Raw genomic sequence first — 42,100 nt, forward strand, 5'->3', positions numbered from 1 at the left:
GATCGACCCATCTTTGCATGGGTGATCGCCATCATCATCATGCTCGCCGGCGGCCTGGCCCTGTTCAAGCTGCCGGTGGAGATGTACCCCGACGTTGCGCCTCCCACGATCACGCTGACCGCCATCCATCCCGGGGCTTCCGCGCGCACCATCGAGGAAACGGTGACCCAGATCATCGAGACGCAGCTGGTTGGCATTGATGGCCTGCAGTACTTCACCTCGCAGAGCTACTCCTATGCGGGCTACTCCAACGTCACCCTCGTGTTCCACACAGGGACAGACCTGGATGCGGCCCTGGTGCAGGTCCAGAACCGCGTACAGCAGGCCATGCCGGCATTGCCCGAACAGGTCCGAATGCGCGGGGTGAGCGCCGCCAAGGCCAGCAGTGGCTTCCTGCAGATCGTGGCATTCGTATCAACCGATGGTGCCCTGGATGCCGCCGATGTCGCCGATTTCGTCGGATCATCGGTGGTGGACACGCTGAGCCGCGTGCCCGGGGTGGGACATGTGCGCGAATTCGCCGGCAAGTACGCTCTGCGCATCTGGTTGGATCCGGCGAAACTGCAGGCGTATGCCGTCAGTGCCGAAGATATCGCCCAGGCTGTGCGTGGCCGGACCCTCCAGCCTGCGTTTGGCGAGCTTGGAGGGGGCCCGGCTGTGGATGGGCAACCGATCTCGGCCTATATCGAAGGTGAGCCTTCGGCACGCACGGCAGAGGACATCGGCGGCATTGTCATCCGTGCGGGCACCGATGGCAGCGAACTGCGTCTGCGCGATGTGGCACGGGTGGAACTGGGTGCTGAAAGCTATGAGTTCAGCAATCGCCTGAACGGTCGGCCTGCCGCTGGCGTCGGCATCACGCTCGCGCCGGGCGCCAATGCGCTGCAGACCCGTGCAGCGGTGGATCAAGCGCTGGAAGGTCTGTCTGCGTCCTTGCCTGCAGGCGTGGAGGTGGTAGTACCGTATGACGCCACGCCGTTCGTACGCATGTCGATCAAGGGCGTGGTGCAGACCCTGATCGAAGCGATCGTGCTGGTGTTCGTGGTGATGTACCTGTTCCTGCAGAACTTCCGCGCCACCCTGATCCCGACCATCGCCGTGCCGGTGGTGCTGCTGGGTACCTTCGGCGTGCTGGCGATGCTGGGCTTCTCGGTGAACATGCTGACCATGTTCGCGATGGTGCTGGCGATCGGCCTGCTGGTGGACGATGCCATCGTGGTGGTGGAGAACGTCGAACGCATCATGTCCGAAGAGGGGCTGTCGCCGCTGGAAGCCACCCGCAAGTCGATGGGCCAGATCACCGGTGCGCTGGTGGGTATCGGCCTGGTGCTGTCGGCGGTGTTCGTGCCGATGGCGTTCATGAGCGGCTCAACTGGCGTGATCTACCGCCAGTTCTCGGCCACGATCGTGTCGGCGATGGCGCTGTCGGTGCTGGTGGCCATCGTGCTGACCCCGGCGCTGTGCGCCACCATGCTCAAGCCGCTGAAGAAGGGCGAGCATCATGTTGCCCATCGTGGCCTGGCCGGTCGCTTCTTCAACGGCTTCAACCGAGGCTTCGACCGCACCAGCGAAAGCTACCAGCGCGGCGTGCGCGGCATCATCCATCGTCCGTGGCGCTTCATGGGCATCGTGGCGGCGCTGTTCGTGCTGATGGGCGTGCTGTTCGTGCGCCTGCCCAGTGCATTCCTGCCCAATGAGGATCAAGGAACGCTGGTGGTGCTGGTGAACGGCGTAGCAGGATCGACACTGCAACAGACCACGGATGCATTGCAGGCGGTCGAGCACTACTTTCTGGAAAGTGATCCCATGGCCGAGGCGATGTTCACGGTCGCCGGCTACAGCTACTCGGGGATGGGCCAGAATGCGGGCCTTGCCTTCATCCGGCTGAAGGACTGGGCGCGGCGCGGCTCAGCCGACAATGCTGAAGCCATCGCACTGCGCGCAACCCGGGCCCTGGCGACGCAGGGAATGGCCGATTTCCACGTGCTGGCGCCGCCCCCGATTCCCGCGCTGGGCAATGCATCCGGGTTCGGCTTCTTCCTCAAGGATGATGCCGGGCAGGGACATTCGCACCTGACCCAGGCGCGCGATACGCTTCTTGCCGCTGCGTCACAGAGCCCGTTGCTTCAGCAGATGCGCGCCAACGGCATGGAAGATGTGGCTGCTCTGCAGGTGCGCATCGATGATGCGAAGGCCAGGGCGCATGGCCTCACCGCCGAGCGGATCGGGAACGAACTGGGGGCTGGTTGGGGCGGCCGTTATGTCGCCGACTTCATGGACAGGGGGCGGGTCAAGCGGATCATCATGCAGGCCGATGCGTCCAGCCGCGGGCTTCCGCAGGATTTCAGCCAGTGGGCGGTCCGCAATGACCAGGCCCGCATGGTGCCCTTCGATACGCTGGGCAGTACCCGCTGGATCCAGTCGTCACCGCGTCTGGAGCGCTTCAACGGCACGGCGGCCATGGAAATCCATGGCCAGCCTGGGCCCGGTACGTCGTCAGGCGAAGCGATGAGGGAGATCGAGCGTCTCGCCGCACTGCTTCCCCCGGGCTTCAGCATTGAATGGACGGGTGCGGCCAGCCAGGAGCGGGATTCCCGCTCCCAGTTGCCGCTGCTCTACGTTCTTTCGTTGTTGATGGTGTTTCTCTGCCTGGCGGCCATGTATGAGAGCTGGACCGTGCCGGTAGCAGTGCTGCTGGCGGCTCCATTGGGCGTCCTTGGTGCGGTGCTGGCCAATACCGTCAATGGCCTGGAGCGCGACATCTACTTCCAGGTGGCGATGCTGACCACGGTGGGCCTTACCAGCAAGAACGCGATCCTGATCATCGAGTTCGCCAAGGAGAACATGGAGCACGGGGCAGGCCTGATAGACGCGATCATGCATGCCGTGCGCGACCGCCTGCGCCCGATCGTCATGACCTCGCTGGCCTTTGGCATGGGGGTGATTCCGCTGGCCGTCTCCACGGGTGCGGGTTCAGGCGCCAAGCAGGCCATTGGTATCGGGGTGCTCGGCGGCATGATCGCAGGCACCAGCCTGGGCCTGGTCTTCGTACCGCTGTTCTTCGTGGTAGTGCAGCGCGTGTTCAAGCGTGGATAGATGGCCGGATCAGGAATCGCCATGACATGCCGCGACACGCGCTACACCGCCTCGTCATCGCGCGGCGCGGCGCGACAGGCGCGCACCCTCGCCAGCGCGTCGCCGGCTTCGCGGGCCATGCGCTCGTACTCGGCGCGGATCTCCTCCAGCCGCTCCTCGTCCATCTCTTCCAGATCCAGCAGTTCGTTGTTGGCTTCCGCCGTGGCGCGGATCAGCTCGTCCAGCTTGATCTGCATCGCGGCCGTATCCGAGTTCTGCGTGTGCTGGATCAGGAACACCATCAGGAAGGTGATGATGGTGGTTCCGGTATTGATCACCAGCTGCCAGGTGTCATTGAAATTGAACAGAGGGCCGGTGATGCCCCACAGCACCACGATCGCCAGTGCGGCAAGGAATGTCCACGGCGAACCCGTGGCCGCTGCCGACTTCTTGGCGATCGTGTTGAACAGATTGCGTGCTTTCATCGTCGTCGTCCCACTCAGGTGACGAGGATGATCGGCAGTGCCTCGTGCAGAGACCGTGCAGTCGCAGGCGCGCCTCAGGCGCGCAGGCGCGGAGCGTCCTGCAGCCGCACCGGACTGGTCTGGTAGACATGCTGCCAGCAGCGGTCGACGAACTCGCGGGCCTGGGCTTCGCTCAGTCGCGGCATGATCTGCAGGGCATACTGGGTCTGGAACATCTCATCGCGCTGCGCATTGCTGGCGCGCGGTTGCGTGATCAGCGAATCGCAGGCGAACTTGATCCATGGGACGTAGGAGCCGAACGAGTTGTGTGGCAACGCGCCGTCGGCATGCTGGCGACGCCAGTGATCAAGCTCGGCGTCGACGTTGATGACCGGGGGAATGGTGGGAACTTCGGCGTGCATGACGATCCAATCGGTTGGGGTGGATGGGAGTGGGGGTTCATCGCAGTGTGGCGTATGCGCCGGTGCATGCCGCGTCAGCGCGGCGTGCAGCCAGCGTTGCGACTGCCTATCAGCTGTGCATGCTCGACAGCGCCCATCTCCTCGGCCATGTCGGCCATGGCATTGCACAGGCGCTCGTGGTCGAGCGGATGGCCGCGCACCAGTTCCAGTTGCAGGCCCTGATAGGCGGTCCAGAACAGTGGGCCACGCTGGTGCAGCACAAACTGCTGCTGCAGGCGCGTACGGATGGCGTCGAGGATCGGATCAGGCGTGGGGCATACGGCGTGCGCGCTCATGGCTGGCTCCGCCGGGGAAGGAGGCCCCGGTAACCCCACCCTAAGCGCGGCGGCCGGGTGGGGTGTTACCGCAGCGTGTGCACGCTGGGTAGCTGACTGTGCACGGGTTCACAGCGATTGCCGCAAACGCTGCCGGCACAACGGGATGCCGGCACTGAAGCGTTCATTAAGCGGGTTCAACAGGACACTGCGTGGTGATCATTCACCGATGTCTTCGTTCCAGATCTCCGGGTGCTGCGCAATGAAGCCGCCCAGCAGGTCCACGCATTCCTGGCTGTCCAGGTCGATCACGTTGACGCCGTTTTCCCGCAGCCAGTCGATGCCGCCCTGGAAGGTACGCGATTCGCCCACCACCACGGTGCCGATGTTGAACTGGCGCACCAGCCCCGAGCAGTACCAGCATGGGGCCAGGGTGGTGACCATGATGGTGTCCTGGTAACGCCGCTGGCGCCCGGCCTTGCGGAAGGCATCGGTTTCGCCGTGCACCGACGGGTCGCCCTCCTGCACGCGGCGGTTGTGGCCGCAGCCGAGCAGGCGGCCGTCGTTGTGGTACAGCGCGGCGCCGATCGGCACGCCACCCTCGGTCAGGCCCTGGCGGGCTTCGGCGATGGCGGTCTGCAGCAGGGCCTGGTAGTCGGGCGTGGTGATCATGCGGAGCTCCGGTAAGTCGTGGTCGGCCATGATACGGGCAGGGGGTGCCGCTGGCCCCCGGCGGTGCGATAATCGGGGCCATGAGCGAATCCCCCTACAAAGCCGGTACCACCCATTTCGGGTTCCGCGACGTCGCCGCCAAGGACAAGCAGAAGCTGGTCGGTCAGGTGTTCACCTCGGTCGCGCGCAACTACGACCTGATGAACGACCTGATGAGCCTGGGCGTGCACCGGGCGTGGAAGCGCTATTACGTGGCCACCGCGCAGGTGAAGCCGGGCGACCGCGTGCTCGACCTGGCCGGCGGCACCGGCGACATCGCCGCCCTGCTGAAGGAGCGCGTCGGCGCCGAGGGCTCGGTGGTGCTGGGCGACATCAACGCCGGCATGTTGTCGGTCGGCCGTGACCGCCTGACCAACCGTGGCCTGGTGCTCGGCCTGGACTATGTGCAGTGCAACGCCGAAGCCCTGCCGTTCCCGGACAACAGCTTCGACCTGGTCACCATCGCCTTCGGCCTGCGCAACGTGACCGACAAGGACGCCGGCCTGCGCGAGATGTACCGCGTGCTGAAGGTGGGAGGTCAGGCCCGCGTGCTGGAGTTCTCCGAAGTGACCGCGGACTGGTTCAAGCCGATCTACGACTTCCACTCGTTCAGGATCCTGCCCAAGCTGGGCAAGCTGTTCGCCAACGATTCGGACAGCTACCAGTATCTGGCCGAGAGCATCCGCAAGCACCCGCCGCAGGATGAGCTGAAGGCGATGATGGGGCAGGCTGGTTTCGAGCGCTGCCACTACAAGAATCTGACCGGCGGCATCGTCTCGATCCATTCCGGCTACAAGCTGTAAGCGCTGGACGGGGGCAACCCCGGTACCTGCTCTGGTGGGTGCCAACCTTGGTTGGCACACCCCTCCCGCGAGCGCTGACACATCCGTGCCAACCAAGGTTGGCACCTATCTGTAGAGGCCGGCCTTGGTCGGCACGGGCCTGCCACATGCGTTGATGGATCCGTGCCAACCAAGGTTGGCACCTACCCTGGGCGCAGCCGCAGGATCGGCCTTGTCCGCATTGCCCCGCACCGCGCAACGCCTGCGGGGCCGGACGGAGGTACCATTGGGGTTTGATCCCCGAAACGGTCCCGATTCATGCGTAATCCGCTGATCCTCCTTCCGCTGGCCGTGGCACTGGCCGCTGGCTGCTCCCAGGAGGCGGCCGCGCCCGCCGCCGCTCCGACTGCCGAAAAGGCCCCTGCCGCCCCCGTGAACGCCGAGAACCGCAGCCACGACGAGAGCTCGTACGCCGAGCCGGACAAGGTCGTCATCAAGGACATCGCGCTGGATCTGAAGCTGGACTTCGACCAGAAGCAGATCGGCGGCACCGCCACCTACACCCTGGAATGGAAGCAGAAGGACGCCAAACAGCTGGTGCTCGACACCCGCGAGCTGGCCGTGTCCAAGGTCGAGGCGGTCGCTGCTGATGGTGCGCGCAGCCCGTTGAAGTTCGAACTGGCCGCCGCTGACAAGGTGTTCGGCAGCAAGCTGACCATCGAAGCCCCGGAACAGCCGGCCAAGGTGGAAGTGACCTACACCACCGCACCGACCGCCTCGGGTCTGCAGTGGCTGGCGCCATCGATGACCGAAGGCAAGAAGCTGCCCTTCATGTTCAGCCAGTCGCAGGCCATCCACGCCCGATCGTGGGTGCCGTTGCAGGACACCCCGAGCGTGCGCTTCACCTACAGCGCGCATGTGGTCTCGCGCCCGGACGTGATGGTGCTGATGAGTGCCGACAACGATCCGAAGGCCGCGCGTGACGGTGACTACACCTTCAAGATGCCGCAGCCGATTCCATCCTACCTGCTGGCCATCGCTGCCGGCGACCTGGTGTTCGAGCCGATCTCCGGCCGTTCCGGCGTCTGGGCCGAGCCGACCATGGTCAACAAGGCCGCCAAGGAGTTCGAAGACACCGAGAAGATGATCGGTGCCGCCGAGAAGCTGTACGGCGAATACCGCTGGGGCCGCTACGACATGCTGGTGCTGCCGCCGTCATTCCCGTTCGGCGGCATGGAAAACCCGCGCCTGACCTTCGCCACCCCGACCGTGATCGTCGGTGACAAGTCGCTGGTCTCGCTGGTCGCCCACGAACTGGCGCACAGCTGGTCGGGCAACCTGGTGACCAACGCCAGCTGGAAGGACATCTGGCTCAACGAAGGCTTCACCACCTACGTGCAGGGACGCATCACCGAAGCCCTGTACGGCAAGGAGATGGCGGAGATGGAAAAGCAGATCGACCAGACCGACCTGCTGGCCGAAGTGAAGGACATGAGCCCGGCCGACCAGGCGCTGGCGCTGCCGCCGCTGAACGAGCGTGACCCCGACGAAGCCCTGAGCCAGGTGGCCTACGTCAAGGGTTCGTGGTTCCTGGAGTTCCTGGAACAGCGCTTCGGCCGCGAGACCTTCGATCCGTTCCTCCGTGGCTGGTTCGACGACCATGCCTTCCAGAGCGCGAACACCGATCAGTTCGTTGCCTACATGAAGGAAAAGCTGCTGCCGAAGAATCCGTCCGCCGTGACCGAAGCCGAACTGAAGGCGTGGCTGGAGGAGCCGGGTATCCCGGCGTTCGCCGCCAAGGCGCAGTCGCGCAACTTCAGCAGCGTCGATACCGCGCGCATTGCCTTTGCCAGCGCCGGCACCGTGCCGAGCAGCCAGGTCATCGCCGACTGGAGCACGCAGGAATGGGTGCGCTTCATCGACGGCCTGGGCGCGACCCAGCCGCTGGACAAGCTGGCCACGCTGGACAAGGCCTTCCACTTCACCGGCACCCCGAATGGCGAGATCGCCATGCGCTGGTACCCGCTGGCGATCCGCAGCGGCTACGAGCAGGCCAATGAAGGCGCTGCCGCGTTCATCGAGCGCGTCGGCCGTCGCAAGTTGATCCTGCCGATCTACGCCGAACTGGTGAAGACCCCGAAGGGGCTGGAACTGGCCAAGCAGGCCTTCGAGAAGGCCAAGCCGGGTTACCACCCGATCACCACGGCCTCGGTGCAGGACATGCTGGCCAAGGCTGAAGCCAAGTAAACGGTAGTGCCGGCCGCTGGCCGGCATCCGGGCACCGCTTCACCGGCAACGGCGGGGAAACCCGCCGTTGCTGTATCCGCTTTTCGCTGCCGATAGAATCGGGATGCACCCGTAAAGGACCTCCGCCATGAAACGACTGATCCTGCTCACCGCCTGCACCCTGGCGCTGGCCGCCTGCAGCAACCCCGAGGAAGAACGCAAGGCGCAGGAAGCCGCCGCGGCCGCCGTGCAGGCGCAGAAGGAGGCCAAGGCCGAGGACGTGGCCAAGCAGTACGACATGGCAGTGGCCGCGCAGGACTGGGAGCGCGCGCGCCTGCATGGTGCCTCGCTGCTGGACCAGTACAAGGACACCGCCGCCGCCGAGCGCATCGCCGCTGGCTTCGACGAGGTCAAGGCCAAGGGCGATGCTGCGCGCGACCTGCGCCGCATGCAGGCGCTGTGGCAATACAACCAGATCCCGGTGGGCAGCAAGGGCAACCAGGTGTCGGCGCAGATCTACAGCAAGGAACGGGTGGACGTGGATGGCAGCGGCGCAAAGCCGGTGCAGCTGGTATTCCGCGATCATCCGGAGTGGAAGCGGCATGCCTATCTGGTGCTGCAGGCCGGCGACTTCCGCTGCCCGCAGTGCACGGTGAAGGTGACCGTGGACGATGGCAAACCGATCTCCATGGCGGCATGGCGGCCGAAGACCGACGAGGCGATTGCCATGTTCATCACCGACCAGAAGGCGCTGTGGAAGCTGGCGGCCAAGGGCAAGTCGATCAGCATCGAGTTCCCGGTCAAGGCCGGTGGCATGCGTACGGCCGTGTTCGAGACCGGTGGTGTGGATGCCAGCCGCATGCCGGCGTGGTGGCATTGACCATGGCTGCACCCGTGGCTGCGCCGGCACTGTCGACGATCCGCCACTGGGTGTTCGACATGGATGGCACGCTGACCGTATCGGTGCATGATTTCGCGCGGATCAAGCGCGAACTGGCGATTCCGCAGGAGGATGACATCCTCACCCACCTGGCCGGGTTGCCGGTCGCGGAGGCCAGTGCCAAGCATGCCTGGCTGCTGGCGCACGAGCGTGCGTTGGCCGCCGCTTCCCAGCCGGCGAAGGGCGCGGTGGCGCTGGTGCGCGCGCTGCAGGGCGCCGGCTGCCGTCTGGGCATCCTGACCCGCAACGTGCGCAGCCTGGCGCAGATCACCCTGGAAGCGATCGGGCTGGGCGACGTATTTGCCGAAGACGACATCATTGGCCGCGACGAGGCCGAGCCGAAGCCTTCACCCGCCGGGCTGCAGTACTTCCTGCGGCGCTGGCAGGTAGTCCCGTCGCAGGTGGTGATGGTGGGTGACTACCGCTTTGATCTGGAATGCGGTCGCGCGGCCGGCAGCCGCACGTTGCTGGTCAATGCCCCGGACAACCCCTGGCCGGACATGGCCTGTTGGCATCTGGCCGATTGCGGTGCGGTGCTGGCGCACTGGCGAGGCTAATGCGGCGCCCTCTACGCGTTGTGGCGCGAACCCGAGGACCGCGCCGGCGGTCCACTCTCGACTGTCATCACAGTGTATTGTGCGAGGCCGGCCGGATGCTCTTCGAATGACCGGCACGGGGTGAAGTGGAGGCGGTTGGGGAACCGTCGCCGCTCATTGCCGCAGGCTGGACGATGCTGCGGAGAGCGTTGGGGGTGCCGGCGGGTGGGTCTTGCTGCGCTGGCGGTTGTGTTGGGTTGCACGTTGTACGTTGTGGCCCGCTGCCAGGGATGGGGCATGGGTGTCCTTTGCTCCATTTCTGGATTCCTTTCATGCTCCGAGCTGTGCGGGTGTCGCTGTACCGGCGTCTGTGTCCGATCGCCGTCTTCTTCCTGTTTGGCCTGGTCACCCTGTCGTTGTCGCGACTGGGGCTGGCGCTGTGGCACGCTGCGCGGGTGAGTGCTGCTGACGGCTGGGCCACGGTGTTCCTGCAAGGGCTGCGGGTGGATGTGTCGACCCTGTGCCTGCTGTACGGTATCCCGGCGGTGCTGGCGCTGCTGTTGCCGCTGGAAGGACGCATGGGCCGCGCGTGGCGTCATCTGCTGCGATGGTGGCTGATCCTGGCCAGCGTGCTGCTGGTGTTCATGGAGCTGGCCACGCCCAGCTTCATGGCCGAGTACGGCCTGCGCCCCAATCGTATGTTCCTGGAGTATCTGATCTATCCCGAAGAAGTCGGGATGACGCTGCTTCGCGGCCATCTGATGGCCGTGGTGATCGAAGTTGCCGCGGTGATCGTGCTGTTGTGGGCACTGCTGCGCGGGTCGCGGCGTTGGGTCGACAACCCGATGGCCGCAGTCGAAGCCGGCTGGCTGTGGCGGCTGCCGTTGGCGTTCCTGGTGCTGCTGCTGGCGGCGCTGGGCGTGCGTTCCAGCCTGGGTCATCGGCCCTTGAACCCGGCACTGGTGGCGTTCTCGACCGACCCGACGATCAACGCCTTGCCGCTGAACTCCCTGTACACCGTCGGCCATGCCGCGCGGCAATTGGCAACCCGCAGCGAAACCTCACGCGTCTACGGTGACCTGCCGCTGGCCGAGGTGGTCAGCGAACTGCGTGCCAGCAGCGGCCTGCCGGCGTCGGCGTATGTCTCCGACGTATTGCCGAGCCTGGCACTGCGCCCGCCGCAGTACCACGGCAAGCCGCGCAATCTGGTGATCGTGCTGGAAGAAAGCCTGGGGGCGCAGTTCATCGGCAGTCTCGGCGGGCGGCCGCTGTCGCCCAATTACGACCGCCTGAGTAGACAGGGCTGGGCGTTCGAGCGTCTGTATGCGACCGGCACGCGTTCGGTACGCGGCATCGAGGCGATACTGACCGGGTTCCCGCCGACTCCGGCCGAATCGGTGGTCAAGCTGCCTGCCAGCCGCCAGCGCTTCTTCACCCTGGCCGATGTACTCGGACGGCATGGCTATGACACCGGCTTCTATTACGGTGGCGAGAGTCACTTCGACAACATGCGCGAGTTCTTCCTCGCCAATGGCTTCACCCGCATCGTGGACCGCAAGGATTACCGTAAGCCGGCCTTCGTCGGCTCATGGGGTGTGTCTGACGAAGACCTGTTTGGCCGCGCCGACCAGCAGTTCCGGCAACTGAAAGCAGAGGGCAAGCCGTTCTTCGGCCTGGTGTTCACCTCCAGCAACCATGATCCGTTCGAGTTCCCGGACGGCCGCATCGACCTGTACGAGCAGCCGAAACAGACCCGCGACAACGCCGCCAAGTACGCCGACTATGCGCTGGGCGAGTTCTTCCGCAAGGCGATGGCCTCGCCGTACTGGGAGGACACCGTGTTCCTGGTGGTGGCCGACCATGATTCGCGGGTGTTCGGCAAGAACATGGTGCCGATCGGCAACTTTCATATTCCCGGGTTGATTCTCGGTGGCGGCATCGAGGCGCGCCGCGATAGCCGCATCATCAGCCAGATCGATCTGCCGCCGACGTTGCTGTCGCTGCTGGGTATTGCCGATCCCACCCCGACGGTGGGACAGGACCTGACCGACCTGCAACGGCTGCAGCCGGGGCGCGCGCTGATGCAGTACGACCGCAATCTGGCGTGGATGGAGGGCAACGATGTGGCCATCCTGCAGCCGGACAAGCCAGCGCAGGGCTTCCGCTACGACCCGGCCAGCGACCAGCTGCAGCCGCAGCCGTTGCGGCCCGAACTGGCGCGGCGCGCACATGCCTACGCGATGTGGGGCACGCTGGCCTACGAAAAAGAGCTGTACCGCTTGCCGGAGAAGGCCAAGCCTTGAGTTGGACGGGCAGGGAGCGGTGCCGGCCGTCGGCCGGCAGCGTCGACCAAGGTCGACACCTACCAGAAGCATTCCCACCAGAAGCATTCCCAATAGCGCATCGGGTGAGAAGCCCCCTTGTTGTTCAAGGGGGCGCGCCGAAGGCGCGGGGATAAGGTGAAAAGCGCGGGCAGTTCGTTTACGCGCTCAGCGCGTAACCGAACTGCTGCTTGAACTGCTCGTTGAACTCATCGAAGGTGAAGCGCTGGTTCTGGGTGCCCGGGTGCTCGACCTTCAGTGCGCCCATCAGGTTGCCCATGCGGCCGATGGTCAGCCAGTCGTAGCCCTTCTGGATGCCGTAGATCAGGCCGGCGCGGAAAGCGTCGCCACAGCCGGTCGGGTCCACCACGCGGCGCTCGTGCGCCGGCGGGATGTCGTAGCTCTTTTCCGGGGTGTGGATGACCGCGCCCTTCGGGCCGCGGGTGGTGATGTAAGCCTTGACCCGGCTGACGATCTCCTTCTCGTCCCAGCCAGTGCGCTCCTGCAGCAGGTTCGACTCGTAGTCGTTGACCACCACGTAATCGGCCTGGTCGATGAAGGCGCGCAGCTCCGGGCCGTTGAACAGCGGCATGGCCTGGCCCGGGTCGAAGATGAACGGAATGCCGTCTTCGTGGAATTCCTGCGCGTTCTGGATCATGCCCTCGCGCCCGTCCGGGCCGACCAGGCCCAGGGTCACGCCCGGCACGCCGCGCACGTGGTTCTCGTAGGAGCGCATCATCGCGCCCGGGTGGAAGGCGGTGATCTGGTTGTTGTCGTGGTCGGTGGTGATGAACGCCTGCGGGGTGAACAGCTCGTCGATCACGCGCACACGCGACAGGTCGATGCCCAGGCCTTCGAAGTACTCGCGGTACGGGCCGAAATCCGAACCCACGGTGCCCATCGGGATCGGCTGGCCGCCCAGCAGGTGCAGGTTGTAGGCGATGTTGCCGGCGCAGCCGCCGAACTCGCGGCGCATGCGCGGCACCAGGAACGACACGTTCAGGATGTGCACCTTGTCCGGCAGGATGTGATTCTTGAACTGGTCCGGGAACACCATGATGGTGTCGAAGGCAAGAGAACCACAGATCAGAGCGGACATCGATGTAAGCCTATGCGGTGAATTTTGGGGTGGGCCGGCCCGGTTCAGCGGGCAAGCAAACGGCGCCCTTGGGCGCCCGACGGCGCAAAGGTTACCCGCTGGTGCCGCTCAGGGCCAGAACCGGGTGATGCCCGATCCGGCCGAAAGCCTGTGAAGACGCGGGTTCAGCTAGTTTTTTCCTTGCTCGGCGGCAGGCGGGTTGCTAGGCTTGTCGGCCTCGATTTCTGCCCATTTTTTCGCCATCCCGCGGCGGGCACGACACCCCTCAGGACTCCTTCCTCAGATGTTCAAGAAACTCCGTGGCATGTTCTCCAATGACCTGTCCATCGACCTGGGCACGGCCAACACCCTCATCTACGTGCGCGGGCAGGGGATCGTGCTGAACGAGCCGTCGGTCGTGGCCGTGCGCCAGGACCGTGCCATTGGTGGCACCCGCTCGGTGGCAGCCGTAGGCGCCGAAGCCAAGCAGATGCTGGGCCGTACCCCGGGCCACATCACCACCATCCGTCCGATGAAGGACGGCGTCATCGCAGACTTCACCTACACCGAGGCGATGCTCAAGCACTTCATCAAGAAGGTGCACAAGTCGCGCGTGCTGCGCCCGAGCCCGCGCGTGCTGGTGTGCGTGCCGGCCGGCTCGACCCAGGTCGAGCGCCGCGCCATCAAGGAATCGGCCGAGGAAGCCGGTGCCCGTGATGTGTTCCTGATCGAAGAGCCGATGGCGGCCGCGATCGGCGCCGGCATGCCGGTCACCGAAGCTCGCGGTTCGATGGTCATCGACATCGGTGGCGGTACCACCGAAGTGGCCGTGATCTCGCTCAACGGCATCGTCTATTCGGCGTCGGTCCGCATCGGCGGCGACCGCTTCGACGAATCGATCACCAACTACGTGCGCCGCAACCACGGCATGCTGATCGGTGAAGCCACCGCCGAACGCATCAAGGTCGAACTGGGCTGCGCCTACCCGCAGGCGGAGGTGATCGAGCTGGAAATCTCCGGCCGCAACCTCGCCGAGGGTGTGCCGAAGATGATCAAGATCAGCTCCAACGAGGTGCTCGAAGCGCTGCACGAACCGCTGTCGGGTATTGTCAGCGCGGTCAAGCTGGCGCTGGAGCAGACTCCGCCGGAACTGTGTGCCGACGTGGCCGAGCGCGGCATCGTGCTGACCGGCGGCGGCGCCCTGCTGCGCGACCTGGACCGCCTGATCTCCGAGGAAACCGGCCTGCACGTGCAGGTGGCCGACGATCCGCTGACCTGCGTGGCCCGCGGTGGCGGTCGTGCGCTGGAGCTGGTGGACATGCACGGCAACGAGTTCTTTGCGCCGGAATAAGCCGTCCCGGCCGTTCCTGCCCGCCGCGCCCTTCCGGGGTGCGGCCCGTCGTGATGGCGGGCCGGCACCGGCGGGGCGCCCGCGTGTTTCCCTTCCGCCTTCTGCCAGTTGAATCGTTGCCGTGCCGCCCTACGCCGGTCCTCCCGTTGCCTCCCGATCCGGTGATGCCGCCAGCCCCCTGCGGTTGCTGGCCTACCTCGCATTGGCCATCACCCTGATCGTCCTTGACGACCAGGCCGGCTGGCTGGCGCGCCTGCGCGAGCAGGCCAACAGCCTGGTGCAGCCGGTATGGGCACTGGCCGGCCTGCCCGGCAAGCTCGGCAACCAGGTCAAGGATTCCGCGGCCAGCCATACCCAGCTGGTCACCGAGAACCGCGAACTGCGCAACCAGCTGCTGCTGGCCAACGCGCGCCTGACCCGCCTGCAGACTGCCGCGCTGGACAATGCCCAGCTGCGCGAACTGCTGAACGTGGCCGAGCGCAGTGGCCTGGACGTGCAGCTGGCGCCGATCCTGGATATCGACCTGGACCCGGTGAAGCAGCGCCTGGTGCTCGACGCCGGCAGCCGCGAAGGCGTGCATGTCGGCCAGGCGGTGATCGACGCCGGTGGCCTGATGGGGCAGGTGATCAGCGTCACCGGCGGTACCTCCACCGTGCTGCTGCTGACCGACCCCGATCACGCGGTGCCGGTCACCGTGGCCCGCAACGGTGTGCGGCTGATCGTCTACGGCCGCGGTGACACGCTGGAACTGCGCGACATCCCGCTCAGCGCCGGCGTGGAAGTGGGCGATGAGATCGTTACCTCCGGCCTCGGCGGCCGCTTCCCGGCCGGCTTCCCGGTTGGCACCATCACCGGCCTGCGCCCGGACGACACCCATGCCTTCCTGGTCGGCGAACTGAAGCCGGCCGCCCAGCTGGACCGCGGCCGCGACGTACTGCTGCTGCGCCCGGGTGCGGCAATTCGCTTGCCTGCGGCCAGCGAATTGCTTCAGCCAAGCTTGCCTTCGGCAAACCAGGCTGCCGGGGGGGCCTCCCTTACCCCCGCGCCGTTGGCGCGCCCCCTTGAACAACAAGGGGGCTCTGCACCCGCCGGGTCCTCGGTAGTGCCGGCCGCTGGCCGGCAACCGACCACGCCGGAGGCCCAGCGATGAGCCGCCTTCGCGACAACCCGTGGGTGCTGCCGGCCAGCCTGGTGGTGGCCCTGCTGCTGGGCCTGCTGCCGTTGCCGGCGCTGCTGCAGCCGTTGCGCCCGTATTGGCTGGCGCTGGTACTGGCGTACTGGGTGATTGAAGCGCCCGAGCGCGTTGGTCTCGGCATCGCTTTCGCCAGTGGTGTGGTGGCCGACCTTCTGTATGGCGGCGTACTCGGCGAACAGGCGCTGCGGCTGGTGATGCTGGCCTTCATCCTGCAGCGGTTCCGCGCCCGCATCCGCTTCTTCCCGATGTCGCAGCAGATGCTGGCCATCGGCGGCCTGCTGTTCAACGATCGCATCGTCAGCGCGCTGGTCCACATCGTGGTGGATGAGCCGACCCTGCCGTGGTCGTACTGGTGGGCGCCGCTGCTGGGCATGGGCCTGTGGCCACTGGTGTTCGTGCTGCTGGACGCAGTGCGCTTCGGCAAGCGCGGGCGCTGATCGATGATCCCGCGCCGCCAGGTCAAGAACCCGCATGCCGAAGCCGAACAGTTCCGCCGCCGTGCGGCACTGGGCTTCCTGGGCGTGCTGGTCTGCCTGCTGGGCCTGGGGGGTTGGTACTTCAAGCTGCAGGTGCTTGACCACGACGTCTACGCCACGCGCTCGGAAGCCAACCGCATCAAGCCGCGGCCGGTGGTGCCCGGGCGCGGCATGATCTACGACCGCAACGGGCGCCTGCTGGCCGAGAACGTGCCAGCGTTCCGCCTGGACGTGACCCCGGACAAGGTCAAGGACATGGATGCCACCCTGGAAGGGCTGGCGAAGATCATCAGCATCAGCCCGGAAGAGCTGGAAGCGTTCAACAAGTCGCGCAAGGCGCGCCGCAAGTTCCTGCCGGTCACGCTGAAGCTGCGCATGAGCGACGAAGAGATGGCGCGCTTCGCCGTCGACCGTTGGCGCTTCCCCGGCGTCGAGCTTGAGCCTTACCTGACCCGGCGTTATCCCTACGGCGACCTGTTCGCGCACATCATCGGCTACGTCGGTCGCGTCGACGACAAGGATCTGGAGATCCTCGGCGAAGGCAATGCCGCGCTGACCCACATCGGCAAGTCCGGTCTGGAGCGTTATTACGAGCAGCAACTGCGCGGCAAGGTCGGCTATGAACAGGTCGAGACCAACGTGCAGGGCCGTGCCATCCGAACCATCGGCCGGGTGGCCGCGCAGTCCGGTGCCGATCTGCGGCTGTCGATCGACGCCGACCTGCAGCGCGCGATGGTGGCTGCATTCGGCGACCAGGAAGGCTCGGCAGTGGCGATGGACCCGCGTACCGGCGAGGTGCTGGCGATGGTCAGCCTGCCGTCCTACGACCCCAACCTGTTCGTCAACGGCATTTCCCATGCCGACTTCAAAGCGCTGAACGAGAACCCGTCGCGGCCGCAGTTCAACCGCCTGGTGCTCGGTGGCGTTGCCCCCGGTTCCACGCTGAAGCCGCTGATCGGCCTGGCCGGCCTGGACTCGGGCGTGCGACGCCCGGAAGACAAGGTGCTGTCCACCGGCATGTTCTACCTGCCCGGCACCAGCCGTGGCTGGGGTGATGCGCATCGCGGCGGCCACGGCTGGACCGACCTGCGCAAGTCCATCGCCGAGTCGGTCAACACCTACTACTACAAGCTGGCGCTGGACCTGGGCATCGAGCGCTTCGACCATTACATGGAGTACTACGGCTTCGGCCAGCCGACCGGCATCGACCTCACGGGCGAGATCGGCGGCATCCTGCCGTCGCCTGCGTACAAGCGGAAGAGCCGCAAGGAAGCCTGGTACCCCGGCGACACGGTCAACATCAGCATCGGCCAGGGCGACTGGAAGGTCACCCCGCTGCAGCTGGCGCGTGGCGTCAGCGGACTGGCCGATGGCCAGCTGCGCACGCCGCACCTGGTGATCCAGCAACGCGACGGCTTCGACAGCGACTGGACGGCAACGCCGCCTGGAGCGAGCAAGCCGGTCAGCCCCAACCCCAACAACGTGCAGGCGGTGCGCGAGGGCATGATGGCCACCATGCGGCCCGGCGGCAGTGGTTGGCGCGTCGCAGTGGGTGCACCGTACGTGATGGCCGGCAAGACCGGCACCGCACAGGTCATCAGCCGCAAGGGCACCGCTGCAGTGAACCCGAAGAGCCTGCCGATGCACCTGCGCCACCGTGCGCTGTTCGTGGGTTTCGCGCCTGTCGAGAACCCGGTGATCGCGATCGCGGTGGCGGTGGAGGGCGGTGGCTATGGTGGTTCGGCCGCCGCGCCGATCGCACGCAAGGTGTTCGATGCCTACCTGCTGGGCAAGATGCCCGAAGGCATGCAGCCGCTGGACAGCGAGCGCGGCACCACCGCCATCGGCGCCACCGCATTCGACAACGAAGACGCTGGCGCGCGGCAGGCTGGTGACCTGGCTGCCGCGCAGCTGGGTGAGCACGCGGTGCAGGTAGGTGTACCCACGCCGGGACCGGCACCCGCGCCGCAGCCGGGCACGCAGGCTGCTGCTGTATTGCCGGCCACACCACGCCCAACGGTTGCGGAGCCCACGCGATGAGAGTGTTCCTGCGCTGGGCCGCCGACATGCTGCGCCGCTTCTTCAGCACGCTGGACTGGGTACTGTGCCTGGCCCTGGGCGCGCTGATGGTGATCGGCCTGGCGACTCTGAAAAGTGCCGGTGGCGACAGCCTGGTGATGGCCCAGGGGGCACGCTTCGCAGTGGGCATGGCCGCGCTGTGGGGCATCTCGCGGGTGCCGATCCTGCGCATCCGCTCGGCCACGCCGATGATCTACGCGATCTCGATGATTCCGTTGCTGGCGGTGTTCGTGCTTGGCACCGGCAAGTACGGGCGGCAGTGGTTGGACCTGAAATTCTTCTACCTGCAGCCGGCCGAGCTGCTGAAGGTCAGCCTGCCGATGATGGTGGCCTGGTACCTGCACAAGATGCCGTTGCCGCCGCGCTTCAATACCGTGCTCGTGGCCCTGGTCATCATCGGCGTGCCGACCGGCCTGGTGATGCTGCAGCCGGACTTCGGCACCGGTGTGTTGATTGCCGCCAGCGGCGTGTTCGTGCTGCTGCTGGCGGGATTGCCATGGTGGTGGGTTGGATTGGGCGTGGGCGGTGTGGCCGCAGTGGCCCCGGTCGCCTGGTTCTGGCTGCTGAGGCCGTACCAGAAGGATCGCATCATGATGTTCCTGGACCCGGAGATGGACGCGCTGGGTGCTGGCTGGAACATCATCCAGTCGAAGATCGCGATCGGTTCCGGCGGCTTCGATGGCAAGGGGTGGGGCGAGGGCTCGCAGTCCCACCTGAACTTCATTCCCGAGCAGACCACCGACTTTGCGTTCTCGGTGCTGAGCGAAGAGTTCGGCTGGATCGGCGTGGCCACCGTACTGGCACTGTACCTGGTGGTGATCGGGCGCTGCCTGTGGATTGCCAGTCAGTCGCGCGATTCCTATTCGCGCCTGCTGGCCGGTGCCACCGGCCTGGCGTTCTTCGTGTATGTGCTGGTCAACGGCGGGATGATTTCCGGCCTGCTGCCGGTGGTGGGCGTGCCGATGCCGCTGATCAGCTACGGTGGCACCTCGGCGGTATCGCTGCTGGCCGGCTTCGGCCTGGTGATGGCCGTGCGCAGCCACAACCCGGTGCACGGCGGCTACGGCTAGCCGCCGCGCTTCCTGCTCCTGCTCTTTGCAGAGCCGAGCCATGCTCGGCTGCCCTTCGTACAGTGCATGCGCCCCGAGCCAAGCACGGCTCGACGCGACAAATGCAGCGGCCCCCGACAGCTTCACGCAAGCACGCATTGCTACCGTGCCAGTGTGGACTGGAAACGAATGCTTGGCGGCTGCCGTGAGGCAGTACGCACGATAGACCTGCCGTTGCTCGTCGCGCTGTTGATCCTGATGGGCGCGGGCCTGGCCGTGCTGCACAGCGTGTCCGGCCCGGTGGCCGGGCAGGGGGCGCGCTTCGCCGGGGGCCTGGCTGCGATGTGGATGCTGTCGCGCATCTCGCTGCTGCGCCTGCGCGCGTGGACGCCGGCGATCTACGCGCTGTCGATGCTGCCGCTGATGGCGGTGTATGTGATCGGCACCGGCAAGTATGGGCAGCGCTGGCTCAATCTCGGCGTGTTCTACCTGCAGCCGTCCGAGCTGCTCAAGCTCAGCCTGCCGCTGATGATGGCCTGGTATCTGCATCGGCAACCGCTGCCACCGTCGCCGCGCACTGTACTGACCGCCGTCGTGCTGATCGGCGTCCCCGCTGTGCTGATCCTGCTGCAACCCAACCTCGGCACCGCCACGCTGGTCACGGCCAGTGGTGTGTTTGCCCTGTTGCTGGCCGGGTTGCACTGGGGCTGGGTGGCGACAGGTGCGGCTGGATTGGCAGTGGCCGCGCCATTGGCATGGTTCGGATTGCTGCGGCAGTACCAGAAGGATCGCGTTCTGACCTTCCTTGACCCGGCGGCCGATCCACTTGGCACCGGCTGGAACATCCTGCAGTCGCGCATCGCGATTGGTTCAGGCGGCTGGGACGGACGCGGCTGGGGGCAGGGCACGCAGGCCACGCTGGACTTCCTGCCCGAGTACACCACGGACTTTGCGTTCTCGGTGCTGGCCGAGGAGTTTGGCTGGATCGGCGTGGCCACCGTGTTCGCGCTGTACCTGTTCGTGGTCGGGCGCTGCCTGTGGATTGCCGTGCACGCGCGTGACACGCACGCACGGTTGCTGGCCGGCAGCCTGGGGCTGGCGTTCTTCGTCTACGTGCTGGTGAACGGCGGAATGATTTCCGGCCTGATGCCAGTGGTGGGCATTCCGATGCCGTTGATCAGCTACGGTGGCACGTCGGCGGTGTCGTTGCTTGCCGGCATCGGGTTGGTGATGGCGGTGCGGGGGCACCGGCCCGTGCATGGCGGATAGCGGGCCCGGAGGTAGAGTCGACTGTCAGTCGACTCTCGCGTGCAGCGCGGGATTTTCACCACCGAAGCAAGAGCATGTCGACTGGAAGCGAGAGCAGTCGACTGACAGTCAACTCTACCGCCTCCGCCTTCGTATCCGGCCCCCGTGGCCTTATGACTCTGCGCAACGCCTGTTGTGGAAGCGTTCTCACAACAACGCGCGGGGGCATTGCAACTGACCAAAGTCCAGAAAAATTGTTAAAGAGCTCACACTTTTACGCCGCGTTGATCCTGATCAATGGACTTGTCGTAATCGGCCTGCACAATGGCGGCCCGTTCGGCACGGCGCGCCGTCAATCGTTGCAGCGCGAGGGGGCGTCGGGCGGGAGCAGTACTGATCCAACGGATACAAGGAGCGCGGGGCACTGCCACTGGGGAGCGGCAGCCGCGCAGGTATCGACCGGATCCGGTCGCCGGTTGCGTCTGCGGGGATGGGGACGCAACCGGCCACCTCTATCTGAATGGGGAAGCACGATCACGACGCCTTCACATTTCCCGCTGAACGCGGGCAAATCGTTGTGATTCATGGTGTTAGGGGTTTTAATTCATCCATGACCTGCTAACCTGCGACGATGATTCGACGCACTCTGGCCTGCATGCTCACCCTCGGCCTGGTCGCCTGCGCGACCCAGCCGAAGTCCCCACCGTCTTCGCCCCAGGCCAGCAGTACGCCGCGCCAGCCCGCCACCAAGGCCCATGGCCCGGCCGAGGCCGCACCTGAAGCCACAGCGGCCACCGCGCCGCCGGTCGATCTCACTCCGGTGCCGTTCGAGGTCGCGCGGGCCCGTTTCATTGCCGATACCGCCAAGCGCTATGGCCTGAAGCCGGAGCAGATCAGCAGCGTGCTCGACCAGGCGCAGGTGCGCCAGCCGATCATCGCTGCGATGTCGCGTCCGGCCGAACGGGTCAAGCCGTGGAACGAGTACCGGCCGATGTTCATCAGCAAGGCACGCATCGATGGCGGCCGCGCGTTCCTGGCCAAACACCGTGCCGAACTGGATCGCGTGCAGCAGCGCACTGGCGTGCCGGCCGAAGTGATCGTGGCGATCATCGGCGTGGAAACCAGTTACGGAAAGAATGCCGGCAGCCATCGCGTGCTCGATGCGCTGTACACGCTGGCGTTCTACTACCCGCGCAGCGGCGACCCAGCCAAGCTGGAACGCGAAGTGCGCCGCGAGCTGTTCTTCCGCGATGAGCTGGCCAAGCTGTTCGAGCTGGGTCGCGAAGAAAAGCTGGACATCACCACGCTCAAGGGCAGTTATGCCGGTGCGATGGGCATGGGCCAGTTCATGCCGTCCAGTTACCTCGATTATGCGGTGGACGGCAACGGCGATGGGCGCCGCGACCTGTTCAACAGCTACGACGACGTGTTCTCGTCCATCGCCAACTACTTCGTGAAGAAGGGCGGCTGGGTGCGCGGTGGCCAGGTGGCCGTGCCGGCCACGCTGGCGCCGGGCCGCGAGGCGTTCAATCCTACCGAATGGATGCCCACCTGGTCGCTGGCCGACCTGGCACAGCGCGGCTACCAGCCCAGCGCGCCGGTGCAGCCGGGCGCCACCGCCACTCCGATCACGCTTGAAGGCAGCACCGGGAAGCAGTACTGGCTGGGCTTCCAGAACTACTACGCGATCACCCGCTACAACCTCTCGAAGATGTACGCGATGGCCGTGTTCCAGTTGTCCCAGGCCATCGCCGGACAGGAGCTGCCCCCGGCATGAACATCAGATGGCTGGTCCCGAGCTTGATCGTCCTTGCGCTGGCGGCCTGCAGCAGCGCGCCGAAGAAGCCGGCCACGGCCGGCCATGGTGGCAAGCCTGGTGGCACGCTGGTGCAGGGCCGTGGTTCGCGACCGGCACACTGCCCGGAAGGCTCGCCGTATGCGGCGGCAAAGGAAGACCCCAACACGCGCGGCAACTACACCGCCGGTGGCCTGTACAAGCCAGGGGTACGTGACAGCACGCCGGATTACATTCCCAACGTGGCCTGCATTCCCGAGCCGGAAGTGACCGCCGAGGAACGCTCGGCGATCGGCAACAAGACGCCCTATGTGGTGCTGGGCAAGTCGTACAAGGTGCTTGACGACACGCGCAATTACGTCGAGCGTGGCACCGCGTCGTACTACGGCGCCAAGTTCCATGGCCGCCTGACCTCCAACCGCGAGGTCTACGACATGTACCAGTTCACCGCCGCGCACAAGACGCTGCCGCTGCCCAGCTTCGCCCGCGTGACCAACCTGGACAACGGCGAGTCGGTGATCGTGCGCGTCAATGATCGTGGCCCGTTCCACGATGGCCGCGTGGTCGATCTCAGCTACGCCGCCGCCGTGCGCCTGGGCATCACCCAGCGCGGAACCGGCAACGTCGAGGTGCGCGCGCTGCAGCCGGGCGAGAGCAACCTGATGGCGCAGAAGCCGTCGCGTCGCGAGCGTCGCGCTGCTGAAGCTGCCGCCGCTACCGCCGTGGCCAGTGCGCGCCCGGTACCGGCCCCTCGAGCTTCCATCGACAGCGACATCGATCGCCTGGTCAACCGCTTGCCGACCGATCGCGCCCCGGCTCGCGGCCAGCCGGCCACCACCCAGGGCGTGGCAAGCACCGCGCCGGACGTGGCGGTCAGCAGCCTGCCGCCGAGCGCGCCAGCGGTGCGCAGCACGGCGCCTGCCCTGGCCGTCGCAGCCAGCACTACCCCACGTACCGTGGCATCCGCTCCGGTGCGTTCGGCATCCGCCGCACCGGCGGCACCCACGCTGTCGCAGCAGGTGGTTGGCGCGGTGATGGTGCAGGTCGCCAGCTTCTCCAACCGCGACAACGCCAACCGTGCGATGGGCCAGCTCAGTGCCGCCGGCATCGTTGGCGCGACCATCAGCGACATCGCCGCGGGTGGTCGTACCCTGTTCCGCCTGCGCGTTCCTGCCAGCGACCATGCCAGCGCCGCGGAACTTGCCGGTCGCATCGCCGGTCTCGGCCTGGGTTCGCCACAGATCGTCAAGGATTGATCCACCCGGGCCGGTGCTGCCGGCCCATGCTCCCCCGGCCTTACAATGGCCGTTACGTTCCACCCTCCATTCCCGGCCGTCCCCTGGAGCCTGCTGTCCAATGAATTTCCGTTCCGCCGCCACCGCCCTGGCCGCCACCCTGGTGGTGGGCCTGGCTTCCGCCCAGACGCCGCTGCCGACTCCGGCCACCCCGGCGCCTGCCGCCGCCGCTGCCCCGGCCACCGTTGCTACTCCGCCGGCGCCGGCGCCGAGCGTGTCCAAGGCCTGGGTGCTGATGGACTACGCCACCGGCCAGGTGCTGGCTGGCGAGAACGTCCACGAGCAGCTGGCCCCGGCCAGCATCACCAAGGTGATGACGTCCTACGTGATCGCCGCCGAGGTCAAGAACGGCAAGGTCCGTGCGGATGACCAGGTGATGATGAGCGAGCGCGCCTGGCGCGAAGGTGGCGCCGGCACCGACGGCAGCTACAGCGGCTTCCCGGTCAATCAGACTGCACGTCTGGAAGACATGGAAAAGGGCATGGCGATCCAGTCCGGCAACGACGCCGCGATCGCCCTGGCCGAACACGTGGCCGGCAGCGAAGAGGCCTTCGCCTCGCTGATGAACAGCTACGCCGCCAAGATCGGCATGAAGAATTCGCACTTCGTCAACGCCCATGGCCTGACCGCCGAAGGCCACCACAGCACCGCCTACGATCTGGCGCTGCTGGGCCGGGCGATGGTGCGCGACTACCCGGAAACCTACGCGTACAACAAGATCAAGGAATTCCAGGTCGGCAACATCAAGCAACCCAACCGCAACCTGCTGTTGTGGCGCGATGGCAGTGTGGACGGCATCAAGACCGGCCACACCTCCGAGGCCGGTTACTGCCTGATGAGCTCGGCCCAGCGTGGTGACCAGCGCCTGATCGCCGTGGTGCTGGGCGGTGCGTCTGAGAAGCAGCGTGCCGACGACAGCCTGGCCCTGCTGAACTGGGGCTTCCGCTTCTTCGAGACCCACCGCCTGTACGAGCCGGGCAAGGCCGTGGCCGAGCACAAGGTCTGGAAGGGCACCACCGACAAGGTGCAGCTGGGCGTTGCGCAGCCGATGCTGGTGAGCGTGCCGCGCGGCCGCTACAACGACCTGAAGCCGAGCATCGACGTGCCCAAGACGCTGGAAGCGCCGTTCACCGCCGGCCAGCAGATCGGCACCGTGAAGGTGACCCTGGATGGCAAGGTCGTTGCGGAAGCACCGCTGGTGGCGGTGGCTGCGGTCGAGCAGGCCGGCTTCTTCAAGCGCCTGTGGGACAGCTTCTGGATGTGGTGGGAATCGGAATGATCCACGCCCCGGCGTGGTGAAGCAGAAGGCCGGCGAATGCCGGCCTTTTCTTTATTGCAATCGCTGTGCGGGGTCGAATGGAGAATATTGTTGCTTCAGGGTGTCTGCTGCTGGATGTACCGGTAGGCACGTTCGGCCAGCGACTCGGTCTCGGCAGAGCAAAGGTGTGCGCGGCCGTCGTTGACCACGCCCATGCTGTTTACCCCTACAACGATCCCACGGCCGCTGTCGAAATCGAAGTCTTCCAGCACCGGGCCCCCGCTGGAACCGGGTCCTTGCACGCACGCAAGGCCCCACTGAAGAATCCTGTCCGAACCGAACGGTCGGCAGCCTGACAATTCAACGCGTGCAGTGGCGCAATAGGCCAGTTGCTGGCCGGTGTATTCGGGATTGCCGAATTCGTACCAAGGTGTTGGCGGGATGAGGCCGATGCCGTTGGCCGAAACGGGGTAGCCGAAGCTGACGCGCGGACCGACTGCCGGTCGCTGATCGAAACGGATGGCCTGGCTGCCAGTACGGTGTGCAGGTCCTTGGCCGGATGCGTCGGCGTGGGTCTGCAGGAAACCGGTGTCGAGCACGCCGGAAATCGAGGCCTGCGGTGTGACGATTCGCCGTATCGGATACTTTCCCAACGGCGCGGTGCCATTCTGGAAAAGCGGTACGTACAGCAAGTGGCTGCTCCAGTGGACGGCACCGAGCTCGTCCAGCAGCGCAAGGCAATGCAACGCTGTCAAAAGGACGTCGCCACCTGGGCTGTCGACCACGGTGGCTGTGCATGAGGCGTCTTTGCCATCCGGGCGGACCAGGAAAAGCCGTCCAACACCTGCTGGGTGTGGACCCGTACCCCACCACGGGTCGCCGTCGGTCTGCAGGGGATCCTGCCCCGGCGGCTTGGTGGGAACGTCTCCCTTGTCAGGAACAGCGGCGAGTTTTTCATTGGTCCAGTAGGTGAGGACCTCTTCCTGCGAGGTGTCCATCCAACGTTCAACCAGATCACCGGACTGCGCACGGGCCGATGTCGCAATGCACGCGGCAATCGCCATGCAGATGGCCGCGCGGAAAGCATATGGCTGGTTGTACATGACAGGTTCTCTGCTCGGGGGTGCAGGCAGAGATAGCGTGGTGCCAGCGGTTGCACCATGAGAGAAGTTGTACTTTCAGCCCGCTTCATTGGCAGGCCCATGATCGGCCGGCACTGTCCATGGCCATCTCACCCCGAGACCGAGCATTCCGGTCTCTGCCTGGGCAATGCCGTCGGGTCATTCCCGACGGAACCCTCCCGACGGGATGGGTGTCCCGTACTGTGAGTGGTGCAAACCGGTGTGCCGACCAACGGTCGGCAGCTACCCGTTTCACCATCAGTGCCCCGCTTACAGCGAGCGGCTGATGGTGAAGCTGCCGAACACTGGCGCCTCGCGCTGGCCATTGAACTCGCGCGTGCTGTGGTAGCGCGCGGCAGCGAACTTCCAGCGGCCGTACATCACGGCAACGCCGTAACCGCCGTAGGCCACCACATGGCGCTTGTCCACGCTGTGACTGTTGCGGAACGTGTTGCCGTCCAGCGTGATGTCGCGGATCACCCAGGCCGCGTCCGAGGTCGCGAACAGATGCCAGGACCAGCCATTGGGACGGCTGCTGCGGGTCGGCGCAGTGTTCTCACCGGCCGGGCGCAGCGGCGTGCTGCCGAAGTCGTCCGGCAGCTTCCAGCCGAAGCGCACTTCACCGCCGAGGTTGGCCTTGGTTTCCAGGTTGCCGATCGACCCGCCATAGTGGCTGATCGCGTCCCAACCCCAGCCGTCGGCATTGATGCTGGCATCGCCCGGCCAGCGACGCATGCGCTCATGGGTCAGCATGAACAGCGGCTCGTTGTGCAGCTGGTTGTCCCAACCCTTGAATTTCTCGTCGCCCAGCACTTCGTGCACGGCATTCTGCACCTGCTTGCCCTGTGCCCACGGGCCCACCACGCCCACCGTCAGCTGGGTGGTCTGCAGGCGGTCGCCGCTGCGCGCATTGAATCCGAAGTTTGCGATCAGTACGCCGGCGTAAGGGCGGTCGTCCTCGATCAGGTCCCTGCGGCTGAAATCGGTCGGGGTGAAGATGCCCTGGCCGATGCTGAAGATCATGTTCTGCTGTTCGAACTTGCCCGGATGCAGCCCTTCCAGATACTGGTTCACCCAGCGCGCCATGCGCGGCAGGCAGGGGTCGTCGGTGTAATCGACCAGATTGGGTGAGACCAGGGTCAGCAGCGCACCGTTGGTATAGCCCTGGTCCTGGTGGCGGCCGCCGAACAGGTCGTTGTCGACGCGGAAATTGACCTGGGGCGGGTGGTCGCGCATCGCGTCCGGGCCACATTGTTCGGCGGCCTGGGCGGCAAGGGGAAGGGCAGCGGCGAGCAGGCCGGACAGCCCGAGGGCCGCGAGGCGACGTTGGGAAGGGGAGCTCATGGGGGACGGTCTTTTTCTGTCTGTCGTTATATGCCGCGACACGGTACTCGCGCGGGCGTGATGGAACGAGCGCGTTCGGATCACTTGTCTGTTCCGAAAACGACATTGTCTCGTGAAGACAACCCTGCGCGACGCTGGGACGCTGGCTCGGGCCATGACCAATGCTGAACGCCCGTTCAGCTGCAACGCAGCGACTCACCCGTGCGCCTTTTGACTTTGATGAATACTCTTGGGTTTGTTGCCCTGCGGCCCGATAATGGGTGCATGGAAATCAAGTCCGACAACCCCGACCACGGCTTCCAGTTCCCCGGCCAGTTCGAGCTCAGCGCCATGGGCCCGGCCAACCGCGGCCTGGAACATGAGCTCCCCCGCCTGCTGCTGGCCGCCGGCATCGATGTCGTCAATGAACGCATCAGCTGGAAGCATTCGTCCAACGGCAAGTACGTGTCCGTCCGCATCGTGTTCAAGGCCGAGAGCCGCGAACAGTACGACCTGGCCCACCAGGCGCTGCGCGACCACCCGGAAGTGAAGTGGACGCTGTAGCCGACAGCTGCCCGGTCGACGCCGCTCCGGAAGAGCGCGCGCCGCGCCCGGCCGTGGTCCGTGACCTGGGGCGCCAGGCCTATGAGCCGGTGTGGCGCGCCATGCAGCGTTTCACCGACCAGCGTACCGACGAGGACGCAGATGAACTGTGGGTGGTCGAGCACGACCCCGTGTTCACCCTCGGCCAGGCAGGCAAGGACGAGCACGTGCTGGCGCCGGGTGACATTCCGGTGCTGCACGTGGACCGGGGTGGCCAGGTGACCTATCACGGCCCTGGCCAGATCGTGGTCTATCCGCTGCTGCGCCTGCCGCGGCTGGGCATCGGTGTGCGTGACTACGTGTGCCGCATCGAGCAGGCCATCATCGACACCCTGGCCGAGTGGAACATCGGTGCCGAACGCCGCGAGGGCGCCCCGGGCGTCTACGTGGGGGGCGCCAAGATCGCCGCACTCGGCATCCGCGTGCGCCGCGGCTGCACCTTCCACGGCCTGGCCTTCAATGTGGCCATGGACCTTGAACCCTTCCACCGCATCAATCCCTGTGGCTACCAGGGGTTGCAGGTGACCTCGGTGGTAGACTTGGGCGGCCCATCCGGGATGGATGCCGTCAAGCCGGTGCTGCTGGACCACCTGGCCCGCCAGTTCGGCCTGCTGCTGCAGCACACGCCGGAACTGCCCGATCTTTCTGCGGCCGCCTGACCGCCCCCCGGAACTGCCATGACTGAAACCACCGCCCGTTCCATTCCCCTGCAGATCGTGCAGGGCGACTCTCCGTCCGCCGCGCCGTTGCAGGCCGGGGTCAAGCAGCTGGGCGGTGACAAGATCAACCGGTCGCCGGTGCAGTTCGCCGATGCGCCGGTGCTGCGCAAGCCGTCCTGGATCCGCGTGCGCATTCCTTCGGGCAATGCCGTGCAGAACCTGAAGGCCAAGCTGCGCGAAAACCGCCTGGTGACCGTGTGCGAGGAAGCCAGCTGCCCGAACATCCACGAGTGCTTCGGCCATGGCACCGCCACCTTCATGATCCTCGGTGAGGTCTGCACCCGGCGCTGCTCGTTCTGCGACGTGGCCCACGGACGCCCGAAGCCGCCGGATGCCAACGAACCGGCCAGCCTGGGCCAGACCGTGGCCGACATGGGCCTGAAGTACGTGGTGGTGACCAGCGTCGACCGCGATGACCTGCGCGACGGTGGTGCCCAGCACTTCGTCGACTGCATCACCGCCATCCGCGAGAAATCGCCGGGCACCCGCATCGAAGTGCTGACCCCGGACTTCCGTGGCAAGGGCCGCATGGAGCGCGCGCTGGAGATCCTGGCGCAGAACCCGCCGGATGTGTTCAACCACAACATCGAGACCGTGCCGGACCTGTACCGGAACGTGCGCCCGGGTGCGGACTACCAGTGGTCGCTGAACCTGCTGAAGAACTTCAAGGCGCAGCACCCGGAGGTGCCGACCAAGAGCGGCATCATGCTGGGCCTGGGTGAAGAGTTCGAACAGATCAAGGCCACCATGCGCGACCTGCGCGCGCACGACGTGGACATGATCACCATCGGCCAGTACCTGCAGCCGACCGCGCACCACCACCCGGTGTTGAAGTACTGGACCCCGGAAGACTACAAGGCGCTGGAAGACTACGGCTACGAGCTGGGCTTCAGCCACGTGGCCTCCGGCCCGATGGTGCGCTCGTCGTACCACGCCGACGTACAGGCCAAGGGCGCCGGCGTTTCCTGACACCGTGCCGGTGGGGGGATTGTTTCCCGTGGGTGCGAACCTTGGTTCGCACACCTCTGCCTGCCGTAGAGCCGAGCCCATGCTCGGCTGCTTGCTGCCGGCCAGCCGAGCATGGGCTCGGCTCTACATGCATTCACAATTTGCTACACCGGCCCCGCTAGGCTGGTTTTCCACCGAGCGCGGCCGGGTGACAAACCCGGCAACTTTCGGCACTGTCGGGATGTCTGAACACCCTGCAGTCTCCCCCTTGGCAAGGCGCCTTCGAGCACGTCAATGAAATTCAAAGCCCCCGCATTCCTGATGGCCCTGGCGCTGGTCGCGCCGCTGGCGCTGGCGGCCAAGGCCGACTCGCCCGCATTGCCCGCTGCGGCCACCGCCGATCAGGTGACCACCTCCAAGCTGGTCTACGGCCTGCTGTCCGACAGCCGCTACGCCTACCGCCCGCGCGCACTGGACGAGGCCACCTCCAAGGACGTGTTCAAGCGCTATCTGGAAACGCTGGACGGCGGCAAGCAGTACTTCACCCAGGCCGACGTGGCGCGCTTTGCCCCGTTCGAGGCCAACATTGCTTCGGCCATCCGCGGCGGCGAGCTGGAACCGTCGTTCCAGGTGTTTGCCGTCTACAAGCAGCGCGTTGGCGAGCGCGTGGCCTATGCGCGCAAGCTGCTCAAGCAGGAGCCGGACTTCACCACCGACGAGCGTTTCGAATACGACCGCAAGAAGGTGCCGTGGGCGGCCAGCAGCGCCGAGCTGGATGAGCTGTGGCGCAAGTCGGTGAAGAACGACTGGCTGCGCCTGAAGCTGGCCGGCAAGAAGCCGGATGACATCCGCAAGACGCTGGACAAGCGCTACGCGACGCTGGAAAAATCGGTCAACGAACTGAAGGGCGAAGACGTCTTCCAGTTCTTCATGAATTCGTACACCAGCGCGGTTGATCCGCACACCGACTACTTCACCCCGCGCACCGCCGAGAACTTCAACCAGGCGATGTCGCTGTCTTTGGAAGGCATTGGTGCACAGCTGCAGCGCCAGGATGATGTGGTGGTGATCCGCGAGATCATCGCCGGCGGCCCGGCCGCGGTGGACGGCACGCTGAAGCCTGGCGACCGCATCGTTGGCGTGGGCCAGGGCAAGTCCGGCCAGGTCGAGGATGTGATCGGCTGGCGCATCGACGATGTCGTGGCCAAGATCCGTGGTGCCAAGGACACCCAGGTCAAGCTGGAATTCATCCCGGCCGCCGAGGGCGCCGATGGCAAGCACCACACCCTGGTACTGACCCGGCAGAAGGTGCGCCTGGCCGAACAGGCCGCCAAGGGTGAAACCATGACCATCCCGGCCGCCAATGGCGAGCCGGCGCGCAGGATCGGCGTGATCAAGCTGCCGACCTTCTACCAGGACTTCGAAGGCCGTCGCCGCAATGCCGCCGACTACGCCTCGGCGACCCGCGACGTGGCCAAGCTGCTGGCCGGCTTCAAGAACGACAAGCTGGATGGCGTGGTGCTGGATCTGCGCAATAACGGCGGTGGTTCGCTGGATGAAGCCATTGAACTGACCGGCCTGTTCATCGAGCAGGGCCCGGTGGTGCAGGTGCGTGAGTCCGGTGGCCGCGTCACCGTCAACAGCGACCGCAACCAGGGCGTGGCGTGGGATGGCCCGCTGGCGGTCCTGATCAACCGCGGTTCTGCCTCGGCCTCGGAGATCTTCGCCGGTGCCATCCAGGATTATGGCCGTGGCCTGGTGATCGGTGAGACCAGCTTCGGCAAGGGCACCGTGCAGAACATCGTCGACCTCGATCGCTGGCCGAGTGGTGAGACCCAGCGCTTCGGTCAGGTCAAGCTGACCATTGCCCAGTTCTTCCGTATCAGCGGCAGCAGCACCCAGCACAAGGGCGTAGTGCCGGACCTGGCTTTCCCGGCCAGCGTCGACGCCACCGAATTCGGTGAAAGCACCTACGACAATGCGCTTCCGTGGACCCGCATTGCTGCCGTGCCGCACACCCAGTACGGCAACTTCGCACCGCTGCTGCCGAAGCTGGAAACCCGCCATGACACCCGCATTGCCACCGACAAGGAGTTCCAGTGGTGGAATGAAGACGTGCAGCAGTTCCGCACCGAAGCGGCGAAGAAGTACATTTCGCTCAACGAGGCGACCCGTCGCGCCGAGCGTGAGCGCCAGGACGCGCAGCGCAAGGAGCGCCAGGTGATGCGCAAGGAGTTGGGCCTGGCCCTGGATCCGCTGGCCGATGACAGCAGCGATGATGGCCTGACCGGCAACGAGCGTGACATCGTAAAGGACGCCGCCCGCGAGAAGGCCGCTGAAAAGCGTCCGGACCCGCTGCTGCGCGAATCGGCCTCGATCCTGGCCGACGCGGTGAACCTGCTGGTCAACGACCGCCCGCTGTCTGCGCAGGTGCTGCCGCAGTCCACCGGTGCCGGCCGCTGGGCTGACTGACCGGTAGCTGCATGTGAAGTCCGAAGGGCCGGCATTGCCGGCCCTTCTGCTTGAAAAGGGGACGGAGGGAATTAAGTCGTTTGTGGCACAAACGACTTAATTCCCTCCGTCCCTTTTTTCGTGCATGAACAGGCAGCAACGGGGTGGCCCGGTCATGCCGGTTTCGACCCGCCGCACACGGCCGCAGGACTACCCTTGGCGGTACCGTCCTCGCAGGAGTACCCATGCGGGCCTCCCGTCTTTCCAGTGCCGTTGTGGCGTTTGGCAGCGCCCTGATCCTGTCGGCCTGTGGTGGCCGCGCCGCCGACAGCACCCTGCTGCGTGAGTCCTTCGACTCCGGCGACACCTTCTCGCGCACCGTCGATGGTCGCCCGGGAGATGCATGTGAAGCGGCACGCCGCACCCTGCTCAGCCAGGGCTATGCCATTGCGCGTTCCGATGCGGCACAGGTGGAGGGCAACAAGAATTTCCAGCCGCGCGATGACGACCATGAGCAACTGGTGCTGCGCATTTCCTGTGCGCCGCGCGGCAGCCAGACGCTGGTGTTCGTCAGCGCGGTGCAGGATCGCTATGCGCTGAAGAAGAGCCCGACCTCGGCCAGTGTCGGTGTCGGCGCGTTGGGGTCGGTATCGCTGCCGTTCGGCAGCAACGACGACTCGCTGGTGAAGGTGGCCAGCAGCACGGTTACCGATGCCGAGTTCTATCGACGCTTCTTCCAGCGCCTGCAGCAGTACCTGCCATCGGACACCGGCACGCCCGCGCCTCCCGCCGCTGCAACTCCCGAACCCCCACCGGCCAGCACGGACCAGGGTTGATCGTGCGCGGCAGATGGATGGGCGTGGCCCTGCTGCTGCCCGCGCTTGGCGCGGCCGCCGCGCCGCTGGACTGCACGCAGGGCCTGTTGCAGCGCCTGGGGTGGCACTTCGAAACACGCGCGATCAGGGCACCGCAGGTGCGCGGTGGTCCGGTGTGCACGCGCGCGTCGCTGCAGGAGGCACAGGCGGCGGGTGATCTGCGCGTGCAATGGCCGGCGGAAATGCCGGCTGCCGCCCGCCATGTGTGGCTGCAGCAGCTGCTGGACGATCCGGCCACGGTCTGCGCCTATGCCTTCCAGGTGGGCGCCGCCACGCAACGTGCCGCGACCGCACTGCAGGACAACCCCACCTTCCGCTTCTCCGGCCCGCAGCTGGGCTGGATCGGCTTCGGCCTGCAGGGCCCACGCGCGCAAGGCTGGCAGCGCACACGCAGTTTCGGTCGTGGCTTCGTGCCGAGCGCGGGCAACAGTCATGCACTGGAGGCGTTCTACAGCGGTGCAGTGCGTGCCGAATGCGGGGTCGGCCGCCAGGTCGCGCAGCTGGCCACGCAACGAGAGCTTTATGGTGATGCCGCGTTCGATACGGAGTTCGCAGCGGATGAACTGTCGATCGGCACTTTCCTCGCCCTGCACGAGACCGACAGCATCCTGCTCGGAGCCCACGCGGGTGATTTCTTCGCCGATGGCAAGGCGGTGCGCACCTCGGCGATGGGACGGCAGGCCTTCGTCGGTGTGCCCGGTTTCATCGAGCACGTGTACGACAAGGGCACGCTGGATGACCTGAGCAACCAGGCCGAGAACTTCGTCGTGGTCGAGGTGGGCGAGGGCGCCGCGCAGGCACTGGCTGCGCATGGCGGACTGGCCTGGTACGACCAGCGCAATGTCGAACTCTGGAAACTCGCGCAGGGTATCCCGCGCATCGGCCAGCGCTACTTCGAGCGCCTGCTGTTCGAGCGCGATCCCAACCTTCGTGCACGGCTGGAACCGCGCTACCACGACACGCTGGCACGCATGGACCAGCTGCTGGACGATCCGTTCTACCAGCAGTTCGTGATCTATGTGCATCCACGCGGTATACGTCCCATCGGCTACCACATCGCCCGCCTGCTCGATCGCAACCCGCGAACGCCGTTTTCGATCGACCTGGCGGTGCACAATCTGCATACCACGCTCTACCGGCGTTGGCGCGAGGCGCAGCTGCGCCACTGCGCGGCTACCGGCAGGCCAGGCAGCCTGACCCTAGACCCCAACTGAAGGTGAAACAATGGATATTGCAATGATCGGCCTCGGCCGCATGGGCGCCAACATGGCCCAACGCCTGCATCGCGGCGGCCACCGCGTGGTCGGCTACGACCCGGGCGAGGGCGCCCGCCAGCGCGCCGCCGAGGCCGGCCTGGAAGTGGTTGATTCGCTGGCCGCCGCGGTTGCCGCGCTGCCGGTACCGCGCGTGGTGTGGCTGATGGTGCCGGCCGGCGAAACCGTCGACCAGACCCTGGGCCTGCTGACCCCGCACCTGGCCGAAGGTGACATCGTCATCGACGGCGGCAACTCCAACTACCAGGACTCGATCCGCCGCGCCAAGGCGCTGGCCGAGGACGATCTGGGCTATGTCGACTGCGGCACCAGCGGTGGCGTGTGGGGCCTGCAGGAAGGCTACAGCCTGATGGTCGGTGGCGAAGCGTCGGTGGTGGAGCAGATCGCACCGCTGCTGCGCACGCTGGCACCGGCCGAAGATCGCGGCTGGGCACGTGTCGGACCGTCTGGCGCCGGCCACTTCACCAAGATGGTCCACAACGGCATCGAGTACGGAATGATGCAGGCCTATGCCGAAGGCTTCGCGCTGATGGAGCGCAAGCAGGAGATGGAGCTTGACCTGGCGCAGGTGGCCGAGGTGTGGCGCCACGGCAGCGTGGTACGTTCCTGGCTGCTGGACCTGAGCACCGAAGCCCTCAAGCGCAATCCGTCGCTGGATGGCATCGCGCCGTATGTGGAGGATTCCGGCGAAGGGCGCTGGACGGTAGCCGAAGCGATCGCACTGGATGTACCGGCACCGGTGATCACCCTTTCGCTGCTGGAGCGCCTGCGTTCGCGCGAATCCAATTCGTTCACCGACCGCCTGTTGTCGGCGATGCGCAACGAGTTCGGCGGGCACGCGATCAAGAAGTCATAGGAAGCGATTGGTGTAGATCCACGCATGGCGTGGATCTACGTGTCGACCAAGGTCGACACCCACCAGGAGCAGGTCATGCGATTTCGACAGATTGCAGCAATCCGTCGAAGGCGGGGTGGGTCCGGTTGCGGGGGGCACTTCAAGGATGGGGTTATGGCGTCCCCCGCAACCGGACCCACCCTGCCATCTCACGGATAGCCGGCTCTTGCTCTTGCTGTTGCTGTTGAGGTTGCCGGCCAGCGGCCGGCACTACCGCTTCTGCGGGTGCAGGGCGCAGCCCTGCCGATCACCCCAACGCGATTCGCCGCCCCTCGCGTGCACTGTCCATGCCTGCCTGCAGCAGCCGCATCAGCTGCAGTGCCTGCACCGGGCTGACCGTGGCTTCGCCGTCGCCATGCATGGCCGCCGCGAACTGCGCATACAGCCATCGATAGTCGCCGGGCAGATTGTCGACCGTCGTGCGCTGCACGTTGTCTTCGGCATCGCAGCGCACCAGTTCACCATGCCGCGGGTCGATACCCCAGCCCGGTGCCCCCGGCGCTACACCGCGGCGCAGTTGTGCCTCCTGCACGTCCAGGCCATGCTTGATCCAGCTGGCCTGGCTGCCATGCACGCTGAAGTGTGGCGTCTGCGCCGCCACCAGTGAACCGGAATGCACGATGGCGCGATGTCGTGGGTAGTGCAGCACGGCGTGGAAGTAGTCGATGCCTGCACCGCCTTCGCGCTGCACGGCCAGATCCGCGTCGATCGCCTCGGGCCAGCCGAACAGCACCAGCATCTGGTCCAGCAGATGCGGGCCAAGGTCGTACCACAGGCCACTGCCGGGGCCGTCCTGCTCGCGCCAACGGTCACGCACCTGCGGCCGGTAACGATCAAAGTGCGCGTGGCATTCGGCTACCTCACCCAGTACACCTTCGGCCAGCAGTGCCTGCAGCGTGAGAAAATCCGCATCGAAGCGCCGGTTCTGGAACACAGTGGCGATGCGACCCGCCTCTCGTGCTGCAGCCAGTACCGTTTCAGCTTCGGCCACGTCCAGTGCGAACGGCTTGTCGATCAGCACATGCTTGCCCGCCGCCAGAGCTGCGATCGCCAGCGGCGCGTGTTGTTCATTGGGTGTGGCGATCACCACCGCGTCCACTGCGGGGTCGTTGAACACCTCCTGCGGCGTGGCGCGCACGTGCACGTCGCTGAACGCGCGCAGCAGCGTGTCGCGCTGCGAACTGACGATGCTGTGTAGCGCCAGGCCCGGCGTGTGCTGGATCAATGGCGCATGGAAGACTCGGCCGGCAAGGCCGTAACCGATCAGGGCCAGTTGCAGGTCGGCGCGCATGGCAGAGCTCCGGCGGTGGGGAAGGGCAGGGTAAACGACCGGCGGCGGCAACCCCAAACTGAACCGTTGCCGTTGGAAACGGCTCGATTCACGGCAGCATGACCGCAGCGCTACGCCTGCTCCACGTGTGCTTGTCCAGACTGGCAGCACATCCCGAAGGAGTACGACACGATGAGCCATACCACCCGCACGTTGATTGCCTCCGCCCTGACGCTGGGCCTGGCGCTGTCCTCCTCGGCCGCATTCGCCAAGGACCCGGCCGCAAAGAGCCCGCCCACCAGTACGCATCCGGCGACCCATGCCGATCGCCATGATTCCAATGAGCCGGTGACTGACAGCTGGATCACCACCAAGGTGAAGGCTGATCTGCTCGCCAGCAGCAATGTCCCCGGCACTGAAATCAAGGTCGAAACGGTGAATGGCGTGGTCAGCCTCAGTGGCGCCGTGGCGACCCAGGCCGAAAAAGACAAGGCGGTCACCACCGCCAAGGGCATCAAGGGCGTGACCCGCGTTGATGCTGCTGCACTGAAGGTCAGCGCTGCCGCCAAGCGCTGACCGCGGTGGGCGCCCCAAGCGGGGCGCCCGCTGCCATGTAGAGCCGAGCCCATGCTCGGCTGCCTTTGGGTCCCAGCCGAGCGTGGGCTCGGCTCTACAGGTGTGATTGCCAACCCGTTCAGCCTGCCGGGCCAGAACGCCCGCCAGTGTGACCGCCTGCGCTATATTGCCGGTTCCGCCGCTGTCGGGTCCGTCCCGATCTACGATTCGCGGCTCGGCTGACGAGGAACCATGGCGCTGGTTTTCAGTGACGACATCTGGGACCGCTGGCGGTTGCCGGCCCTGGCGCTGGCGGCCGCCGCGATCATCGTGGTGCCGTGGTTGACCCTGCGCAAACTGCAGCAGGACAACGAGCAGGCAATGGCCTGGGTCAACCATACCCAGGCCGTCGGCGTGGCCCTTCAGCAACTGCAGGCCGATGTCCGCGATGTCGAATCGGCTGCACTCACCCTGTCCAAGGGCGTCGACGCGCCGGGCCTGCGCGTACGCATGGCCAAGGCCAACGAGATTCCCGGGCGACTGGCCGAGCTGGGCCGGCTGACCCGCGACAACCCTGACCAGCTGATCCGCATCGGGCGCATCGAATCCATGCTGGAAGGGCGCCTGGCACTGGCGCGCGAACTGGCCAGGTCCGAGCCGAACAGCGACCAGCGCGCGTTGGTGCAGGACCTGAGTACGCGCTACCCGATCCGCGGACTGGTGGAAGAACTTCAGGCGAGCGAGCAGAAGCTGCTGGCGCTGCGTGCCGAACAGGCTGCACGCCAGCGCAAGCAGACCGAGCTGGTGTCGTGGAGCTCGCTGGTCGTGCAGTTGTCGCTGCTCGGTCTGGTGCTGTGGCTGCTGCAGCGGCAGATCGGGCGCCGCCTGCATGCCGAGCGGCAATCGCTGCGCTCGGCGGCACGTGCTGCCTCGGTGCTGCAGACCGTGCGTGAACCGATCGTGCTGCTCGACCGCGATCTGCGCGTACAACTGCATAACCCGGCCTTCGCTGAGCTGTATGGGCTGCAGGATGAACGCGCTGATGGCCTGTTGCTGGACACCGTCGGCGACGGCGCGTGGAAAGATCCGGTAGTGCGCCAGCGACTGTCCGATGTGCTGTTGCGCGGCCGCGAACTGTGGGACTTCGAGCATGAACAGCGAGCCGCCGATGGCATGGTGCGCTACATGCTGCTCAACGCGCGGCGCATGCCGCTGCCGGACACCGACGACGAAGTGGTGTTGCTCACGGTCAGCGACGTCACCGTGCAGCGTGCCGTGCAGTTGCGTGTGGAGGAACTGAACCGCCAGCTGGAAGGCAAGGTTGCGCAGGTGTCCGAGGTCAACAGGGAGCTGGAAGCCTTCAGCTATTCGGTCTCGCACGATCTGCGTGCGCCGCTGCGCCACGTGGCCGGATTCTCCGACAAGCTGTCGCGCCATCTCGGCGATGCCGCCGACGACAAGAGCCGCCATTACCTGGAGGTAATCTCCAGTTCGGCGCGGCGCATGGCGGCCTTGATCGACGACCTGCTGGTCTATTCGCGGCTGGGCCGCGCGGCAATGCGCCAGCAGGCGGTGGACATGCAGTCGCTGGTGGCCGATACCCGCGCCATGCTCGATGCCAACCTGCAGGCGGAGGCCGGGAACAGCGACCAAGCGCACCACGTGGAGTGGAGCATCGCGCCGCTGCCGATCGTGGTGGGCGATGAGAACATGATCCGTCAGGTCTGGCTGAACCTGCTCGGCAACGCGGTGAAGTACTCGGGCAACCGCGAACCGGCGAAGATCCGCGTGGACTACCAGCCGCAGCCTGACGGTGGTCATCAGTTCACGGTCAGCGACAATGGTGCAGGCTTTGACATGGCTTATGCCGGCAAGCTGTTTGGTGTCTTCCAGCGCCTGCACAAGGCCAGCGATTACCCGGGTACCGGCATCGGCCTGGCCAGCGTGCGCCGCGTGCTCACCCGTCATGGCGGCCGTATATGGGCCGAGGCCGAACCGGACGTCGGCGCCACCTTCCACTTCTACCTGCCTCCCGCGATCGATGCGGACAAACAAGGGCCTTCTGCATGACCACTCTGCGCACCATTCTTCTCGCCGAAGACAGCCCGGCTGACGCCGAAATGGCGATCGACGCCCTGGAAGAGGCGCGTCTGGCCAACCCCATCGTGCACGTCGAGGATGGCGTGGAAGTGATGGACTACCTGTTGCGCCGCGGTGCCTTCGCCAACCGCGAGGAAGGCCTGCCGGCGGTGCTGCTGCTGGACATCAAGATGCCGCGCATGGATGGTCTGGAAGTGCTGCGGCAGATCCGCGAGCACGAAGAGCTCAAGCGCCTGCCGGTGGTGATCCTGTCGTCCTCGCGCGAGGAAAGCGACCTGGCCCGCAGCTGGGACATGGGCGTGAACGCCTACGTGGTCAAGCCGGTGGACGTGGACCAGTTCTTCGGCGCGGTACAGACCCTGGGCAAGTTCTGGGCGTTGATCAACCAGGCACCGGAACTCGAGTGATCCCATGCCCCTGACCGGTCCCGCCCTGGGGGCGCTGCGCATCCTGCTGGTGGAGGACTCACCGGAAGATGCCGAGCTGATGTCCGAACAGATGCTCGATGCGGGCCTGGAAGCCCGCTTCGAGCGTGTCGAGAGCGAGGCGGAACTGCGCCAGGCGCTGGCTGCGTTCCAGCCGGACATCGTGCTGTCCGACCTGAGCATGCCCGGGTTCTCCGGTGACGAAGCGCTGCGTATCGTGCGCGAGACTTCGCCTGAGGTGCCCTTCATCTTCGTCTCCGGCACCATGGGTGAGGAGAACGCGGTGGCGGCGCTGCAGAAGGGCGCCAACGATTACATCATCAAGCACCAGCCAGCGCGCCTGCCGTCGGCGGTGGCACGTGCGATCCGTGATGCACGCAGTGCGATCGAACGCGCCCGGGTGGAAACCGAGCTGATGCGTGCACAGCGCCTGGAAAGCCTGTCGCTGCTCGCCGCCGGCCTCAGCCACGACCTGCGCAATATCCTGCAGCCGTTGCTGATCATGCCCGACCTGCTGAAGGCGCGTACCGACGATCCGCAGCTGCACCATCTGGCCGATGTCATCGCCGAGTGCGGCCGGCGTGGCCATGAGATGGCCGAATCGATGCTGTCGTTCGTGCGCGGTTCGCGCAAGCCGAGCGAGCGCATCGAGATCGATGGCCTGTTCGATGCGGTGGCACTGCTGTTGCGCAGCAACGTGCCCGACGCCGTGCGCCTGGAACTGCAGGTGCGGGACGAAGGCCTGGTGGTCGATGCCAACTACACCGAATTGCAGCAGGTGATGCTGAACCTGGCGCTCAACGCGATCCAGGCGATGCCCAACGGTGGTCGCCTGAGCCTCACCGCCAGCCATGCCGGTCAGCGTGATGGGGTGGACTGGATGCATATCCGGGTGGCCGACGAAGGCATCGGCATGGATGCGGACACCTTGTCGCACCTGTTCAATCCGTTCTTCACCACCAAGGCCGACGGCACCGGGCTGGGGTTGATTTCCTGCAAGCGCATCGTCGAAGGTGCCGGCGGCAGCATTCATGTCAGCAGCCAGCCGGGGCAGGGCACCTGCTTCGAACTGCGACTGCCGATGCACGAAGCCATCGATAGCAGCGAGCCGATCGAACAGCTGGTGGCCCTGGGCAGCGGCCAGTCGATCCTGGTGGTGGATGGCGAGGCAACGCGCCTGTCGCTGCTTGGCAATGCGCTGTCCAGCCAGGGGTACCAGTTGCAGTTGGCCTCGGATGGCCCGGCGGCACTGCGTTGGATGCAGCAGGAGGCGATGCCCGCGCTGGTGATCGCCGATGCCGGTTCCAAGCTGCTGCCGGCCAGCCAGCTGCTGGGCGAGATGGCCACACTGGGCTATCGCGGCCCGGCGCTGGTGCTGGAGGAACCGGCATTGCCGGTCGCGGCCGATGCGTTCCCGGACGGCGTGGAGGTGCATCTGCTTCACAAGCCGCTGCAGATGCAGCAGGTGTTCCGCGCGGTGGCTGAAGCGCTGGGTTGATGCCGCTGAGGTTCTGTAGAGCCGAGCCTATGCTCGGCTGCTGTTCGCATTGACCTCGACAGCCGAGCATGGGCTCGGCTCTACAGGACGGTTTCCCAGGGGAACCGCGGCAGGCTGTCCACCGCCTGTTCCAGCCGTCGCGACCAGTTCTGGTGGATGTCCGCATACAACGCCGAATCCGCACCCAGCCGCAGCTGCTGGGCGATGCGCAGCTCGCCATCGCGCAGCAGCGCCAGATCAATCGGCAGGCCCACCGACAGGTTGGAACGGATGGTGGAGTCCAGCGAGACGATCGCCGTGCGCGCGGCGTCCTCCAGGCGCGTGGCCGGGCTGAGGATGCGGTCGAGGATCGGCTTGCCGTACTTGGACTCACCAATCTGCAGGTAGGGTGTCTCCGGCGAGGCGGCGATGGCGTTGCCGAGCGGATAGACCATGTACAGCCCGGGCCGCTCGCCGGCGATCTGGCCGCCGAAGATCAGCGTGGCCTGGGTGTTGACCCCGTCATGGCCATGCTCGCTGTGGCTGCTGTGCACCTGGCTGTCCACCAGCAGCCGGCCGACATACTCGGCAGCCTCGAACAGGTGGGTCATGTCGTGCAGGTTGGGCGTGCGTCGTTCACTGGCGTCGCGCCCCAGACGCGACACCAGCAACTGGGTGGTGGCCAGGTTGCCGGCCGCCATCAGCACGTAGGCTGCCTGGCCGGGGTACTCGAACACGTGCAGCTTGCGGTGCACGCGCACATCGTCCAGCGAGGCATTGGTCCGGGTGTCGGCAGCGAAGACGAGGCCTTCGTCCACCTCGATTCCAACGCAATAGGTCATGTCAGTGCCCTATCATGTGCGTCCCGGATTGTAGGCAGGCCGCCGTGACGACGGCATGTCCACGCCCCCCAAGTGCCGTCACCTGAACGCATGACCACCGTGCTCCTGAGCCTGGGCAGCAACGTCCAGCCCCGCCGCTACCTCCTCGCCGCGGTGACGGCCCTGCGCGAGCGCTTCGGCGCACTGCAGGTGTCGCCCGCCTACCGTACCGCCGCGGTCGGCTTCGACGGCCCGGCCTTCCTCAACAATGCCGTGGCGATCGACACCGACCTGCCGCTGCAGGAACTGGACGACTGGCTGCATGCGCTGGAAGACGCGCACGGCCGCGACCGCAGCGGGCCACGCTTTTCCGACCGCACCCTGGACATCGACGTGGTGTTCTACGGTGACCTGGTGGTGGAAGGCCCGGGCCACCTGCGCATCCCGCGCCCGGAGCTGAAGCACGCTTTTGTGCTGAAGCCCTTGGCAGACATCGCGCCGGATTTCATCGACCCGGTCAGTGGGCAGGACCTGGCCACGCTGTGGCGCGCGCACACGCAGTTTGGCGAGGCGTTCGAGGTGGTGGACCTCGAATGACGGAGGTTGCCGGCCAGCGGCCGGCMCWACC

36 protein-coding genes are annotated in these 42,100 nt (G+C 66.0%); 27 read left to right on the forward strand and 9 right to left on the reverse strand.

What is annotated here, in order from left to right; translation table 11 throughout:
* The coding region (locus D7Y61_RS19665; protein ID WP_180868735.1) for an efflux RND transporter permease subunit at positions 1 to 3,096 on the forward strand (3,096 nt) is incomplete at its 5' end.
* 41 nt (positions 3,097 to 3,137) lie between these two features.
* Here D7Y61_RS19665 and D7Y61_RS19670 read toward each other — a convergent pair.
* The 4 genes from D7Y61_RS19670 to D7Y61_RS19685 all read right to left on the reverse strand — a co-directional run bounded on the left by D7Y61_RS19670 (position 3,138) and on the right by D7Y61_RS19685 (position 4,947).
* Positions 3,138 to 3,560 (reverse strand): low affinity iron permease family protein, encoded by a 423-nt coding sequence (locus D7Y61_RS19670; RefSeq protein WP_180868737.1) that lies wholly within the window; start codon positions 3,558 to 3,560, stop codon positions 3,138 to 3,140.
* A gap of 74 nt (positions 3,561 to 3,634) precedes the next feature.
* Entirely contained in the window at positions 3,635 to 3,961 is a 327-nt protein-coding gene (locus D7Y61_RS19675) for a hypothetical protein (protein ID WP_014038526.1), read from the reverse strand.
* A 74-nt stretch (positions 3,962 to 4,035) separates the two neighbouring features.
* Positions 4,036 to 4,296: a hypothetical protein gene (locus tag D7Y61_RS19680; RefSeq protein ID WP_180868739.1), complete on the reverse strand. Its 261-nt coding sequence runs from the start codon at positions 4,294 to 4,296 to the stop codon at positions 4,036 to 4,038.
* A 198-nt stretch (positions 4,297 to 4,494) separates the two neighbouring features.
* Positions 4,495 to 4,947 (reverse strand): nucleoside deaminase, encoded by a 453-nt coding sequence (locus tag D7Y61_RS19685; RefSeq protein ID WP_180868741.1) that lies wholly within the window; start codon positions 4,945 to 4,947, stop codon positions 4,495 to 4,497.
* A gap of 80 nt (positions 4,948 to 5,027) precedes the next feature.
* Between D7Y61_RS19685 and ubiE the strand changes: the two genes are divergently transcribed.
* The 5 genes from ubiE to D7Y61_RS19710 all read left to right on the forward strand — a co-directional run bounded on the left by ubiE (position 5,028) and on the right by D7Y61_RS19710 (position 11,773).
* Positions 5,028 to 5,789 (forward strand): bifunctional demethylmenaquinone methyltransferase/2-methoxy-6-polyprenyl-1,4-benzoquinol methylase UbiE, encoded by a 762-nt coding sequence (gene ubiE, locus D7Y61_RS19690; protein WP_006471026.1) that lies wholly within the window; start codon positions 5,028 to 5,030, stop codon positions 5,787 to 5,789.
* 297 nt (positions 5,790 to 6,086) lie between these two features.
* A complete protein-coding gene (locus D7Y61_RS19695) occupies positions 6,087 to 8,015 on the forward strand; it encodes a M1 family metallopeptidase (protein ID WP_180868743.1) in 1,929 nt (642 codons plus the stop codon).
* Positions 8,016 to 8,142: 127 nt separating this feature from the next.
* On the forward strand, positions 8,143 to 8,874 hold the full coding sequence (locus D7Y61_RS19700; RefSeq protein ID WP_180868745.1) for a hypothetical protein: 732 nt from the start codon (positions 8,143 to 8,145) through the stop codon (positions 8,872 to 8,874).
* A 2-nt stretch (positions 8,875 to 8,876) separates the two neighbouring features.
* The gene (locus D7Y61_RS19705; RefSeq protein ID WP_180868746.1) at positions 8,877 to 9,491 is read left to right on the forward strand and encodes an HAD family hydrolase; all 615 of its coding nucleotides are present in this window, start codon (positions 8,877 to 8,879) and stop codon (positions 9,489 to 9,491) included.
* A gap of 311 nt (positions 9,492 to 9,802) precedes the next feature.
* The gene (locus D7Y61_RS19710) at positions 9,803 to 11,773 is read left to right on the forward strand and encodes an LTA synthase family protein (RefSeq protein WP_180868748.1); all 1,971 of its coding nucleotides are present in this window, start codon (positions 9,803 to 9,805) and stop codon (positions 11,771 to 11,773) included.
* A 178-nt stretch (positions 11,774 to 11,951) separates the two neighbouring features.
* Here D7Y61_RS19710 and D7Y61_RS19715 read toward each other — a convergent pair whose 3' ends face one another.
* Positions 11,952 to 12,890 carry a carbohydrate kinase family protein gene (locus D7Y61_RS19715; protein WP_019660686.1) on the reverse strand — a complete coding sequence of 313 codons (939 nt, stop codon included), beginning with the start codon at positions 12,888 to 12,890 and terminating at the stop codon, positions 11,952 to 11,954.
* Positions 12,891 to 13,173: 283 nt separating this feature from the next.
* On the opposite strand from D7Y61_RS19715, the gene D7Y61_RS19720 reads away from it, so the two are divergent.
* From D7Y61_RS19720 to D7Y61_RS19760, 9 genes are all read left to right on the forward strand, one after another.
* Complete coding sequence (locus D7Y61_RS19720; RefSeq protein ID WP_180868750.1) at positions 13,174 to 14,220, forward strand: rod shape-determining protein; 1,047 nt, start codon at positions 13,174 to 13,176, stop codon at positions 14,218 to 14,220.
* Between the two features lie 121 nt (positions 14,221 to 14,341).
* Positions 14,342 to 15,370: a rod shape-determining protein MreC gene (gene mreC / locus D7Y61_RS19725; RefSeq protein WP_180868751.1), complete on the forward strand. Its 1,029-nt coding sequence runs from the start codon at positions 14,342 to 14,344 to the stop codon at positions 15,368 to 15,370.
* Positions 15,367 to 15,852, forward strand: coding sequence for a rod shape-determining protein MreD (gene mreD, locus D7Y61_RS19730; RefSeq protein ID WP_005419400.1), 486 nt, complete (start codon positions 15,367 to 15,369; stop codon positions 15,850 to 15,852). Before mreC ends, mreD begins: the two co-directional genes overlap by 4 nt.
* Positions 15,853 to 15,855: 3 nt before the next feature.
* Positions 15,856 to 17,931 (forward strand): penicillin-binding protein 2, encoded by a 2,076-nt coding sequence (gene mrdA / locus D7Y61_RS19735; RefSeq protein ID WP_180868753.1) that lies wholly within the window; start codon positions 15,856 to 15,858, stop codon positions 17,929 to 17,931.
* Positions 17,928 to 19,040, forward strand: coding sequence for a rod shape-determining protein RodA (rodA, locus tag D7Y61_RS19740; protein WP_180868755.1), 1,113 nt, complete (start codon positions 17,928 to 17,930; stop codon positions 19,038 to 19,040). The genes mrdA and rodA (D7Y61_RS19740) overlap by 4 nt, the downstream gene beginning before the upstream one ends.
* A gap of 168 nt (positions 19,041 to 19,208) precedes the next feature.
* Complete coding sequence (gene rodA / locus D7Y61_RS19745; protein WP_180868756.1) at positions 19,209 to 20,288, forward strand: rod shape-determining protein RodA; 1,080 nt, start codon at positions 19,209 to 19,211, stop codon at positions 20,286 to 20,288.
* A 610-nt stretch (positions 20,289 to 20,898) separates the two neighbouring features.
* Positions 20,899 to 22,044, forward strand: coding sequence for a lytic murein transglycosylase B (gene mltB, locus D7Y61_RS19750; protein WP_180868757.1), 1,146 nt, complete (start codon positions 20,899 to 20,901; stop codon positions 22,042 to 22,044).
* Positions 22,041 to 23,318: a septal ring lytic transglycosylase RlpA family protein gene (locus tag D7Y61_RS19755; RefSeq protein ID WP_180868758.1), complete on the forward strand. Its 1,278-nt coding sequence runs from the start codon at positions 22,041 to 22,043 to the stop codon at positions 23,316 to 23,318. Before mltB ends, D7Y61_RS19755 begins: the two co-directional genes overlap by 4 nt.
* Before the next feature lie 100 nt (positions 23,319 to 23,418).
* Entirely contained in the window at positions 23,419 to 24,636 is a 1,218-nt protein-coding gene (locus tag D7Y61_RS19760) for a D-alanyl-D-alanine carboxypeptidase family protein (RefSeq protein ID WP_180868762.1), read from the forward strand.
* A 95-nt stretch (positions 24,637 to 24,731) separates the two neighbouring features.
* On the opposite strand, the gene D7Y61_RS19765 is transcribed toward D7Y61_RS19760, so the two are convergent.
* Positions 24,732 to 25,718: a trypsin-like serine peptidase gene (locus D7Y61_RS19765; protein WP_180868764.1), complete on the reverse strand. Its 987-nt coding sequence runs from the start codon at positions 25,716 to 25,718 to the stop codon at positions 24,732 to 24,734.
* A 288-nt stretch (positions 25,719 to 26,006) separates the two neighbouring features.
* Positions 26,007 to 27,080, reverse strand: a complete 1,074-nt coding sequence (locus tag D7Y61_RS19770) for a lipid A deacylase LpxR family protein (RefSeq protein WP_180868766.1) — start codon at positions 27,078 to 27,080, stop codon at positions 26,007 to 26,009.
* Positions 27,081 to 27,344: 264 nt separating this feature from the next.
* Between D7Y61_RS19770 and D7Y61_RS19775 the strand changes: the two genes are divergently transcribed.
* From D7Y61_RS19775 to gnd, 7 genes are all read left to right on the forward strand, one after another.
* Positions 27,345 to 27,623 (forward strand): YbeD family protein, encoded by a 279-nt coding sequence (locus D7Y61_RS19775; protein WP_005411067.1) that lies wholly within the window; start codon positions 27,345 to 27,347, stop codon positions 27,621 to 27,623.
* Entirely contained in the window at positions 27,611 to 28,321 is a 711-nt protein-coding gene (gene lipB / locus D7Y61_RS19780; protein ID WP_180868768.1) for a lipoyl(octanoyl) transferase LipB, read from the forward strand. The genes D7Y61_RS19775 and lipB overlap by 13 nt, the downstream gene beginning before the upstream one ends.
* Before the next feature lie 18 nt (positions 28,322 to 28,339).
* Positions 28,340 to 29,350, forward strand: a complete 1,011-nt coding sequence (gene lipA / locus D7Y61_RS19785; RefSeq protein ID WP_053450823.1) for a lipoyl synthase — start codon at positions 28,340 to 28,342, stop codon at positions 29,348 to 29,350.
* A 273-nt stretch (positions 29,351 to 29,623) separates the two neighbouring features.
* Positions 29,624 to 31,801 carry a carboxy terminal-processing peptidase gene (locus tag D7Y61_RS19790; RefSeq protein WP_180868770.1) on the forward strand — a complete coding sequence of 726 codons (2,178 nt, stop codon included), beginning with the start codon at positions 29,624 to 29,626 and terminating at the stop codon, positions 31,799 to 31,801.
* Between the two features lie 224 nt (positions 31,802 to 32,025).
* Positions 32,026 to 32,616 (forward strand): DUF2242 domain-containing protein, encoded by a 591-nt coding sequence (locus D7Y61_RS19795; RefSeq protein ID WP_180868772.1) that lies wholly within the window; start codon positions 32,026 to 32,028, stop codon positions 32,614 to 32,616.
* A 17-nt stretch (positions 32,617 to 32,633) separates the two neighbouring features.
* The gene (locus tag D7Y61_RS19800; RefSeq protein WP_180868785.1) at positions 32,634 to 33,869 is read left to right on the forward strand and encodes a hypothetical protein; all 1,236 of its coding nucleotides are present in this window, start codon (positions 32,634 to 32,636) and stop codon (positions 33,867 to 33,869) included.
* A gap of 10 nt (positions 33,870 to 33,879) precedes the next feature.
* Positions 33,880 to 34,785 (forward strand): phosphogluconate dehydrogenase (NAD(+)-dependent, decarboxylating), encoded by a 906-nt coding sequence (gene gnd, locus D7Y61_RS19805; RefSeq protein ID WP_180868773.1) that lies wholly within the window; start codon positions 33,880 to 33,882, stop codon positions 34,783 to 34,785.
* Positions 34,786 to 35,071: 286 nt separating this feature from the next.
* Here gnd and D7Y61_RS19810 read toward each other — a convergent pair whose 3' ends face one another.
* Positions 35,072 to 36,115 carry an oxidoreductase gene (locus D7Y61_RS19810; RefSeq protein ID WP_180868775.1) on the reverse strand — a complete coding sequence of 348 codons (1,044 nt, stop codon included), beginning with the start codon at positions 36,113 to 36,115 and terminating at the stop codon, positions 35,072 to 35,074.
* Between the two features lie 171 nt (positions 36,116 to 36,286).
* Between D7Y61_RS19810 and D7Y61_RS19815 the strand changes: the two genes are divergently transcribed.
* From D7Y61_RS19815 to D7Y61_RS19830, 4 genes are all read left to right on the forward strand, one after another.
* Positions 36,287 to 36,670 (forward strand): BON domain-containing protein, encoded by a 384-nt coding sequence (locus D7Y61_RS19815; protein WP_180868777.1) that lies wholly within the window; start codon positions 36,287 to 36,289, stop codon positions 36,668 to 36,670.
* 231 nt (positions 36,671 to 36,901) lie between these two features.
* Positions 36,902 to 38,719 carry a sensor histidine kinase gene (locus D7Y61_RS19820; protein WP_180868779.1) on the forward strand — a complete coding sequence of 606 codons (1,818 nt, stop codon included), beginning with the start codon at positions 36,902 to 36,904 and terminating at the stop codon, positions 38,717 to 38,719.
* Positions 38,716 to 39,156, forward strand: coding sequence for a response regulator (locus tag D7Y61_RS19825; protein WP_005411057.1), 441 nt, complete (start codon positions 38,716 to 38,718; stop codon positions 39,154 to 39,156). The genes D7Y61_RS19820 and D7Y61_RS19825 overlap by 4 nt, the downstream gene beginning before the upstream one ends.
* A 4-nt stretch (positions 39,157 to 39,160) precedes the next feature.
* On the forward strand, positions 39,161 to 40,672 hold the full coding sequence (locus tag D7Y61_RS19830; protein ID WP_180868780.1) for an ATP-binding response regulator: 1,512 nt from the start codon (positions 39,161 to 39,163) through the stop codon (positions 40,670 to 40,672).
* Positions 40,673 to 40,752: 80 nt separating this feature from the next.
* On the opposite strand, the gene D7Y61_RS19835 is transcribed toward D7Y61_RS19830, so the two are convergent.
* Positions 40,753 to 41,493, reverse strand: coding sequence for a 20S proteasome subunit A/B (locus D7Y61_RS19835; protein WP_180868782.1), 741 nt, complete (start codon positions 41,491 to 41,493; stop codon positions 40,753 to 40,755).
* A gap of 90 nt (positions 41,494 to 41,583) precedes the next feature.
* Between D7Y61_RS19835 and folK the strand changes: the two genes are divergently transcribed.
* On the forward strand, positions 41,584 to 42,069 hold the full coding sequence (folK, locus tag D7Y61_RS19840; protein WP_180868784.1) for a 2-amino-4-hydroxy-6-hydroxymethyldihydropteridine diphosphokinase: 486 nt from the start codon (positions 41,584 to 41,586) through the stop codon (positions 42,067 to 42,069).
* Positions 42,070 to 42,100 lie beyond the last annotated feature (31 nt).

The organism is Stenotrophomonas maltophilia, from assembly GCF_013464485.1.
In the GTDB taxonomy this organism is placed as follows: Bacteria; Pseudomonadota; Gammaproteobacteria; order Xanthomonadales; family Xanthomonadaceae; genus Stenotrophomonas; species Stenotrophomonas maltophilia_AW.

Bases quoted from the DNA above. Each gene is read 5' to 3' on its own strand.
- D7Y61_RS19795 (WP_180868772.1), top strand. From the start codon at position 32,026: ATGCGGGCCTCCCGTCTTTCCAGTGCCGTTGTGGCGTTTGGCAGCGCC.
- D7Y61_RS19680 (WP_180868739.1), bottom strand. From the start codon at position 4,296: ATGAGCGCGCACGCCGTATGCCCCACGCCTGATCCGATCCTCGACGCC.
- D7Y61_RS19685 (WP_180868741.1), bottom strand. From the start codon at position 4,947: ATGATCACCACGCCCGACTACCAGGCCCTGCTGCAGACCGCCATCGCC.
- D7Y61_RS19790 (WP_180868770.1), top strand. From the start codon at position 29,624: ATGAAATTCAAAGCCCCCGCATTCCTGATGGCCCTGGCGCTGGTCGCG.
- D7Y61_RS19760 (WP_180868762.1), top strand. From the start codon at position 23,419: ATGAATTTCCGTTCCGCCGCCACCGCCCTGGCCGCCACCCTGGTGGTG.
- gnd (WP_180868773.1), top strand. From the start codon at position 33,880: ATGGATATTGCAATGATCGGCCTCGGCCGCATGGGCGCCAACATGGCC.
- D7Y61_RS19675 (WP_014038526.1), bottom strand. From the start codon at position 3,961: ATGCACGCCGAAGTTCCCACCATTCCCCCGGTCATCAACGTCGACGCC.
- D7Y61_RS19705 (WP_180868746.1), top strand. From the start codon at position 8,877: ATGGCTGCACCCGTGGCTGCGCCGGCACTGTCGACGATCCGCCACTGG.
- mltB (WP_180868757.1), top strand. From the start codon at position 20,899: ATGATTCGACGCACTCTGGCCTGCATGCTCACCCTCGGCCTGGTCGCC.
- folK (WP_180868784.1), top strand. From the start codon at position 41,584: ATGACCACCGTGCTCCTGAGCCTGGGCAGCAACGTCCAGCCCCGCCGC.
- D7Y61_RS19715 (WP_019660686.1), bottom strand. From the start codon at position 12,890: ATGTCCGCTCTGATCTGTGGTTCTCTTGCCTTCGACACCATCATGGTG.
- D7Y61_RS19700 (WP_180868745.1), top strand. From the start codon at position 8,143: ATGAAACGACTGATCCTGCTCACCGCCTGCACCCTGGCGCTGGCCGCC.
- D7Y61_RS19670 (WP_180868737.1), bottom strand. From the start codon at position 3,560: ATGAAAGCACGCAATCTGTTCAACACGATCGCCAAGAAGTCGGCAGCG.
- mrdA (WP_180868753.1), top strand. From the start codon at position 15,856: ATGATCCCGCGCCGCCAGGTCAAGAACCCGCATGCCGAAGCCGAACAG.
- D7Y61_RS19810 (WP_180868775.1), bottom strand. From the start codon at position 36,115: ATGCGCGCCGACCTGCAACTGGCCCTGATCGGTTACGGCCTTGCCGGC.
- D7Y61_RS19755 (WP_180868758.1), top strand. From the start codon at position 22,041: ATGAACATCAGATGGCTGGTCCCGAGCTTGATCGTCCTTGCGCTGGCG.
- D7Y61_RS19825 (WP_005411057.1), top strand. From the start codon at position 38,716: ATGACCACTCTGCGCACCATTCTTCTCGCCGAAGACAGCCCGGCTGAC.
- D7Y61_RS19775 (WP_005411067.1), top strand. From the start codon at position 27,345: ATGGAAATCAAGTCCGACAACCCCGACCACGGCTTCCAGTTCCCCGGC.
- D7Y61_RS19695 (WP_180868743.1), top strand. From the start codon at position 6,087: ATGCGTAATCCGCTGATCCTCCTTCCGCTGGCCGTGGCACTGGCCGCT.
- ubiE (WP_006471026.1), top strand. From the start codon at position 5,028: ATGAGCGAATCCCCCTACAAAGCCGGTACCACCCATTTCGGGTTCCGC.
- mreD (WP_005419400.1), top strand. From the start codon at position 15,367: ATGAGCCGCCTTCGCGACAACCCGTGGGTGCTGCCGGCCAGCCTGGTG.
- D7Y61_RS19800 (WP_180868785.1), top strand. From the start codon at position 32,634: ATGGGCGTGGCCCTGCTGCTGCCCGCGCTTGGCGCGGCCGCCGCGCCG.
- D7Y61_RS19830 (WP_180868780.1), top strand. From the start codon at position 39,161: ATGCCCCTGACCGGTCCCGCCCTGGGGGCGCTGCGCATCCTGCTGGTG.
- D7Y61_RS19720 (WP_180868750.1), top strand. From the start codon at position 13,174: ATGTTCAAGAAACTCCGTGGCATGTTCTCCAATGACCTGTCCATCGAC.
- lipA (WP_053450823.1), top strand. From the start codon at position 28,340: ATGACTGAAACCACCGCCCGTTCCATTCCCCTGCAGATCGTGCAGGGC.
- D7Y61_RS19815 (WP_180868777.1), top strand. From the start codon at position 36,287: ATGAGCCATACCACCCGCACGTTGATTGCCTCCGCCCTGACGCTGGGC.
- D7Y61_RS19765 (WP_180868764.1), bottom strand. From the start codon at position 25,718: ATGTACAACCAGCCATATGCTTTCCGCGCGGCCATCTGCATGGCGATT.
- rodA (WP_180868756.1), top strand. From the start codon at position 19,209: ATGCTTGGCGGCTGCCGTGAGGCAGTACGCACGATAGACCTGCCGTTG.
- D7Y61_RS19770 (WP_180868766.1), bottom strand. From the start codon at position 27,080: ATGAGCTCCCCTTCCCAACGTCGCCTCGCGGCCCTCGGGCTGTCCGGC.
- rodA (WP_180868755.1), top strand. From the start codon at position 17,928: ATGAGAGTGTTCCTGCGCTGGGCCGCCGACATGCTGCGCCGCTTCTTC.
- D7Y61_RS19835 (WP_180868782.1), bottom strand. From the start codon at position 41,493: ATGACCTATTGCGTTGGAATCGAGGTGGACGAAGGCCTCGTCTTCGCT.
- D7Y61_RS19710 (WP_180868748.1), top strand. From the start codon at position 9,803: ATGCTCCGAGCTGTGCGGGTGTCGCTGTACCGGCGTCTGTGTCCGATC.
- D7Y61_RS19820 (WP_180868779.1), top strand. From the start codon at position 36,902: ATGGCGCTGGTTTTCAGTGACGACATCTGGGACCGCTGGCGGTTGCCG.